The sequence below is a fragment of the Acinetobacter sp. YH16044 genome (assembly GCF_013417145.1).
In the GTDB taxonomy this organism is placed as follows: Bacteria; Pseudomonadota; Gammaproteobacteria; order Pseudomonadales; family Moraxellaceae; genus Acinetobacter; species Acinetobacter amyesii.
In genome coordinates this window covers 1-57,671 of sequence record NZ_VPEK01000009.1, presented here as the reverse complement: position 1 = coordinate 57,671, position 57,671 = coordinate 1, and the positions used below count along the sequence as shown (strand labels likewise).

The following is a 57,671-nucleotide window of genomic DNA, read 5'->3' as shown; positions in this document are numbered from 1 at the left end:
CTTACTCACAGTTAGAACAACTTCGTGCAGGCGATACGTCTCCTGAACTTAAAGCAGCATTTGCTGAGTCTCAAAAAGACTTGGGTTATGGTCTGCTTCTGAAAAAATACACAGACAAAGTGGTCGATGCTTCTGATGATCAAATCAAAGCTGCTGCAAAAGACACTATTCCACATGTTCCAAGCTTGTTCTGGGCATTCCGTGCAATGGTTGCTTCTGGTTTCTTAATGCTCCTTCTGTTCGTACTTGCTACCTTTGCTGTCGGTAAACGTAATGCAGAAAACAAACCTTGGTTATTAAAGTTTGCTTTATTTGCCCTGCCATTACCTTGGATTGCAGCACAAACAGGTTGGTATGTTGCCGAAGTTGGTCGTCAACCTTGGACTATCGGTGAAGTTCTACCTACACATCTTTCAGCTTCTAGCTTAAGTACAGGTGATGTATGGGGTTCTATCCTTGCATTGGCAGCGTTCTACACTGTACTGCTGATCATTGAAATGTACTTAATGATTAAATTCTCACGCCTTGGCCCAAGTTCTCTACATACTGGTAAATACCATTTTGAGAAACTTGAAGCTGCAAAAAAGGCAAATGAGGAGGCTCAAGCATGATCGAATATGAATTACTCAAAATCATTTGGTGGGTTTTAGTCGGTGTCCTACTGATCGGCTTCGCCCTCACCGATGGCTTCGATATGGGCTCAATGGCGATCATGCCATTCGTAGGTAAAAAAGACGAAGAACGTCGTGCGGCAATCAATACGATTGCCCCACACTGGGACGGTAACCAAGTATGGTTTATTACTGCCGGTGGTGCACTGTTTGCAGCATGGCCAATGGTATATGCAACTGCATTCTCAGGCATGTATTGGGCGCTGTTACTGGTACTCTTCGCTCTCTTCTTACGTCCAGTCGGTTTTGACTACCGTTCTAAACTTGAAAATACCAAGTGGCGTAATTCTTGGGACTGGGGTTTAGCAATTGGTGGTGCCGTTCCTGCCCTCGTATTTGGTGTTGCGTTTGGTAATATGTTCCTTGGTGTTCCATTCACTATGGACGAAACTGTTCGCTCGACTTATACAGGGAGCTTCTTTGCACTGCTTAACCCATTCGCTTTAGTTTGCGGTATCGTGAGTTTATCTATGCTTTGCGCTCACGGTGGTGCATGGCTCATGCTTCGTACAGACGGCGATCTGCGCGCACGCTCTGCAAAAGCAACTCAGCTTATGGGTATCGTATTCTTAGTTTGCTTCTTACTGGCAGGCGCATGGTTATACTTCGGTAATATCCAAGGCTACACATTAGCTCAACCGTTTGACACTAATGGCGTTGCAAACCCATTAGCTAAAGAAGTGATCACCAATGCCAACCCAGGTTGGATGAACAATTACAGTACTTATCCAATTACTATGATTGCGCCAATCATGGCTATTTTAGGTGCGCTGATCATCATCCTTGCCGCAGGTAAAGGTAAAGCAGGTTTCAGCTTCCTTGGTTCAAGCTTGGCAGTCATTGGTGCAATCTTAACTGCTGGTTTTGCATTGTTCCCTTTCCTTATGCCATCGAGCATCAACCCAACTGTAAGTTTGACTATGTGGGATGCGGTATCAAGTAAAAATACCCTAACTGTGATGACAGTTGCAGCATGTATTTTTGTCCCACTTATCCTGTGCTACACAACTTGGTGTTACTACAAAATGTGGGGCGTGGTTACTAACAAACATATTGAAGAGAATTCACACAGCCTATACTAAGGCTGTGTCTAAGGAGAAAAGACGATGTGGTATTTTGCTTGGATTCTCGGTATTTTGATGGCATGTTTTGCAGGTGTACTTAGTGCGCTTTACATCGAACATCATCAAGATCTAGATGAGGAATAACAAATGACTGATGCTGCTGTAGAAAAATCACTTGTAGAAAAGAAGCCAAATAAATTTGCAATGGTCATTTCCTGCCTGTTAGCTTTTCCTTTGGCAGCCGTGTTACTTGTACATCCTGCTGTTATGCTGGATGACAATGGTGGATATAGCCATCGAGCGCTGATGTTCATCATGATAGGTATTTCAGGTGGTTTTGTGCATGGTGTGGGTTTTACGCCACACCATTGGTTCTGGAAATGGCTTTTTAGCCCCTTTCTCGCTTGGCCACTTATGCTGTGGGGCTACTACACATGGTTCCTACATTAATTAATATCTAAATAAAGCCCTCAATTGAGGGCTTTTTTTATGTTTGCCTTAAAGCGCTGATTTTTCAATGCAGATTAATAAAACAAAATATTATAAATTTTTATTAAAAATTAAACATTTTCTAACATTTGATTATACATATTAGCGCCCGCAAAGTTGCATCGCCGCTGCATGGCCTTTAGCATGCTCTGCACCTGAATTGGAGTTATATAATGAAAACTAAAACCTTTTTAGCTGCAGCATGCATTATTGCCAGTACTTACGCATCTGCAGAAGAAGCAAAAAAAGGATGGCTGTCAAAAGCTATTGATAAATGGAATACCTTGGGGCAGCTGACAGATAAGGATTTTGAACAGTATCCGACGGTGCAGGAATTTTTCCAAGCCAAGTATAAAAATCCGCGCACCATCACCATGAATAACGTATCTTACGGTGCTGGCACCATTATGTGGGAACGCGCAAACACCTATTGTGCGCGTGACGGCGGTGAATTTGTACAAATTAAAAGCCATCCATCACCGCTGATTCCTTATAAAGGCTCTGAGGTGCTGTCTACACCGAATCTGCAAAAATACTACGGCTTATTCCAGTGCAAAAATATCAAAAACAGCTGGAAAGTTTACTTTGACCATCAGAACGAGCGTATTTTCCAGCATCCGTCTCCAAACACGGCTTCTGACGTCAGCTTCAATTTCGAATAATCGTTATCTATAGAAAAAATCAAAATATGCAAAAAACATTATTGTTTCTTGCCGCAGCAGCCGGGCTATCCGGCTGCCAAGTCACAGGGGAACGCGGCAGCCTCTATCAAAATGTGCTAGGCGGCTTCGGGCCTAAAACCCAGCATATCCAGCTCAATCCAGAACTGAACAGTTTTTCCCTGACAGTACCGCTCTCGGCTTATAATGAATTGGATTTAAACAAAGGGCTGATCAGCAATGCCCCGTTCTTTAACCAGTTAAAACAAGACCGTTACTGGAGTGTGCATCATATTTATGACGCGCAATTCCGGCGCCTGGCGCAAGACCGGGTTAAAATAAAAGTCTGCAATACGGTCAGCGCTGATCACCGCCGCAGCGCCAACGACTCCAGTTCCTGCGCAGATATACAGATGCGCGTCGCATACGACAGGCTGAGTGATGGCGTACGCATGACCTTCAAGCCTATTACGGCCGATATCAGCACAGAAGACTTCGGCTTCTTTATCAAAAACGCAGCGCCGGAATTATTTAAAAATGCCGAGCAGCTGAACACTGCAACCCTGATTAAAACCTTCGGCTATGAAGATGCGCTGACAGTCAGCAGCAAACGCACGATTTCCAGCCTCAGCAATGTGCTAGTAAAAAATGGCTATACCGTTACTACTCAGGATATTGCCAATGAAAAAATTTACTTAAGCTCATTTGAGCTTAAATCGGCTGACGCGAAGGTCTTTTCCATCTTGAACTGCCGCACCGCTGCCGCCAAAAATGGTTCCAGCACCAGCTGCAAATATGCCCTGTTCAGCCCCTATGCCATCAGCGACTATCGAATTTACAACAAAGAAATAGCCAGAAAAATCAATCAGCTATTCAACTAAACCCAAAGCCGGCATGAAGCCGGCTGTTTTTATCCGCTTAGCCGGCGCCTGCCCAGATACTGACAGATTATACTTGCGGGCGCTTATGAGCGCTGGCCGGCCAGTCCGCCATAGCTTAAACAACTACAACCAAGGCATTCGACCTGCCAATCATCTGCACAGAAACATTGATTTACGTTCTGACGGACTGCTCAATACATTCTGCTACAGCATTTTCCCGTACGTCCAGCGCATAAAAAAAGCCGGACATTGGTCCGGCTTGATTATTCCGTTTACATTAATGCTTAGCGATGCGTATGAATCGACATCACAATTCCCATTCCTGCGAGCATCGCAATTACGGCTGTACCACCATAACTCATCAACGGTAGTGGATCACCTGTTACCGGTAAAATCCCACTGACCATACCCGAGTTTAAAAATACAAAAAAGAAGAAAGTTAATCCTATCGCCCCTGCATAGAGTCGTCCAAAATTATGGAAGCAATTTAGTCCAATAATCAAACAGCGAACAATAATTGCTGTAAATAAACTAAATAAAAGAAATACACCAATAAAGCCAAACTCTTCAGCATAGGTCGACATAATAAAGTCAGTATGATGCTCTGGCAGATAACCCAAATGCGACTGTGTCCCTTCGGTATACCCCTTACCCATTAAACCGCCTGAACCAATGGCAATTTTAGACTGAATAATATTCCAACCTGCACCAAGTGCGTCAGACTCAGGATCGAATAACGTCAGTACACGTTTTTTCTGATATTCCTGCAAAAAGAACATCCAGAGTACAGGTGCTGCAATCGCAAAGGCTGTTAAAGCAGCTGCAATTAAACGCCAAGACATTCCACTTAAAAATAAAACAAAAATACCCGGAATAATCAAACCGATATTCAAGTCAGGCTGTAAAGCGACCAATGCAAATGGAATCAATAATAAAATTAATGCCCCGACAATTTGTAAAAATTTCGGTGGAAAAGGTTTTCGCGCAAAATACCACGCCATCATCAGTGGCATGGCAAATTTCATAAACTCACTCGGCTGCATACTGCCGATACCCGGTAAGCTAATCCAGCGTTTCGCCCCCATCCTTTTTTCACCAATAACCAAAACCAACAACAGTAAAAATATACCGATGGCATATAAGTACGGACTCATAGATTGGTAAACTTTGGGTGGAATTTGCGCGCAGATCAACATCACAATAAAGCCTACACCAAAACTTGTGGCTTGACGTAGTACCATTCCCGAATCTTCCGCGGTCGCACTATAGACAACCATCAGCCCCAATATTGCATTGAGTACCAAGAAGCAAAGTAACCACGGGTCTAAATGAAGTTTAGCCCATCGAGAAGAATCGTGTTTTATACTGCGGCCATCACGTAATGACTGACGTAAAAAACGATACTGTTGAGAAGGGATCATTGCGAAACAGATCTAAAAAGGATGCGGGAATTATAGATTAAAGCGACAGTAAAAATCACTGTCCCTTAAATATTCCTTGAAATAATCATCTATTCACTTGAGACGCTAAAATTAAACGTGCCAATTCCAAGTCATCAGGATAGGTAATTTTAATATTGTCCGAACGACCTTGCACGACATTAACTTGCTCATCGACAAATTCTAAGGCACTAGCTTCATCTGTGATGGTCGCACCAGCGGCAAGCGCTTGTTCAATGGCATTTTTAAGCATACCCAATTTGGCAATTTGTGGTGTTTGCGCTTGCCATAAAGTTGAACGATCTACCGTTGTTGATATTTGTGGTGGCGTTTCAACTTGTTTTAAGGTGTCGCGTACAGGGATGGCGAGAATCGCACTTTGCTCAGAATCGACTGCCGATTGAACTAAATTTTCTAAACTCGACTGCGAGACACATGGTCTTGCTGCATCATGAACAAACACCCAATCATCATCATTGGCAATCGAAGATAGATATTGCAATGCATTGAGTACAGAATGCACACGCTCTGCACCGCCTAAACAAAAATGAGCCTTCTCTTGATTAGTGAGTGCCAAGGTCTGAGCAACATTATCTTGCTCACCTATAGCCAATACATAACCCGTCAACGGCAATTGGTTGAGACGTGCAACTGTATGTTCAAGCACAGTTAGACCCGCAATGTTTTGATATTGTTTTAGTTCAGTTTTAGAAAATCGACTTCCTGAACCAGCAGCAGGAATAATAGCCCACAATTTAAGGTTCGGGTGGAAGTTCGGCTGGTTCTGACTCATTGGTACGTAGGTCTACTTTTGCGTTTGGATCAATATAAATTGGTTTGTACTGAGTACTGATCGTACTCATCTGTACGAAAGTTTCATGCGGTTTAATTAAACCTAAATCTAGACGAGCATGCTCTTCAATAGCTTCAACGCCATTTTTTAAATCGTATACTTCAGCGGCAAGCACGCGATTTCGTTCTTTTAATTCGTCATTGAGTTCGACTTGTTGTTGTATTTTCTGACTCAGTTGTTGATGTTGATGATAACCACCTTCACCGAACCAGTATAAATATTGAAACCCTGCGATCAAAAAGATCGCAAGGCCCAACAATGCTTTACTCGCTTTGGAGTCAAATACATTTAACATAGATAGCATGATCTGCTTAGTTCAAACCTTTGAACTCAGCTTTACCGCGATATGCAGCATTAGTCAATTCTTCAATACGAAGTAATTGGTTATATTTCGCTACACGGTCAGAACGGCAAAGTGAACCAGTTTTGATTTGACCCGCTGCTGTACCCACTGCAAGATCTGCAATAGTTGAATCTTCAGTTTCACCAGAACGGTGTGAAATTACTGTAGTGTAACCATTTGCTTTCGCAAGATAGATTGCATCTAGAGTTTCAGTCAACGTACCGATTTGGTTGTACTTGATCAGAATAGAGTTACCCACTTTTTCGTTGATACCACGTTGAAGAATCTTAGGATTCGTAACGAATAGGTCATCACCAACCAATTGGATTTTGTCGCCAAGGATTGAAGTGAGGTAAGACCAACCTTCCCAATCAGACTCGTCTAAACCATCTTCAATTGAGATGATTGGGTATTGTTTTGCAAAACCAGCAAGGTAGTCAGCAAATTGGTTGCTTGTGAATGCTTTATTGCCTTCACCTGCAAGGATGTATTGACCATCTTTGTAGAATTCTGAAGATGCACAGTCAAGCGCAAGCATAATGTCAGAACCAGCTTTGTAGCCAGTTTTTTCAATTGCTTCAAGAATTACTGTAATTGCTTCTTCGTTAGAACGAAGGTTCGGTGCAAAACCGCCTTCATCACCAACTGCAGTATTTAAACCTTGTTTCTTTAAAACTGATTTCAAAGAATGGAAAATTTCAGCACCAGCGCGTAAAGCTTCAGAGAATGAAGTGAAGCCAACTGGCTCAATCATAAATTCTTGAATGTCTACGTTGTTGTCTGCATGTGAACCACCATTTAGGATGTTCATCATTGGAACAGGCATAGTCAAAATGCTGTTATTACGAAGGTCTGCGATGTATTGAAAAAGTGGAATTTTCTTTTCGTCAGCAGCAGCGCGTGCAGCAGCTAGCGATACCGCTAAAGTTGCGTTCGCACCTAATTTTTCTTTGTTTTCAGTACCGTCAAGCGCGATCATTGTGTTGTCAATGTCTTTTTGTTCGAATACTGATTTACCCAACAATGCATCACGAATTACTGTGTTAACGTTGTTAACCGCAGTTTTAACGCCTTTACCTAAGTAACGAGCTTTATCGCCGTCACGAAGTTCTAAAGCTTCACGAGAACCAGTTGAAGCACCAGATGGTGCACATGCACGGCCTACAACGCCAGAGGCTAAGATTACGTCTGCTTCGATGGTAGGGTTACCACGAGAGTCCAAAATTTCACGTGCACGAATGTCAACGATTTGGCTCATGAACAATTCCTCAGTTGATTAATAAAAATGATGCGTCAAAAGTGACGCATCAATGTGTATCGAATTAGTGTGTGTCTAACTTTGCGAAACCTTTAACTAAGGTATCGAGCTCTTTTAACTGTGCCAAGAAAGGCTCCAACTGTGACATGCGTAGCGCACATGGACCGTCACATTTGGCATTTTCTGGATCTGGATGAGCTTCTAAGAACAAACCAGCTAAACCAGTCGCCATACCTGCACGTGCCAGTGTCGTGATTTGCGCACGACGACCACCTGCAGAATCCGCACGACCACCCGGCGTTTGAAGCGCATGCGTAACATCAAAGAACACAGGGACATTCATTTCTTTCATGATGTCAAAGCCCAACATGTCTACAACTAAATTATTGTAACCAAATGCTGAACCACGTTCACAAAGAATCAGTTTGTCATTTCCTGCTTCCAAACACTTATGCAGAATATGACGCATTTCGTGTGGTGCGAGGAACTGTGCTTTTTTGATGTTAATGATGGCATCAGTTTTCGCCATCGCTTCAACAAGGTCAGTCTGACGGCTTAAAAATGCAGGAAGCTGGATAATATCCGCAACTTCAGCAACAGGCGCAGCTTGGTATGGTTCATGTACGTCAGTAATAATCGGCACATTAAAGTGTTTTTTAATGTCAGCTAACCACTCGATTCCTTTTTCCAGGCCTGGGCCACGGAAAGAGTTCAAGCTTGAACGATTGGCTTTATCAAAACTTGCTTTAAACACATATGGAATATCCAAGCGTTTGCAGATATCCACATAGGTTTCAGCAATTTCAAAAGCAAGGTCTTTTGACTCAAGTACGTTCATGCCGCCGAATAGTACAAATGGCAAATGATTTGCCATTTGTATATCGCCTAAACGTACAATTTCTTGTGGTTTTAATTGTGACATTTAAACTTCCTAGTTTAGTCCTACAATGCCATTACTTGGTTTTTTGATACTGTTTTTTAGCAGCATCAATAAAGCCAGCAAATAATGGGTGACCATCACGTGGTGAGCTGGTAAATTCTGGGTGGAATTGTACCGCAACAAACCAAGGATGTGCAGGAATTTCAACAGTTTCAACGAGACGTTGTACCGGAGAATAACCTGAAATCTTCATGCCTTTTTCTTCAAGCACTGGGATATAACGGTTGTTCATTTCATAACGGTGACGATGACGTTCAACGATCTCTTCAGAACCGTACACTTGTGCAGTTTTTGTTCCCGCAACCAATTCAGATTTTTGAGCACCCAGACGCATTGTGCCGCCTAAGTCAGAATCTGCATTACGTTGTTGAACTTCGCCGCGCTCATCTAACCATTCAGTGATTAGACCAATCAATGGTGATTTTGTAGAACGGTTAAATTCAGTTGAAGTTGCATCGCTAATACCCGCAACGTTGCGCGCATATTCGATCACAGCCAACTGCATACCTAAACAGATGCCGAGGAACGGTACACCGTTTTCACGTGCAAAACGAATCGCTTTCATTTTGCCTTCTGTACCACGTTCACCAAAACCACCTGGAACTAAGATTGCATCCGCGTCTTTTAATACGTCGTTTACATCTTGGCTTTCAAGTTCTTCTGCATTGACGTAATCGATTTGAACTTTCACACGGTTTTGAATACCCGCATGTAAAAGTGCTTCGTTTACAGATTTGTATGCATCTGGAAGTTCAACGTATTTACCAACCATCGCTACACGAACTGTGTATTCAGGGTTCAATAATGCATCTACAACGTTATCCCAGTCTGTAAGATCAGCTTCTGGAAGATCGTTATAACCAAAACGTTCGCAGATTAAATCATCAACGTTTTGTTCATAGAAAGTACGTGGAATTTGGTAAATCGAACGCGCATCTTTACATACCACAACTGCACGTGCTTCAACGTTCGTAAATAACGCGATTTTACGTGTAGTGTCAGCATCAACATCATGCTCTGTACGGCAGATCAGGATGTCTGGTTGAATACCAATCGACAAAAGCTCTTTTACAGAGTGTTGAGTTGGTTTAGTTTTTAATTCAGCAGCTGACTTAATATATGGGAGTAAAGTTAAGTGCATTAACATTGTGCGCTTATGACCTAGTTCGACCATAAGTTGACGTACAGATTCCATGAATGGGAGAGATTCAATGTCACCTACTGTACCGCCAATCTCTACGATCGCAACGTCATAGCCTTCACCTGCGCGAAGAACACGTTCTTTAATATTGTCAGTAATATGTGGAATAACTTGAACTGTACCACCGAGGTAGTCACCACGACGTTCTTTATTCAAGACATCTTGGTACACTCGTCCTGAAGTAAAGTTGTTCAGTTTGGTCATTTTCGCACGACGCAAGAAACGTTCGTAATAACCCAAGTCTAAGTCAGTTTCAGCACCATCCTCTGTGACAAAAACTTCACCGTGTTGGAATGGACTCATAGTCCCTGGATCGACATTAATGTATGGATCCATTTTTACCATGGTTACTTTTAAACCACGGGCTTCTAAAAGCGCAGCCACTGATGCAGCTGAAATACCTTTACCTAGTGATGATACAACACCACCAGTAACGAAAATAAAATGGGTCATTAAGTTTCTCGTACAATGGAGCCTAAATTGGCCTACAATGTTGTGCGATTTTACTTTACTCTGTACCAAGAAAGCAAAGTCATTCCGCATCAATTCATAGAACAATTAACAATTGGCTATTGTAACAGCAATTATCATAAAAATTTAGAGTAAGTTCTTATCATTTCTATATTCTTATTTGCTGTTATAATGCAGTTATCCAATCCACACTTTTTTGTTTTGTGTAATTATGAATAAGAAACTTTTAATCTGCGGTGCAATCGCAACAGGTCTACTTCTTACAGCATGTGTAAAAAAAGAAGCACCAAAAGAAGAAGAACAGGAACAGGTTGAAGTTGCAGCATCTGAACCAACAGCATCTGTACCTACACAATTAGAACCAGTTGAAGAACAAGCAGTTGTTGAAGAACCGACTCAGCAGCAAGTTGAAGTGATTCGTGAAGAAACACCGAATACAACAACTGAAATTCGTCGTGAACCTACTCCTCCTGCAGAAACTCCTGCTCCAAAAGCAGAAGCTCCTAAAGCGGCAGAAAAACCTGCACAAGCTGCTCAACCTAAACAAAACTCAGGTTCTGCACAGTCTGAAGATGACGCCGTGGCTGCTGCCATTGCTGCTGCAACACCAGCTTTAGAGAACTAAGATCGAAGTTTTATCAAACAAATGATCAAAAAAACCCGGCAAAAGTCGGGTTTTTTATTGTTTCTATGTAAATAAAAATCTGTACCCGACGATGCACTGTTTTTTCTCACAACTATTCTTGTAATTTTTCAGCTAAATATTCAATAAATAAACGAACACGTTTCGGTAAATGCTCTTGTTGATAATAGACAGCATGAATAAGCTGTTCATGTGGCTCAATTTGATCGTCTAAAAGTTGTACCAATCGTCCTTCTGCAATATCTTTTTCTAACATAAAAATCGAAAGACAAGCGATGCCCATCCCATGAATCGCAAGCTCGCGTATCGTTTCACCATTTGATGTCTTAATATTTGGTCGGATCGTCAGGGGCTTCCCTGCGACTTGGAACGGCCAAGTATTCATATGGGTAATTTGACTAAATCCAAGTAAAGCATGTGCTGTTAGCTCATCAGCATTTTGCGGTCGTCCATGCTGCTGAAGATATTCAGGACTCGCCACCAAACACAATCGACTCTTATAGATGAGTTTTGCATGCAAACTTGAATCGTTTAATTTTCCAAAGCGAATTGCGACATCCGCTTTATGCTCTAATAAGTCAATCACTTGATCATGATTCACCAATTCAATCTGTATATGTGGATAACGTGCATTAAATTCTGGAATCAAGGGAACGATCATATGCAGAATAAACGAAATCGCAGAATCGACCCGCACCAACCCCGAAGTATCTGCATCTAATTTCAGCAGAGAATCTTCCGCTTCGCTCAAATCATTCAATATCCGCCGTGTTTTAGCTAAAAATAATTGCCCCTCCTGCGTCAGCTTAATTTTGCGGGTTGTTCGTTCCAACAGGGTTACATTTAATTTAGATTCCAGACGCTGTAATGCGCGGCTTACACCAGATGCTGTTTGATCTAGTCTTTCTGCTGCTTTGATAATAGAGCCACTATCTACAATAACAGTAAAAGCCTGCAGCTCCTCAATGGTCGATTTCATTGCATATTCGAACTCGTGATTTTTAATCAATAATATATTCCAAACTCATGCATTTTTCTTCATTAAAATTAGCAGCACAATAGCATCAATTCAAAAAAGAGAATTCCTGATGATTGTTCCCCAATTTGGTGTCGGTAGCTTCCGCTTGACAGGTGACACTGTCATTCACTCAATTAAAACAGCCTTAGAAGTTGGATATCGTGCTGTAGACACCGCACAAATCTACGGTAATGAAGCAGAAGTAGGCCAAGCAATCCATGAAAGTCAGGTCAATAGAGCTGATATTTTTTTTAACCACGAAAATTTGGACTGAAAATTATACTGCCGACAAACTGATACCCAGTCTAAAAGACAGTTTAATTAAATTGAGGACTGATGCAGTTAACCTTACACTTATTCATTGGCCAGCACCTGCACTTGGAGTCGATATTCCTGAATTAATGGGACATTTACTTGAGGCAAAAAAACAAGGTTTGACTGAGCATATTGGTATATCCAATTTTAATATTGAGCTCACTCAACAAGCCATTGATCACATCGGGCTAGAAAATATTGCAACCAATCAAATTGAACTTAGTCCATATTTGCAAAATCAAAACTTGGCCAATTATCTACAAGCGAACAAGATAGATGTCACATCCTATATGACTTTGGCCTATGGCAAAGTTTTGCAAGATCCAATCCTTTTAAACATTGCAGCAGAACACCAAGCTACTTCAGCTCAAATTGCTCTCGCATGGGCACTGCAAAAAGGTTATGCAGTTATTCCATCTTCAACCCAACCTGAACATTTAATCAGTAATTTAAAAGCTCAAGAGATTCATTTAACACCAGAACAGATGCAGGTCATTGCCACACTGGACAGAAATACGCGTGAAGTGAACCCACCTGAACTTGCTCCAGTTTGGGATATTTAATATGAAATTCAATTTTCCATTAATTGCATTAGCCGTAGGTGCTTTTGCAATTGGCACAACAGAATTTTCACCCATGGGTTTTTTGCCTGAAATCGCAGCAGATTTATCGGTATCTATTCCTCAAGCGGGCTTACTGATTAGTGCCTATGCCGTTGGCGTCATGATTGGCGCCCCATTAATGACCTTATGGTTAGCACGTTTTCCTAAACGTACTGCCCTTATTTTACTTATGGCAATCTTTACCATCGGTAATATTTTGGCAACGATTGCACCCAATTATCTCGGTTTAATGGCTGCACGTTTGGTGACTAGCTTAAATCATGGTGCATTTTTTGGCTTAGGTTCTGTCGTTGCTGCGAGTGTCGTACCTAAAGATAAACAAGCCAGTGCTGTTGCCATGATGTTTATGGGCTTGACCATCGCCAATATTGGCGGTGTACCACTCGCAACGTGGGTAGGACAAAATATCGGTTGGCGTATGTCTTTTGCCGCTATTACCTTATTGGGCATCATCACCATGTTGGCATTATGGAAAGCACTACCCCATCACCAACAGACCGAAAAACCTGATGTACGAGCAGAGTTAAAAGTATTAACACGCATGCCTGTTGTTTTAGCACTGCTCACCACGGTCATGAGTGCTGGAGCTATGTTCGCGCTCTATACCTATATCGCACCAAGTTTAAAAGTCTTTACTCATGCAAGCCCTGAACTTATCACTTTCATGTTGGTCCTAATCGGGATCGGATTTTCAATTGGTAACCATTTCGGTGGTAAGTTTGCCGATCAATCCCTAGATAAGACCTTGATTGGCTTTTTAGTCTTACTGATGCTGATGATGCTGTTATTTCCAATTTTAGCAACCACCACCATTGGCGCAGCGATTGCATTAATCATCTGGGGAGCAGCAGCCTTTGCCGTCGTACCACCTTTACAAATGCGTGTTATGACAGTCGCTCACGATGCACCAGGCCTCGCTTCTTCAGTGAATATTGGTGCATTTAATCTTGGAAATGCTTTGGGTGCTGTTGCAGGTGCCGCAGTGCTAAATCTTAACCTAAGCTATGCTGCGGTGTCTTATGCAGGCGCTACACTGAGCGCTATAGCGTTGATTTTAGTATTGATACAGATGAAGCTTAAACCTCAAATTACTGCATGTTGCGCACAAGCTGAGTAACACATACTTAAAATAGCCTACCCAAAGTAGGCTATTTTTTAGTTCGCATATAACTTTAAAAAATCTGCCATTAATTTGGTTGCCCATGAATGGGTTTCGACTAAACCCTCATAATAACCACAGTGACTGCCTTTTTTGGTGGTTACCACCACAACATTCGGCAAAGAGCGGATTAATTCTTTATAGGGTTCAAAGTTTTGAATGTGGCAGACAGGGTCGTCTTCTGCGTTCAAAATCATCAATGGAATTTTAAGATTTTCAAATACATAAATTGGGTTGGTAGATTTGGCATAACTTTCATAATCAGCAAAACCCGCCATTTGAAAATATGCACGTTCAAACTGTGCCAGATTTTTACTTTTCAATACATCAATTAAAGAGGGTGTTGCTGACCATGTTGCAGAATAGGGTTCTACAAATTTCTGAAAGAGCTTCTTAGTCATCATTTTACTGTAAAAAGGGTGGACATTTTTAAAGCCAAGCTCAGTGTCATAGCCCGGACATAAAGCAAAAGCCGCTTTAAGTGGTGTTTCATCACCTTGTTCGCCTAAATAGCGGACCAATAGCCCCGTTCCTGCAGATGAACCGACGCCATACAAACTCGATGCGGGAAATTTCTGCTGAATAAAGGCAATCTGTTCACGTAAGTCATCGGTTGAACCAAATAAGTTTATTTTGGCAACAGGCATAGGTAAATTGGCATGACCGCGTCTTAGACAAAGTGCAATACGCCAACCTGTATATAGATGAAGATCCCGAACCACTTCCCGCATACTTTCAGGCGTTCCCGTAATTGTATGCATGAGCACCACAGTTGGCACATCTGCAGGTAAATCCAAACCCAACCATGCAATGGCTGTGATCCCTCCATCAGCCATGGTTAGCTGCTCTATAGCATCATATTTAAGCTTCACTTGACGCTTTTTAATGACATCAAAATATAGTAAATGTGCGTGGGTATTCGACAGCCAAGGCGTAGGGCGATATTTTTCATGTAGTTGCTTTAACTTCGGCAGCACATGTTTCATTTGCCCTTCAGGATGATAATAAAGCTGTGGTAATTCTGCACCGATTGCATGATCTACAAAATTTAAAAGAGCCTGACGCCCTTTATGCATCACATTATTCATTGACCCTACCTTCACCTCGCTTCGCACCACAGCAAATCATTTCCATCTTTTCACTTTGGCAGACAATGTCCATAAAAAACCGCATCTAAAAAACCGTATCTAGCTAGCAATATTTGTTTGCTTAAGCCTCATAAGCAAAAAGCATGACAATATCCATCATGCTTTTTATCATTCTGAGATGAGCATTTTAAAAACAGCAGAGTTAAGGCTGATATTGCATAATGCGCTCACCCATTTTCGCCGCCAATGCTTCCAACCCACTTTTCGGACGGAGCATGACTTCAAAATCAATCATCTGTCCTTGTTCATTAAACTGAATCATGTCGATCCCTTTTAACTTTTTCTCGCCAACATTGGCAGAAAACTCAAGCACCACATTTAAACCATCTTCTGAGTAAAACTCACGGTGATAGGTAAAATTTTCAAAAATTTGAATCACATTGGTCAAAATAAAAGTTACTACAGGCTTACCTGGATATGGGTTAAACGCGACAGGTGAACGAAACACCACATCCTCTGCCAAGAGTTCATTTAAAATATTCATATCCCGTGTGTCGAGCATTTCGTGCCAACGTGCAACAGATTTTTTTGTTGTTTCAATAGTCATGTTTATGTCCTTTTTTTTTGATGAATCATTTCCCTTTCCTCAAACTACTCTCCCAAATGGAGAGGAAGCACGACAACTGCCTATTAAATTGAATGAAGTTGTCGTGGTTTAGTATGAGGCTGATTAAATCACCGCAGCCAAATCTGCACCTTGACGAATGGCACGTTTAGCATCTAACTCACCTGCTTCTTTCGCACCACCAATCAAATGCACATTTTTCCCATCTGCTTGTAGCTGTTCATACATCGCGGTATAGGATTCCTGACCTGCACAAATCACCACATGATCAACATCTAAAATACGTGATTGACCATCAACGGTAATATGCAAACCTTGATCATCAATTTTGTCGTAGCTTGCACCCGCAATCATTTTCACATCGCGGTGTTTCAAACCTGTACGGTGAATCCAACCCGTGGTTTTACCTAAGCCAGCACCAACCGATTTAGCCTTACGTTGCAATAAATACACTTCACGCGGCGATTCTTCGACGTCTGGATGTTTCAAGCCACCAACTTGCGCATAAGTGGTATCAATTCCCCATTCATCATAAAATTTCTCAGGATTGAGGCTACCGCTTTCACCTTCATGCGTTAAATATTCAGCCGTATCGAAACCAATACCGCCTGCACCAATGATTGCTACACGTTTGCCAACAGGTTGACGTTCACGTAATACCTGTAAATAGCTCAATACTTTTGGATGATCAATACCATCTATATCTAACTGACGCGGTGTTACACCCGTCGCCACCACGATGTCATCAAAATCAGACTGAGCTAATTCTTCATAGGTTGCTGTATGGTTCAATACCAATTTAATCTGAGGCAATAGTTCTATTTTACGTTTGAAATAACGCAGCGTTTCATAAAACTCTTCTTTACCAGGAATCGTTTTCGCAATATTAAACTGTCCACCAATTTGGCTCGATGCTTCAAAAATAGTTATGTTATGACCACGCTCTGCAGCATAAGTTGCAAAGCTTAAACCTGCAGGTCCCGCACCAATCACAGCGATATTTTTCACCTGTGCAGATTCTTTAAATATCAGTTCAGTTTCATAGCAGGCTTGAGGGTTAACCAAACATGTTGCAATTTTCATTGAGAAAATATGATCTAGGCAGGCTTGGTTACAACCAATACAGGTATTAATTTCATCACTACGACCTTGTTCTGCTTTTTCCACAAAACGTGGGTCAGCCAGCATTGGACGTGCCATGGACACCATATCTGCATCACCCGAAGCAAGTACGTGCTCAGCCATTTCAGGAGTGTTAATACGGTTTGAGGTGATTAAAGGAACATTCACAATACCTTTTAATTTCTTAGTCACCCATGTAAATGCAGCACGTGGCACTTTGGTTGCAATGGTCGGAATACGCGCTTCATGCCAACCAATACCGGTATTGATAATGGTTGCACCAGCTTTTTCAATGGCTTTTGCAAGTTGCACAACTTCTTCGAAAGTCGAACCGCCTTCAACCAAATCCAACATAGAAAGACGATAAATAATAATAAAATTTTCACCGACTAATTCACGCGTACGACGCACGATCTCGATTGGAAAACGAATACGGTTTTCATAACTGCCGCCCCATTCATCATCACGGTGGTTGGTACGTGCAGCAATAAACTCATTAATTAAATAACCTTCTGACCCCATGACCTCTACACCGTCATAACCCGCTGTCTGTGCTAACTGAGCACATCGAGCAAAGTCATTGATCGTGCGTTCGACGTCTGCTGTGCTTAAAGCTTGCGGTTTTACAGGGTTAATTGGTGCTTGAATAGATGAAGGTGCAACATTATTGGCCTGATACGAGTAGCGACCTGTATGCAAAATCTGCATCGCAATTTTACCGCCAGCATCATGTACCGCCTGCGTAATCACTTTATGCTTTTCCGCTTCTTCTAAAGAGTCTAATTTTGAACCACCAGCAAATGTCACACCATCATCATTGGGAGAAATACCACCGGTTACAATCAGACCTACACCGCCTTTCGCACGCTCTGCATAAAAAGCTGCCATGCGTTCATAACCACCCGGTGCTTCTTCCAAACCGATATGCATAGAACCCATCAATACACGGTTCTTTAGCGTTGTAAAACCTAAATCTAGTGGTGCCAATAAATTTGGATAATTTGACATTTTTTCTCCTTAGCGTGCTGAAAAGCTGGCTATTTTTATCTTCGCTTGTATACGAGCTTTCTATTTCCATCTACGTATACAAGATTTTTGCAACTTGTTGCACTAATTTATATGCGAGATTTGATTTTTATGCAACATGTTGCATAATAAAAAGTACAAAACTATTTTGACTGAGCCATATATGTCTTTAGCCCATGTTTTACTCACGAGCTTACTTGAAAAACCGAGTACAGGAATCGACCTTGCACGCCGTTTTGACCGCTCTATGGGCTTTTTTTGGAATGCGACACATCAGCAAATCTACCGTGAACTCAGTGGCATGCAGCAAAAAGGCTGGATCAGCACTATTGAAGATGAGCACAGCACAACCCGTAAAAAAACCTACCAAGTTGAACAACTTGGACGTGTTGAATTAGCCAATTGGATGGTTGAGCAAAGCCCTCCGGCTCAATTACGTGAAGAGTTGATGGTTCGTTTACGTGCAGAAGCTCAGCTGGGTACAAATGGCGTATTACCCGAATTAGAGCGCCATCTTGAAATTCACAAAGAAAAACTAAAAGTGTACCAGTCTATTTTTGCAAAAGACTTTGCACATGCGCATGATGAAGACCGTACTTTGTACATTCATAAAATGATTTTACAGCTTGGGATTGATTTGGAAATCGGTTGGATCAAATGGCTTGAAACCATCATTCCACAGTTGCATAAGTTTAATCGCTAAAACAAAAAATAAATAGGAAGCCGCATGCCACACTATACAATGCCCGATCAGCAACAACTGTATGTTCGTGAATATGGTCAAGGAGAACCCATTCTGGTTTTATCTGGACTGGGCATGCAAAGTTGGCAATGGCACCCTTTTCTATATCAACACCGAAAGCATTTTAAATTTATCATTCCAGACTGGCGTGGATTTGGCGGCTCTAAACTTTGTCAAATTCCAAATATGGACACCATTTCAAGCCATTGGCGAGATATTGACAGCTTAGTTTCCCAACTTGGTTACGATAAAATCACGGTGATTGCTTACTCCATGGGGGCAACGACCACCATGCACGGTTTAAAATACGGTCAGTTTGCTGAAAAAATTAAACGTTATTTACACATCGATCAAACCCCTAAAATACGAGTAGATGCAGATTGGCAATTTGGTTTATATGGCAAACGTCACACTGAGTTTTTAAGTATTTTAGAAGACATCTCGAAGGTACTTGCAACCAACCTCTCTGTGCCATTTGCACAGCAGATGAATAAACATGACCGTCAAGGTCTGGTCGACGCTTGGTTAAGATTCATAGACTTACAAAATAGCAATCCTTATGCATTATCCGCTTTCCGTTTCGCATACCAACAACCAACTTTACAGAAGCTGATGTTACCATCACAAAGTGTGGCCTATTTATATTGGTATATTCAAAATTATTTGAACCATACTGAAGATTATCGTGAAGCCATTGCAGCACTCACCGCTCCGACGACTTTTTTCACAGGGGCAAAATCGATCCTCTATCCTGCCCAAGGTCAAAAAATTATTGCTGACAGCCTAGTCAATGCTGAGCAGATTATTTTTAAAAAATCGGGACACACTCCATTAATCAGTGAACCGGTCAAATTTAGCCGTGAAATCACCAAGTTTTTAAAACAAGCGATCTAATAAGACTGAATAAAAAAATAGGCTCATTACTTTTCAAGATTGAGCCTATGTTTTATGCAGAAAGGTGTTACTTAAACGTTTGCTTCAAAATTGAATTTCAAATTTAACGTTATTATTACTTTTTAAAATAAGCACTAGAAAACCCGACGATCGTATTCAATTGCTTCCAAATCATACACTTGGTAAACGCAGTCAAATAAAGGACGCGCCAATTCCCCTTCATCATCATTCCGCACAATCAAATAAATTTGGCTAATGGCAGCACTATCCGATAATTTCACATAATTCACATGCCTAAACTGCATAATTTGTACAGATTCAGGAACAATACAAATGCCTTCGCCTGCGGCAACCATGCCTAGTGATTGTTGCAAATCTGCTTGAGTATTAAAGCGTTTCGGCTCCATACCATATTCTAAAAACAACGACTTGATCAGCGTTGCATAACTTTGACCATCCGTTGCTGGATAGATAAAAATCTGCTCATCTTTGAGATTATTCAATGCAATCTGTTGTTGTGAAGATAAAGGATGGCTTGAATGCACCGCAACAATCAGAGGCTCTTCACGCAATAGCACACGTTTAACCGCCTGATCCGACACACGAACTCGGCTAAAACATGCATCAACCCGACCTTCTTTTAATGCCTGAATCTGATCGACTGCACTCAGTTCAATTAAATTTACATTTAAGTGTGGATATTGCTGACGGAACAAATAAACAATTCGAGGTAATAAACCACAGAGTAACGAACCGCCATAACCGATATTAATCGTGCGTTCAGTGGCACTGGCCCGCTGCGTAATGAGCTTAATTTCTTCTGCATTGGAAAGTAATTTCACAGCTTGCTGATAAAAGAAACGGCCAATGGTGGTGGTTCTTAAAGGACGGCTGCCACGCTCAAAAAGCTGCGCACCCAACTCTTCTTCTAAATTTTGAATTTGACGACTTAAAGGAGGTTGAGCAATAAATAGCTTTTCAGCAGCCTTCGTAAAACTCTGTTCTTCTACAACGGCGACAAAGTAACGTAAATGTCTTAATTCCATGACATTGTCCTTTAATGTCGAATTTCTTTCATAATGGTCTTTTATTTGAATATATCAGGACGACACTCAAATCACATCCTTCAAATTCGGTTATTTAAAAGATGTATACACCACATTTATTGTTTGGTCATGCTAATGTGAAACGATTACAAGGTTAACCCGACTTTAGTCTTGGCAATTTTGCTCAAACTTCTCACATGAAAAACTACAAAACGTGATTGACTTCATGAAACAATTCAAGTTAATTAGCAAAATCGTTGCAAATATGGAATAAGAACAGTGCTGAGTGATCTAGATGATTTTTATTGTTTTGCCCAAGTGGTCGAACATGGTGGTTTTAGTGCAGCAGAACGTGCAACAGATATTCCAAAATCAAAACTGAGTCGTCGGGTCTATAACTTAGAAGAACGTTTAGGTGTCCGCCTGATTCAACGTAGCTCACGACATTTTGCTGTGACAGATATTGGTATGAACATCTATCGTCATGCACAAGTCATGATGAATGCCGCTCAAGCCGCACACGATTTGGTTGATCATCTCAGTACGCAGCCGCGCGGCTTAATTAAAGTCAGCTTACCTGTTTCCATCGCGCAAAATGAAATGACCAAAATATTGCCTGAATTTTTAAAGCAATATCCAGAAATCAAAGTGCAAATGATGGTGACCAATCGGCGCGTAGATATCATTAATGAAGGCTTCGATCTTGCGCTACGTGTACGTTCAAATCTAGACGACGACCCCAATTTAGTCATTCGTAAATTTGAAACGATTGAGCAGCACTTATTTGCCAGTCAGGCCTATCTGAATAAATTTGGCGAACTCAAACACCCTGAAGATTTATCGCAACATCAAATATTAAGTATGGCGGATGAGCATCTTGATCAACATATTATTGTGACCGATGCACAGCATCATCAGAAAAAAATTAAAGTGAATCCAACGGTGATGGGCTCTGACCTGTCTATGTTAGCTGCACTGGCCTGCCAAGATTGTGGCGTGGCGTTATTACCCGACAGTATTGTGTCCGATCACGTGAAATCAGGTGCTTTGGTTCGTGTACTACCTGAATGGAAAGCTGCACATGGTATTTTCCATGCAGTTTATCCATCTCGTCGTGGCTTACTACCTGCTGTACGTGTATTCATTGATTACTTAGTTGAAAAACTCAGCCAACATGAACACGCTAAATTTTAAGCAAAAAAAAAGCTTACCCATGTGATGGGTAAGCGAAAACTTAAAAACTAAGAAACTACAGCAGAATCTGTAATCATATTATATAAATAAAATACATCTTTATTAAATCGTTAATAGCTCTAACTGATTTTCAGAGTTATAAGCAAAACCTTATAAATTAAGCTATAGAGAAAACCTCTTAGTCTTAAAACCTATAACGCTCATACACACTACAACTTATTAGACTAAAGTCAAAAAATATACACTTGTACAATTTAATTTAACTTCAATCCTTTAGATACAGCAGATTCAGGATTAAATTCGCGATTTAGCTTAGATTGCAGGATATGTACCTGTACCTTCTGGCCATGGAGATAGCAACTCAAAACCACTATCGGTTACAACCACCATATGCTCCCACTGTGCAGATAAAGAGCGGTCTGCAGTAATCACTGTCCAGCCATCTTTTAACTCTTTAGTTCGCGCTTTACCGCTGTTAATCATCGGCTCAATGGTAAAGACCATGCCTTTTTTTAGAATTACACCTTGACCCGGTTGACCATAGTGTAAAACGCTCGGTTGCTCATGATAAACCTTACCAATCCCATGACCACAGTATTCACGTACAATGCTGTAGCCTTCACGATGAGCAACTTGTTGAATGGCATAACCTACATCTCCCAATGTTGCTCCCGGTTTAACTGCATGAATCCCAGCAACCATGGCCTCGTAGGTAGTTTCGACTAACTTTTTAGCCGCAGGTGAAACTTCACCCACATAGTACATACGACTGGTATCACCAAAATAACCATCTTTAATGATGGCGACATCAATATTGATAATGTCGCCATCTTTCAATACGGTTTCTTTCGAAGGAATACCATGACAAACCACTTCATTCGGTGAAATACAGGTGGTTTTGGTATAGCCATAGTAGCCAACATTGGCAGGAGTCACTTTAAGTGTGTTGATGATAAAATCATTACAGATATCGTCCAAATATTCAGTCGTCACGCCCGGCTTGACATACTCCCCGATCATCTCTAAAACCTGAGCAGCTAAACGACCTGAAATGCGTAATTTTTCAATATCTTGCTCGGTTTTAATCGTGATTTTGGAAGCTTTCATCTGAATATCCTCAAATTTGAATACACCGAATTATAGACCTTTTAGATTTTTTTTGTTTTATTCAGCCAATATTTCTGCATTTATTCGGCTTATAGCATCCTATTTAGTGCTGAAAATTAGAACAATTGATTTATATCTGATAAATCTTAATCGCTAAACATATTTCTATAAAAAATTTATATACAATAAATTTCTTTTATTTATCATAAATATAAATAAAACATTATTTTATCTGTCAATATATTCATGATTCGTATTATAAAAACTATCTATACGATTTATAAATTTTGCTCCAAAAACGAGCTTAATTGCACTAAAATTGCCTTTTTTCACAGTTCATCTCCCCTTTATGACAAGTCTTCGTACACGGGATATTGTTGCCTTAGGTTTTATGACCTTCGCACTGTTTATTGGTGCAGGCAACATTATTTTCCCACCAATTGTCGCACAGCAAGCGGGTGAACATGTTTGGTTAGCTGCATTTGGTTTCTTAATCACCGCAGTTGGTCTACCTGTCATCACGATTATTGCTTTGTCGCGTGTTGAAGGTTCTATTCAAGTTTTAAGTTCACCTTTGGGTAAAGCAGCCAGCATTATCCTTACTGTCGCGTGTTACTTAGCTGTTGGACCTTTATTTGCAACACCTCGTACAGCTACCGTTTCTTATGAAATTGGTTTCTCTTCTTATTTTGGTAACGGCGCAAACAGTCTGCTAATTTATAGCGTGATTTATTTTGCATTAGTGACCATTGTTTCACTTTATCCAAACAAAATTTTGGATACTGTGGGTTATTTCCTTTCACCACTCAAGATCTTAGGTCTCATTGTACTGGGTATCTCTGCGTTCTTTATCCCTGCCGGTGTGATTCCACCTGCTATTGCTAATTACGTGGCTGCACCAGTTTCAGAAGGTGTGGTCAATGGTTATTTAACCATGGATACTTTAGGCGCTTTAGTTTTTGGTATCGTGATCGTAAAAGCCATTACTTCACGCGGTGTAACGGATAGTAAGCTCGTCACTAAGTATGCTGTCATTGCCAGTATTATTTCTGGTATTGGACTTACACTGGTTTATATCAGCTTGTTCAAACTCGGTATGGGCAGCCATGATATTGCTCCAAATGCAACAAATGGTGCAGTGATCCTGCATGCATATGTACAACATGCTTTTGGTGATATGGGCGCTTATTTCCTATCTGCAATGATCTTTGTTGCATGTATGGTGACCGCGATTGGCTTGACCTGCGCATGTGCTGAATATTTCTCAGAATTGACTAAAATTCCATACAAAGTTTTTGTGTTCATTTTAGTTGGTTTCTCACTGCTGATTTCAAACTTAGGTTTAACCAAACTCATTGCAGTTTCAGTGCCTGTTTTAAGTGCGATTTATCCACCTGCGATTGCAGTTATCCTACTGAGCTTCTGCTCTAAATGGTTTATTTCACCATCACGAGTTATTGCTTCTGTTACCGCATGTGCGTTTATTTTCGGTATTTTTGATGGTTTAAAAGTGGCTGGTTTCGAAGATGCGCTTCCAAGCTTTATTGCCAATCTACCGCTTGCTCAACAAAATTTAGCATGGCTGATCCCTTCTGTGATTGTGCTGATTATTGCTGCTGTAATTGACAAAGTTAAAAAATAACCTTTTTTGACCTGTCTAAAATCGGAGTTTTACCCGAATGACGATTTTACCTGTGACCAATAATTGTCGAGTTTTACCCAAACTGACTTTTATTTGTCCTACTACAGCGCAAAAATCCTAAGTCATTGAACTTTTTTAATAAAGTTTTATTTTCATGATGAGAAAAAAATCCAGCCCTTTGGCTACAAAATATAATAATAGTTAAAATACAAATACTTTCTGCAAAATACACCGTACACAAACTCCATGATTAAGCCCGATTCAGACTGTAAGCTAGGCGGTTTCGTGTCATAAAGCCGATATACCCGTGTTGGTATATATATTGCTTATTCATACATAGATATTATGCATCGACCATTTTACTCACCAGTCAACACCTTTAGATTCATAATATTTAGTATATGAATAAAATGATTATTCTTATACGATGATCTAACATAGTTTTATGACAAAATAATGACATTTGCTATTGAAATACTTCTAGTTTCGAAGTACAACAGTAGTTCAAACCTGACCAAAATCATGGGTTTTGGCTAAACAACAACAAGGAGGGGTGGAGATGTTATCAGTACATTTCAAAAAGCAATTCTTCATTAACGCTCTGAAGGCAAATAAGAACATGGTGACCTATACAAGCACCACTATTGCTCTCATGCTGACACTACTTATTCAAGGCTTAATACAAGGAAATTTAAGACCTGAATATTTTGCTTATGCGCTTATTGTCTCTGTAGCCTTTTATTTATGGGCAGTCATTGACCACAAATATCGAAAGCAAAAATCAACAGAATTTTAAGTTAGAAGATGGATGAGGCATCATCCATCTTGAAAAAAGAAAGATGCCACCCCCACCTTCTCGATCATTTAATCCTTTTTAAATAACAATACAAATAATCCCTAAAATAACCAGAAAATCATCAGCCTTTTCTCATAAATTTTCAATTCTGCAGAACTTAAAATTTTGTTTATATAAATTCTTCGACCTAACAATCGTCTGCACTTTAAAAGCTTTTATCTCCTGATTAGCCTCCAATCTAATTGATACGATTTTTATTTGATACTACTTTGCTTAAAACCAAAATTTAACGATGACTCCGAAGAGCAATCCGAGTGTTGCAATTAACTCGCCAATCACCAATCCAAGCATTGCCATACTCATCATCCATTTAGGTAAATGCCATTTGCCTAAGACGTGCGGTACTTTAAATTGATTGGTGGTATCAGCTAAAAAGCCATGCAGCACATAGCTTAAAATCGAAAAGCTAAAAAAGAACAAATTGATGATTACAAAGAGTAAATTGAGTGTATGTGGAAGTGCTGAAAAATAGGCCAATACCGCTAAAATAAGCGTCGCTGGGGCGTATAACAAACTGCTCCGATGTGCGATATCTACATAATAATGCGCACGTGCCAGTTCAGACTGCCTTATTTGTGCATATTTCCACACACCTGTGAGCATACCTACCCATAAATAAATCCCACTAAAAACTATCGCAATTTTTACTGCACTCGAAAGTTGAAGCATGTCCATTTTAATTTACATCCATTGTTCAATTATACGCATTATTTTTATCTGTATTTCTTCTGCAATAGTACTTGCTTCAAACCTGTTATGACATGACTTTAGAGTCATACTCTTTTCAGGTTTCTTTTTGGAACTTGTGTAAATTAGTGACATCGGAACACACCCATGAAGTTTGAATCATGTCATCATCTGAAAAACTCACGATTCATTGCCAAGACGGCTATTCACTGAGTGCGCGCTTTTATCCGCACCAGACAGAGCTCAAACAGGCTTTACCTGTGTTGATTTGTCCAGCCACAGGCATTACCAAGCAATTTTATAATAGCTATGCAACATGGTTGAGCCAACAAGGCTATGACGTTTTAGTTTTCGATTTTCGTGGTATTGGTGAGTCGCTACACAGCCTTTTAAAACAATCGACAGCAAGTATTGTGCAATGGGGGCAGCTAGATATCCCTGCGGCAATCGACGCTTTGATCAGTAAAACGCAGGCACCTAAAGTCATATTACTCGGTCATAGCGCAGGCGGACAATTATTAGGTATCGTGCCAAATTATGACAAAGTTGCCAAAGTGGTTGCTGTTTCTGGCTCTACAGGTCATGTCAAAGATCTTAAAGGTCGCACCAAGCTTTTAGCTCCAGTGATGTTTAATGTGATCTTCCCGATTGCACGCTATACCATTGGCTATGGCCCGACTAATGCGATTGGCATGGGTGAAAATTTGCCAAAAGATGTTGCTCGTGAATGGGCTGAATTTTGTAGCAAACCCGGTTATGTCATCAACGCCTTAGGCAAAACTGTTCAGCATGATTTTCATCAACAGGTGAGCTGTCCGATCACTGCCGTATGGAGCTCTGATGACGAAATCGCCACGGAAGCCAATGTCAAAGACTTGCTGCGCTTATACCCGAATGCTTCGACTCAAATGATTGAGTTAAAACCGAAAGAAACAGGTCATAAAGCCATCGGACATATGTTGATGTTTAAATCGTCACATCAAAACCTATGGCCGATCATTGAACAACAGTTACACGCTTAAGTTTTTGCCACTCAGTCAGTAATCCGGCTGAGTGGTCTTTTTATAATCTGCACAAGATTTTCTATTTTTAGCTTCAATCACCCTGCCTAACACCTTACATAATTTATTTTTCTATCTTTAAAATCTGCATTGCAAGTCCGAGTGTGCTAATTTTCTTCAGCCGACCATTGCAAAAAATGATATAACTATTTTTTCTCAATTATATTCTATTTTGGCATGAGTGAAGCACGACACAACCTCGACAGAATTGATCGCTTAATATTATCCGCATTAAGAGAAGATGGACGACTCACCATAGCCCAGCTGTCTGAACGTGTTGGTCTCTCCTCTTCGCCGTGTTGGACACGCTTAAAGCGTTTAGAAAATTTAAAAATTATCGACGGCTATACAGCCAACATCAACCCAAAATCGATTGGGATCAATGAATTATTCTTTATTGAAATTACATTAGAACGTCACGATGATGAAATTTTAGATCAATTTAGTGAAACTTTAGCCAATATGCCAGAAGTGGTAGAAGCACATTTAGTCACTGGCGATTATGATTATTTGGTGAAAGTTGCAGTTAAAAATGCTGAACACTATGAGCGTTTTTTGCGTAAAAACTTATATTCTATGAAAGGTATACGCCATACCCGCTCTATTTTTGCGCTACGACAATTAAAATCTGCCAGCAGTGCTGACCTCATGATGATTGAGTAATGAGCCAATATAGATCTAATCTATAAGATGACTTTAAAATTTAAGGGCAATTGAATGCAGCACTCAATTGCCCTATTTATGCGGTCTAATCTATAAAGCCATCTTTTTTCAATTTTTTATCTGTCAAATACTCACGTATGACCAATGTTGCAATAATAATGATGGCTTCTAGGATCGCCACAGTGACGGTTATTTTGGTAAAAACTTCGACACTGAGCCACTCAAACCACAATTGAGCGATGGCTAATAAACCCCATAAAACTGAAATAATAAGTGCACTAAAGACACCGTATTTCATTTTTCTCTCTCCAAAACAACCACATAAGCTTCACGCTTCCAAAAAAGCAGCATACGGCGGATATCTTTTTCCATCGTAATCACCGCCCAGCCTTGCTGCGCATTTTGATTTAAAAAATTGGTGAATTTAACTGGATCAACTTTTGAAGAGCCAAGCAGTAAAGATCCCAGCATACCTTCTTGATAGATAACAACTTTATATTCTTTCATCAATATAGTTCTTTATGGTTATAGTGAAATGAACAAATGTTCAGAGCAAAGTATAACGATCGGTTTTTCCTAAAACAACCTAGTTTTAACTGTCAATTTGCTCAGCAATTTTTTCGATTTTATGTTTTAATACATGCAGTATGAGATGAGCCTTATATGAGTATCACGCGAGTGATACGACTAGCCCCTAACCATGGGGCTTTTTAATGTCCGCATTTATGATTTTCAAGTTTTAGCATCTTTGAGAGACTCTTTCGCTAATAGTTTGCTGTGTCTTTCGACATGCTGCCAGCATAGCCCTATACTCGTAAAGCTAAGAAAGTATTCAAAGCAACGATATACTTACTTAAATCTATCACCGATCAGTTAAAAATAATCACTGCAGTCTCTTCTGCCTGCAAATATCTAGGTGTCAGCACTTCACGCTTCTATGCATGAAAAATGTTAGATTTATTTATGTATGATGATTTGAAAGCTATCCATTGGCAGCATCATACTCATTTAGGCGCACAATCATGTCCATGACATACATGATCTTGATTATCGTATGAATGAATGTTCTGTCTGTAGAATCTAAGAATATTTAAAAAGCTAAGTTTACTGAATAAAGTTGCACGCAAATATAAGCATACAACGGATATTACTTATATCAGTACCAAGCAAGATGGGTTGTATTTATGTGGATGCTAAGTTTATTTAGTCGTTGTACTGTCTGTTGGCAAACTAGCCATTGTAATGGTCAAGTAAAATCAGACCATCAATTGATATGCGTGTAATGCATTTAATTAAGCAGTAGCTCATCAAGGTTATCCTAACAGGTGCATGGTACATTTCCTTGCAAAGCAATACTTCACAGACTCGAAGTACTGTAATCATGATTGTAGGGGCTATTTATTGATGAATAACGGTATTCTAGTATACAACCGTCGCGACCTTACACAGTATGCTGCTCATGGGATAATGCAGTAAGCGAAGCTTGTCTCCCACATTAAAAGACCATGTGATTCACGGTAGTGTTTACTACTAGAAAAGAAACCGATGCTGTATTATTCTCAAAGTTTACTACCATCGAATTAGACGACATTCTACAAATGACTGGTTAAGTCTAAAAGCCTTTAAGCAGAAATATTTTAAGTATTTAGAAGGGATGACCGTTCACGATATTGTTTAGGATCAATGCTTCACTTGCTTGATGGGTCACTATGAAACAGTCACTTGCCGCAGTAAATCTGAAGTTCTGCTGTGCATATAAAAAATCCTCCTAAGCGGAGGATTTTTCGACTAAAACTGTGTGCAGTTTAGAATTTTGCTTCTAATACATTCGCTGACACTTGGTTTTTCCAAAGCTCACGTAAAGTCGGTAGATAGAATTTTTCACCTAGCTCGACCAACTCTGCATCAATCAAACCATGAACTTCGTGCATGAATAAATAATCAAGTTCAACGGTTTGTAATTTTGACTGTGCTTTTTTATATTCTTTACGTTTTTGCTGTGCTTTTTTTACCAAGTTATCTGCATAAGCACGGTCTTTATATTGGGCAATAGCATTCAAACGTAGCTCAATTACGCCCCACCCACTGAGTAGCAATTTAAATTTTTCAAAATCTGTCGTTGTCGATTCCCAGCTCATTTCTTCTAGATTTTCATTTTCAGGCAAAACGGGTAGCAAAAGCTCCATAACACTTGGGAAAATCTTTTTAAAATTCAATATAAATTTAACAGGATGCTCGCCCGGATAGTCTTTAAATTGAACGTTCTTTTGGACATCTGTCAAATAGATGGTGAGCATTGGGGGAAATCCTTAAATAAAATACTGTCTTGCAAATATTTATTCAAACAAATGTCAAATAGCAACGAAAACAGAAAAAGAAAGGCATTTTAACAAGTGTGCCAATGAATTCAAAGCCCAATCCAATGAATTACTCTCTTCCAACATTGGCCTTGCTTCATTTTTTCGTTACCCAGTTTTTTATAAATCATCCAGTTTATATCTATACTTTTACAGCTGAAAATGAATCAAAAGAATCTGTATTAGGCAGTATCTAGCTGAAAAATTGATGAATCATAGATCCAATAAAAAGAGAGGCTGAATATAAATCAGCCTCTCTACTTGTTTACAAATACTTTAGATGAATGATCTCAAAAAATTTATTTGGTATTTGGTGAAACCATTTGCTCAGGACGAACCACTTCATCAAATTGCTCAGCAGTGACTAAACCGAGTTCTACCGCAACTTGTTTTAAGGTTTTTCCTTCCTTATATGCAGTTTTAGCAACTTTTGCAGCATTTTCATAACCAATTACAGGATTGAGTGCCGTAACTAACATTAATGAATCATGTAAGAAATGGTCGATTTTTTCACGGTTTGGCTCAATGCCTACTGCACAGTGGTCATTAAAGCTATTACATGCATCACCGAGGAGTTGAATAGATTGCAATAAGTTAAAGGCAATAACAGGCATAAACACGTTTAATTCAAAGTTACCCGATGCCCCAGCAACATTAATGGTTGTGTCATTTCCAAGTACTTGAGCAACCACCATCGTCATGGCTTCACTTTGAGTTGGATTGACCTTCCCTGGCATGATGCTTGAGCCTGGTTCATTTTCTGGAATGCGTAGCTCACCAAAACCACAGCGTGGGCCACTGGCTAACCAGCGCACATCATTAGCGATTTTATTTAAACTTGCAGCAAGTGTTTTTAACGCACCCGACGCAAATACAGCTGCATCACGCCCTGCAAGTGCTTCAAATTTATTTGGCGCAGTGACAAATGGCAGACCCGTTTGTTTCGCAAGTTCTGCTGCTGCTTTTACAGCATATTCAGGATGTGCATTCAGACCTGTACCGACCGCTGTACCACCTAGTGGTAATTCATACAGTCCTTCTAAAGCTTGATTTAAACGCTTCAAACCATGATCTAGCTGTGAAACATAGCCGCTAAACTCTTGGCCTAATGTTAAAGGCGTTGCGTCCTGTAAATGTGTACGGCCAATTTTAACAATATCTTTAAATTCGTTAGATTTTGCTTCTAAGGTATTACGCAGTTTTGTTACTGCAGGAATTAAAAGCTCATTGATTTGTAAACTTGCAGCCACATGGATTGCAGTTGGGAATGAATCGTTGGTCGATTGAGCACGATTGACATGATCATTGGGATGGACAGGTTTTTGTGAGCCCAACGGATTACCCAGTTTTTGATTGGCAATATTGGCAATGACCTCATTACAGTTCATGTTACTTTGCGTGCCTGAACCAGTTTGCCAAACTACCAGTGGAAATTGTGCATCCCACTGCCCTGAGATCACTTCTTCGGCTGCATTGACGATATAACCAGAAAGTTCCTGAGGGATTTGACCCAATGCTGCGTTAGTAATCGCTGCTGATTTTTTAACGAGACCCATTGCACGAATCATTGGACGTGGTAAACGTTCACCACCAATTTTAAAGTTTTGCAAACTACGCTGTGTTTGTGCACCCCACATCGCATCGCTAGGTACTTCAACATCGCCCATTGTGTCATGTTCAATACGTGTTTGCATAAATGACCTCATATCCTTATCTATAAAATTGAACGTCTGTGCAGAATCAAATTCTGCTGATAAATACAGTTTAGGTAACTTTTTTAGCCTTGTAAATAATAACCATTATCAATTATACGTGTTTTATTTGATAATCTTTATCGTGATTTTATAAAGAAAATCATGCACGACGATTAAATTTACCCAATACAAGACGAGTTAATTCCCTCTTAATGTTTGTTGATAGAAACGCCATTCATCTTCTAGCATTTTCTTTAAATCTTGTTCAGGCTGCCAATCAAAAGTACTTTTCGCTTTCTGTGTACTTGCCCCAAGCTGGTCATATTCATGGCTTGGATAAAAAGTAGATTCGACAGTCTTAATCTCGGCCTTAGTTACTTCTGAAAGCGTATCTAATAGTTGCTGTATCGAAACCAACTCACCTGAAATATTAAAAGCCTCACAGGCGAATTGCTGCTGCGACAACCATTGCAAACATTGCCACACCGCCTTACAACAGTCGAGTACATGCAAGAAACTCCGTTCCACAGTACCATCTCCAGTTTTAGCTTGTTTGCGAAGTTCGATAAAATCTCGTTGTAAAGCCCCAACTTGCATCGCAAGCGGCACGATATTTTTTGGCAATGGCGCAACAAACTCACCTAAAACTGCATGTTCGAAAGCACCTGCGACGTTCCCTAGACGCAAAATCGCAATTTTCCACTCATTATCAGTACGTGCGGTATCCCGTATAATTTCTTCCACCATTTGTTGAGATTTCACATAGGGATTTGGATAGGTAAAATTGATTTCTATGTCTTCTGTTAATTCTGCCGACGACTGACCATATACCGCTAAACTTGATAAATGGATCAGTGTTCGTACACCTGTTCGCTGCATGGCACGCAGCAAACTCATGATACAACTGACATTATCATTATAATATTCAAGTGGTTTAAGGACGGATTCTTCCAATGACTTAAAGCCTGCCGTATGAATGACAGCATCGACGGTATATTGTTCAAATACTTTATTGAGTGCGGGAGTATTGCGAATATCGAGTTTGACAAAAGGCACATACATGCCTGAAATAAATTCAAGTCGTTCAAGTGTTTGTAAATTTGCATTGGATAAATTATCCACAATAATGACTTCTTGACCTTGAGCCATTAAACTCAAGGCTATATGTGAGCCTATAAAGCCTAAACCACCAGTCACTAAAATCATTGTTTAGATACTCCTTATAGTTATCAAGCTTTTACAAATCTTTGGCATCATCTTGGTGTCGTCACCAACTTATCTACAGATCTAAATTTTGAAACTTCGCCTCAGCATTTTTCATGAGCCGAATAATCTGCAAGAGCATTCTAGTTTTATCTTACTGCTTTAGAATTTTGACTGTGTTGCAGTTATGGATATTAACTGTATTTGATTTACGACAAATGACCTCGCTAGCGATCAATTTTGAAGACATCACAAGTTTTCGTGGCATTTGAGTTGAAGGGTTTTTGAAGAAGATATTTAATAATAGTTACATTGCGAAGCATGTTAGACAGCAACAAAATATTAGAAATGATCTTATCGAATGAGCAAATTGAATTGAGCAGTCTGACTATTTTTGAGGTGGAGAAGCAGGATGTGAACGCCAGATGAATCATCAGAAATATTCATCTGGCAAGATGTTGCCAATGTAACTATAGCAGCAGCAAAAGTTTGAAATCGCAAATATCTAGCAAACTTAATTTAGCGGATATAGCCTTTTTTAATCATGGCTGAGAATAGGAACTCGTAAACTTTTAAGATCATGCTCACCAAATAAGACCCATATTTTCGCCATAAAGACAGTCCAACAAAATTCAGCAAAACCGCAATGATCAGCGCTCCCGCCATATCCATTGGATAATGCAAACCTAAATAGACTCTCGACCACGCCACAAGAAAAGCGAAAGCTAGAAATACATAGCCGACAGCTTTTTGCTTTGAAAAAATATAAGAAAATGCAATCGTACTAAAAAACAGCATATGATCACTCGGGAATGATCCATTCGGTGAATGTTCTATAATCGTGCGTCCAACATCCAAGACAAAGGGTCTAGGATAGTAAAAGAAACTTGAAATCACTTGGCTGATAAGAAAAGCGACGATAGTAAACACAGTGGCTTTAACGATTTGTTTTTTGATATCAAAATTGCCTTTAAACCAAGCCAAAAACATCAAAAGAATCACGATATAAAATAGATCATTGGCTATAAATATGGCAAAAGAAATGGTGAAATCTAAAGCATTGTCCGAAGCATTGATTGAATTAAATAAACTTAAATTAAATTTCTCTATATTCATGAGTTGGTTTAAAAAATGAAAAGATCATAGCACTCTGTAAAATCAAAAATTGCGTTTTATTCATACAAAGATTTTTCAGTATGTAACCGCACAGTTTATTTATGAAAAACTGACGGCTTGAAGCTGAATCCAAAATAAACCAAAAGTTATATTTGAAGAAAAATTGGCAATGACTTCGCCGCCTAAATAAGCAAAACTTTGCAAATATTCAGATCATTGAGTAAATCATTGTATACTAGCTTTTTCTTCTGAACTCAGAACAAACTGTCGATCTAGACCGTTTATTCATTTAGTGAATTTCGATGAGTACTCTATTACTAATTACCTCCTCACCCACTTCGATATTGGCTTGGCATGCTTTGGGCCTTGCCCAAGCGCTGAAGCAGAAAGGCGAAAACTTTCGGGTTTTTTTCTATCAAGATGGTGTAAATGTGGCAAATGCCCTGCAATGGGTGCCAGATGATCAGCGCAAACTCAGTAGTGAATGGCAAAAACTCGGCATTCGTTTACCTGTTTGCGTAAGTGCAGCTCTCGCACGTGGGATCACAGATCAGGAAAATGCACAGCGTCACAATATTCAGCAACATAATTTAGCTGAACAATTTGAACTTGTGGGCCTAGGCGAACTTGCCGATGCCGTACAAGCTGCTGACCGTTTATTGCAATTCTAAATATTTTGATTGCCGCGCATTTGTAGCATTGAAAAGGAAAATTACGTGAAATCTGTACTGGTTGTTTTAACTCATGCAAATCTTGCAAGCTTACAAGTACATGAAAGTCTTTCTGCAACCATGGTGCTTGCAACCTTCGGCTGTGACGTTAAAGTGTTGCTCAAAGATGCTGCGCTGAGCTTACTTCAGGCAGAACAAGAGTTTAATCAGCTCAAGCATGCATTTAAACTCGCATCCAACATGGTTGATAGCTTTGAGTTTTATGATCTCACCCCGATTTATATTGAACAAAAAAATTCACAGCATCCTTTTGTGATCAACAGTGAACAAGAACTCGAATTTGTTCAATTCAATACCGAATTGATTCAACAATTCGATCATGTGTTGTATTGGTAAAAAGAGGAATGATGATGTCAAATTCTACGCTGTATTTAGTCCAAGCCAGCTATGCCAATACCCTACAGCACATCCAGCAGTTAGCCAGTTTAATCAACCCTGAAGATGCAATCATCTTGATGGGTGAAGCAGTCTTACATATTGCAGATGAACAAATTCAGCAATTTGGCACATGTTATGTACTCGAAAATGATGCTGAGATTTTAGGTAAAAGTATGAATTATAGTCATATGAAAGTAATCGACTATGCCGCTTTTGCTGATCTATGCCTTGGATTTAAAAGATGTATTTCACTCAAATAATTTGAGTAAAAGCGATCCATTTCTACAATCTTCTCTTTTGGAATGAATATGAATCTTGAATTAGACCAAGATGGCCATTTGGTGGATTACACTATTTGGAATGAAGCTGTTGCCCAAGAACTGGCTAAAAGTTTAGAACTTGAGTTAAGCCCTTGGCATTTTGAAGTTTTACAAGCTGTACGACAGTTTTATCAACAGTTTGGTCACTCGCCGGCAACTCGCCCACTCATTAAATTTTTAATGAAAACGGTAAGCGCTGATATTAATAATGCGGTGTTACAAGACAAATTTAACACCGGTTTGGTCGCTCGACATTTAAGTCGTTTAGCGGGCATCCCTAAACCTGCAAATTGTTTGTGATTTTAAAGCAACCCAAATACCGCTTAGGCTAATTTGGCTAAATAGATGCAAATCAGCATCTTGAAGAAAGCCATAAAACAGCTTAGGCAGGTTTTAATTGATTTAGAGCGATGTAATAGGCTTGGGTAAATATCGGTTTGACCTGTTTGGCTTGGATCGGTTCAGCACAACATGAGCACACTAAAACCGGTTTAAATTTTTGCCCACATGCCTGATGGACATATTCAACAGGTGATCCTAAGCCCTGATCCATATATTGATCAGCCCAATGGGTCATAGCTAGAAGGATTGGATACAAGTCTAAGCCTTTTTGCGTCAGTCGATATTCAAAACGTTCCTGACGCTCGACATAAGCAACTTTGGTTAAAATACCTTCTTCAACCAAACGCTTTAATCGGTCGGATAACACATGACGCGTCACACCGAGATTTTGTTGAAAGTCATCAAAACGTCGAATGCCCATAAATGCATTACGGATAATCAACATGGTCCAACGATCCCCTAGCACTGAAAGCGCACGAGCGATTGAACACGGTTGTTGACCAATATCATCCCATTTCATTTTATGAACCATCAAAAATAACGACCAACACCCAATTTAATTCATGCCTGTTGATTTTGCAAAATCCTTTTCAATAATCTTTGATGTACAAATCATAAATCCACCATCGTTTCAACGCATTCATTTTATCTGCTTGATCTGTAAATGAACTAAAAATGTATTTTGTCTTTATTGTCCTCAATTATTTCTAGCCATGCACGCGTTGCGGGACTCATGGCAACAGTGGTATTCCAGGCCATACTGAGTTTCCAGTCTAGGTTTGGATTTTCTAATTCAGCCATATGGTATTTTGCCGCATCAAGTTGTTCACAATAAATTTTAGGCAGGAGTGCAATCCCGACATTTGAATCTACCATTTTGGCGATGAAGTCCCACTGGCTACTTTTACACACTACATTGGGCTCAAATCCGACGTAATTTGCCGCCTGTATAATGATGTCATTGAGTGTGAAGGTATCATCATATAATAAAAAGGATTCTTCTTTTAATTCAATCAACGAAACGGTTTTTCGCTTACGCCACTGTGAGTTTTTTTTGGACAATAGACACAAAGGTGACTCCATCACTGGAATACCACTCAGCACCGGTTTCAAGTGACCCAAAATAATCCCGACGTCGACCTGTTTTTTTAAAATGGCACTTTCTATACCTGTCGCCCCAACCTCAAAAAAGCTCAGTTCAATATTGGGGTATTTTTTATGAAACAGCGCGATTAACTGACTGAACAACACTGATGCCAATGGCGGTAAACCTAGGGTCAATTTACCTTGTTTTAAGGCACGAACTTGGGTAACGGTATCAAGCATCCGTTGTTGTTCATTCAATATCACTAAGGCATGCTGATAAATCTGCTCTCCCATATAGGTGAGCTGTGCTTCCCTTTTTCGACCTGCTTCTCCTTTATGAAATAAAGGCACGCCGATCTCGTCTTCTAACTGACGAATTAATTTACTAATGGTCGGCTGAGTGACAAAAAGCGCTTCTGCTGCATGACTAAAACTCTGTTTTTGTACGATGGTCACAAAGACTTTTAGGCTTTTAATGTCCATTATTATTCCATTTAAGCATAATTAATAATTAATTATTCATAATTATACAGGGTATGCACTTTTAAAATAGCGTCATCTCCTATTCTACTGTCGTCTCATGGATACGTTTCCACAATCTACTTCCAAATTTACCCAGTTTCTTAAAACTTTAGCGCAGCTAAGTTTATTGATATTGATCTGGTGGATTGGCTCTTGCATTCAATCTTGGTTTAACTTGCCGATCTCTGCTGGCGTGATTGGTTTATTGCTCCTTTTAGCCGCATTGTTGAGTGGTTTATTTAAAATGCAGTGGATCAAACAAGGCTCAGATTTTATTTTGGCTGAACTGGTTCTATTCTTTATCCCCTGTGTAGTTGGATTAATTAAATATCAAGATTTATTACTCAGCTCTGGCTGGCAGTTAATTTTAGCCGTGGTACTGGGTACCGTCTGTGTCATGGTGTTTACAGCATTTACGGTTTATTGGGGCTTTAAACTCGAGGCAAAACTTAAAGCGAAACACCAAACTGCGACAGATCATGATGTCAACACAGCAGGAAAAACCTTATGAACGATTTTGGGTTGAACAGCATCTCTGTATTGTTTTTCGTCCTGACCCTTGTCGGTTATATTTTGGCGAAAAAGCTACATCGTAAGTTACCGTATATGGTTCTTTCCCCTGCACTATTCGTCCCGTTTGTGCTGATTATACTCATGCTTTGCTTTCATATTTCATATGACACCTATATGCAAGAAAGCCAATGGATTGTATGGATGCTCGGCCCTGCCACTGTGGCCTTTGCTATTCCCATCTATGAATATCGACAAATTATCCGTCAGCATGCGCTGAGTATTAGTTTGGGCATCGTGATTGGCATGTTAGCAGGAATTATCAGTGCTTTTTATTTGGCACAGTTGTTTCAGTTTGACCAAGAAACGTCTTATAGCTTAATGGCACGTTCCATTTCTACCCCCTTTGCCATGGAACTTACCTCGAATATTGGGGGTTCAGTCGAATTGGTGATTCTATTTACCATGATTACTGGGATTGCCGGCGTGGCTTTGGCTGACCTAGTTTTGGCTGGGCTTAAATTGCATTCACGCTTTGCGCAAGGTGCGGCTCTTGGCAATGCTGCACATGGATTTGGTACAAGTAAGGCGTTATCACGTCATAAAGAAGAAGGTGTTGCAGCCTGCTTGAGCATGGTACTAGCTGGGGTCTTTATGGTATTGCTTGGGCCATCACTTATTCATTTGGTCATTTATCTATTAGGATAAAATAAAAAGCCCAGTGCATTAGCTGGGCTTTTTTTAAATCAGGAGTTAAGTCATTTCACTGTAAAAACTAAGCAATTACATAATGTAGTGCTATGACAAACGCTAAGAGACTCGACACTTCTGTAATTTCAATCGCTGCACCAATTGTATCTCCCGTTACGCCACCTATACGCTGAATAAATTTCCATCGCAAATACAGTAAAGTACAAATAAACGCGAATATACTCACCACTCCAGTCCAGCTAAAATACAAACATGCACTTAGGCAGAGTATAAAGACCAGGTATGCCGACTTTCGTGGAATAGTTGCTGCTATCGATGAGCCCAAGCCTTTTTCACGAACATACTGAGTTGTTAAAAACAAAAATAAAGGGGCTAAACGACCTAATACTGGAAATACAATTAATGCCAAATACATTTGCTGTTGTAGCAAAACATAAAGCGCCGACCATTTGAGTAAGCAAATCACGACGAGGCTCAACACACCAATCGGCCCACATGCAGGGTCTTTCATGATTTTAAGTGTACGTTCGGCATCACCAAAGCCACCGACCCATGCATCTGCCGTATCGGCTAAACCATCTAGATGTAACCCACCTGTGAGCCAAATCCAAACCACAAGCAAAATGCTACTGAGTAAGATGATTGGCAGGCTGTGAAATGTAAAAGCAAGCAAGGCAAGAATGCCACCGATCAGCAATCCCACCACTGGATAAAACAGTAAAGACTGTCCATTTTGCTGTTTCGATGGCATCGCTTTAAGTTGAATCGGAAAAGTCGTGAGAAACTGTAGAGCAATCCAAAAAGGTGTCATTCACTTTGCTCCAAAAGACGAATATTTGCACGATTTTGAACAATGAATGAATTTAATTGTCCCAATTCGGCAGTCATTTCTAATAAATCATCTAAATGACATTGCTGTGCCATACATTTTAACAATTTAATCACGCCACCATGGGAAACCAATAAAACGCGGTGCCAATGATGCTGTTGAGCCTGCAAGACTAACTCATCTAGACCGCTTAATATCCGATGTTGAAATTGCTGAAGACTTTCTGCATTCGGTGGCGTAAATGTGCTGGGACTTTGCCAAAACTGTGCGAGTAACTCTGGAGTGTTTTCATAGATATGCTTGGTTGATACCGCTTCCCAGTCGCCAAAATGAATTTCTTGAAACTTCGCATTTTCAAACATTGGACATTTGAGTTGTTGAGATAAATCTAAAGCAAATAAACGGCAGCGCTGTAAGTCAGAAGTAATGATGACATCCCAACTCGCTAAACCGTGTGTATGTATGACGTTCAATACATCATCTATGGTCTGCTGCATCTGCTGCCAACCTTTTTGCGTCAAAGCATCATCTGTAGAGCCACGTAAGGTATGGCTCAGTTCAGTCTCACCATGACGCAATATATCTAAACGGAAATGTTCCATTTAAACTTTTTCACCAATCACAGCAGCTTGTGCAAAAGTCGCCATGTTGTTATGTAAACGACATGCCAAACGAATTAAACCCAATGCCGCACCGGCACCGCTGCCTTCACCTAAACGTAAATTCAACTTCAAAAGTGGATCAGCTTCAAGGGCTTGGAGTAAACGTTGGTGCCCATATTCAGCCGATTGATGACCAAAAAGCATCCACTCACGTACAGCAGGATTTAAACGAACAGCGACCAAGGCAGAAACCGTACTAATAAATCCATCCACGACCATTGCCAGACCCAATTGCGCACAGCGAATGTACGCTCCAACCATCGCGGCAATTTCCAAACCACCTACAGCACATAGAGCTTTAAAGACATCTTGGCCGACATAGTCCTGATGTAAAGCTAAAGCTTGATCAATCACTTGTTTCTTATGTGCCAATTGTTCAGCACGAATACCTGTACCAACACCTGTCAGTTTTTCGGCCGGCTCATTAAATAAAAAACATGCAACAGCAGAAGCAGAACAGGTATTGCCAATGCCCATTTCCCCTGCGACATAAATTGACGCACCTGCAGCGATAGCATCTTCAACACTTTTACGGCCGAGATTCATCGCTTCAATACATTGTGATTCGCTCATCGCAACAGTTTTAGCAAAATTTGCTGTACCCGCTGCAATACAGTAGCGCTCTACCCCTGCATATTCATAAGCGTCACCTACCGAACCACAGTCAATCACTTGTAGTTTGGCTTGATACTCACGTGCAATGACACTAATACATGCACCACCGGTCGTGAAGTTTTGTAGCATTTGGCGTGTGACAGCTTGAGGATAGGCCGAAATATTTTCTTCCATCACGCCATGATCACCTGCAAAGATGGTGATCCATGGGAAATCGATATTGGGCTGATCTGTGTTTTGTAATGATGCAAGTTGCACCGCTACATTTTCAAGTTCTGAAAGTGAGCCCGTAGGTTTAGTTAGCTGTAACTGGTGTTTTACCGCCTGTTGCTTAGCTTCGATACTCGGATTTTGACAGGGTTCTTGCCACCAGTTCATGCTTTATCTCCTTTTAAGATTATTGGAAAACCTGCAACACAAAACACCACATGGTCAGCAATTTGACCAATTTGTTGATGTAAGCGCCCAGATTCATCGACGAATTTTCGACTGATTTGTCCCATGGGAACAACGCCTAGTCCAGTTTCGTTACTGACTAAAATAATGTCTGACTTTAATGTCGGTAGCACCGTAAGTAATTTTTGGCATTGTTGCTGTTGAAAGTCTGCTTGTTCATGCAGCAATACATTACTCATCCACAGCGTTAAACAATCGATAAGAATGGTTTGATGAGCTTGGTCTATTTCAACTAAGCGATCGGCTAAATACAAAGGCTCTTCAATCAGCCCCCAATGTTCAGGTCGGTCCGCTTGATGATGCTGAATTCGCTCCTGCATTTCCTCATCATAGGCTTGTGCTGTAGCCACATAGATGACGGCTTGAGCACTTTCTTTGGCTTTTTGTTCTGCAAGTCGGCTCTTACCTGAACGCGCCCCACCCAAAATGAAATGAATCATGACTGTGCCATCTCTATATTTTGTCTGAACTGATGTTGATAATAAGGACTCAAAGCCCCTTGTAATACTTGAGCCTGATAATGACCAAAAGTCAGTTGCTCGCTTTCAAAATCAAAGCTGTGCTGCTCAATTTGTTGGATTCTTTCAAAAATATCATCGCTATTCCACGCCCGTTTATACAAGCCCAATGTGATATGCGGACAATATTCGATTGGTGCAATTTCATTCGAACTTAAATTCAAAGCTTGACGTAGATGGTCTAACTTACGATCTACATCCACAATTTCAATAAACAGCGCGCTTTGAAAGCTATTGATCTGACCTGTACGTAACCGAATATTAGATAGCGATAACTGTCGAAGTTGTTGTCGGTGCAGTGCCAATTCATCTGCTGAGAAATTATCATTCCATCGTTGTTCAGAATGATCTATTAATTGGGTTTTATTTAACTCTTCAATAAAGCCACAAATAAACACGGTAATATGAAATTGGCGCGTATTTGGCGTGTATAAAAGATCTGAAAACTGCGCTCGAAGTGCTGCGAGATACGCCAATAATTCAGGATCCTGTATTTCTATATACCACAAAGCATAGTGCTGACGACCTTGATGCCAATCGGGATAATCCTGATTGAGCGTCGGTACGACTTGCATTGAGGGTTTTAAAAACACAGATAAATCACTTTAAATTTAATCTGCTTTATTAAAGCATGAATCAAAACAGACTTTGCCCAATTTTGATTTAGTAATATTCATTTAAAGCTGAAATTCATTCATCTAAAGCTTCTTTGTAAGAAAAAAATGCCGAGTCATACTCAGCATTTTGATTCAATATACATTGCGCACAGATAAGCATTATATTTTAGGCAAATTTCGCAGTATCTTTCTGATCTTGCGTTACAGCATGGTTTTTCCAAGATGTAAACTGCTCTGTGGACTGATCAGAAAAATGCTGCAACTGTATCATTACATTGGCCTCAATCTGTTCAATACGTTCCAGTTGTTCAAGCTCGTTGGTCTTTTTCAGTTCTGAAAATTGCAACTGGATAAAGTTGATAGCCTGATCCATCGTACATTGATTTACACTCACGGCATACATCAAACCATAGACAATCCCTTGTTGTAGATGTGTTGTCTCCAGTCCATATTTCACATTGGTCGCCAACGAGCCCAACACTCGTTCATTAATTGCAAGTTTACGTAAAGGATCTCGTGCCACACGCGCACATGGATCTTTATACGCATGTTCACAAGAGTTTATAAAGCTTTCTGCCAGTCGTGTTAGATCAAAAGCACGATTTGGTAAGCATCGTGCTAAACCAGCCTGCACCTCGTCAATGAGTTCATGCATAAATTGATCAACACGATGATCTGCAAGTGCCACACCTATGGTTTGATGATTGAACAGTGCAGATTGCCAAGCCAACATGGCATGTACGCCATTCCATAAGCGATTTTTGATTAGCTGAATATCTTCAATATGATCGACCAAAATCATTTGACGCATTTTTTCTAACAAAGGACTGTTATTTTCTACATAGATCGGCATGTCAGATTCTGCGTTAAATAAAATTAAATCCATGCTTTGCAATATATGACTTGGGTGGAAATTTCGGCGCATATCCTCAACATATAAAGTGGCTTGACGTTCCTGATCAGGATTTAATTTCGTCGCATCTTCTAAGTCTAATTGAGCATCCACTTCAACTTCATCTAATTGAAATTGTTTGAAGATATTATATTTTATACGGAGCTGACGATATAAGTTTTGGTCACTTAACTTAGATACCATGCGGTTGACCACGGTGTCGCAAAAATAGTGTTGTTGCATGATTTTCTCTGCAACAACCGCTCCAGCAAGCTCAGTTAAAGCCTGTTTTAAATGTGACATTAATAATTGTTTTGCTCCGACTTTGTTCAAAATGATCAGCATCGTTAGAGGTTCGATGGCTTTCTCATCATGTGCAATATGTCGTGCATACAGGCCTTGTGCAATGGTTTTGGCTTCTTCCGCAATCGCTTTTTCAGGCAAACAGATGGCAACCAAACTTGACTCTGTGTACATCTCTTGCATCTGCTGAATATTTTCAGCATCAATGACTGCCATGTTTTCAATGCGTTCGTCATAAGACAATTGACCATAGCGAATACAGTAGGTACCAAATGCATTGACCGCAGAGCGATATAGAGGGTTACGAGTCGATGCATAAATTTTTTTCGGGCGTGTATAACCATCCCAATGCGACAAAATTTGTGCTAAATAACCACCACCAATCGCCCCAAAACCATGAATACCGACTGTGAGTTGATTGAGTGTTTGTGGAAAAGCCTCTTGCACAAGTGGCATCTCTAAATGCGCGGTGAACGGGTCAAGTTCCGTCAAGCAGTCATACATACATTCATAATAATATTTGGCTTTGGACAGCATGTTTTCATTGGGTGATTTAATATCTTTAAACAGTACGGTAATACCGCCAGCGTCAAAGGCTGAAGTCACACCATTTTCAGAATCTTCAAACATCAAACAATCAGCAGGACTTAAATTCAGCTTTGCGGCAGAACGTATAAATATTTCCGGATGCGGTTTACCATTTTCAACTTCATCACCACAGACTAAGACATCAAAGAACTTATACACATTGGCATTGATGAGATACTCTTCTGCGATTGCGCGGCGACTCGATGTTGCTACGGCCATTCGTAGTCCTGACTTGCGTAAGCGTTCTAAAACTTGAACCAAGCCTTTTTTGATCGGTACACCAAACTGACGAACATGCTCCAGCTCTAATTCATCTGCACGTTTGCGAATATCTGCGTATGGAATGTTTTCATCATATTCGGCTTGGGCCAATCGATGCGCGCTTTGTGCACTTAGCCCCAAACAATTCATCAGATACGATTCGGAAAACTCAACACCGGTCAATTCAAGAGATGCCTGTTTCAATGTTTGAAACCGTAAACGTTCAGTATCAAACATTGTTCCATCCATATCAAAAATGGCGCCCAGAACCAAATCATTATTAAATTTAAGCATTTAACCTCCGTTATTTTTTTATGTAAAAAGAATAACGGAGAAAACTATTGATTCAGTACTTTGAGAATTAATGAAACAATTGTGGTTATTTTTTAATCAAAAATCTTGCTTTTAAAATCTATTTTGTAAGATCAATCACCGATCAAGTAACATCATGTAATCAAAACCATCTATTGGCAGGATAGTCCTATCTTCACACCGACCTATTGAAGTATTTATACAACTCGATGCATATTTCACTCAGTCACTCGCTTCACGGTTTGAGTTTTGGTTTGAAATAAAAAGAATACGATCAGACCGAGCATCACTAAAAATAAAAAATAATACGGAAATTCTTTGTGCCACTGGTATAAACCCGTGCTAATCAGTGGCCCGACAACAAAGCTCAAAGCCTGAGTGGCTGTACACCAACTTGCCACCTTGGTCTGTAACGCACTGGGCGCCGTTTGCGCTGCACCCGTTGTAAATGCAGGGATTAAACACGCAACCGATATACCATATAACAGGTACGTGGCTTGGAATATCCGTAATTCATTGGTGAAAACCGAAATTAGCAAGGCTGCAGCCATGCTAAACAGCCCAACCCACAGTAAGCGATATACAGACCAATTTAAATATTTAGAAATCAGTGTTTGCATCACCACCAAAGCAATACCCACGATGAGAGAACACTCTGCAAAATGCACTGCGCCTTCTGCAGCAGTCATATTAAAGCGGTCTTGAATATAAAACCCGGCCGTTAAATTTACGGTCACGATGGCAAGATAGAGACTAAATCCCAACATTAACCATGGATAGCATTGCTGAATGCTCAAATCCGTAGATGCTGCCTCATGCTTTTCTGTCACTGGCTTTTCAACGCTATGCTGTTCGGTATGTCGGTCAAAGCTGAACACCAAGACCACAGAAATCAACGCTAAAATAATGATTGCTGCCCAAAGCGGCGTCATGATTCCACCAAAGCCCAGCAGCAAGGTGGTTAGAAATGGACCAATGATCACGCCTGCACTATTTAATGCACCGAATTTTGACATTGCTTGTGAACGCTGCTGCTCATTGCTAAAACGGGTCATCACATAAGTTTGCAAGGCAATCTGTGGCATCGCCATAAATACCCCAGTCGCTGCGCGTGACAACATTAATAAACTAAATAGCAGCAACATCCCTATATGAACAGTAAGGCCATACATCAACACGGCTGTAAATAGCCCCCATGTCACAGCCATGCCCACAAAACCGATACTCAAGAGTTGATAAATCGAAAACTTAGATTGATTTTTTGAAATGTAAATGGCACCGACAGCCATCAGCAGCGCACCGACGGAAACCATCGCGCCACCTTGTAGCTCAGTAAGTTTTAACTCACGAACCAATGGCGCCAACAGCGGCAATATCATCGAGAAACTTGCACCATTGGCAAGACTGGCGGCAATAAACAGTTTGTTATTTCGATCCATTATTTTTGTTATCCATTTTTAATGGCTACGTTATAAACAATAGAGGTGACTTAAGCCACCTCTATTTTGTAAGTCACGATACCGTGCTTTAAACCCGATTCAGGAGTTAAATTAGTATTTCACCGTATAACTTAAACCGTAGGTACGACCTTGAGCAGCTAGGCTAGAAATTGGGCCATAGACAGTTTCAACCGACTGGCTGTATACCGATTTATAATCCGTATTCCACACGTTGTAGACACCAAAGCCCACATTACCCGGTCCTACTTTTGCATTGGCAATCACGTCCATCGTTGCAAAGCCTTTAATTGCCGCTGCTGGAGCAGATCCATATTTCACAGCGTCTTTTTGGGCTTTGTCTGTACCGCCAATCGCTAAAGCTTGAACACGTAGGCTCATGTCATTATCAAATTGCCATTCTGAAAATGCTGTTCCTTTTAAAGGTGCTACACGAATAGCATCCAACTCTTGCCAGTCACCTTGGGTATTTTTAAATTGGCCCGTGGTATATGCAACTGTGCCCCCAACCGTCCAATTTGGTTGAACTTGATAACTGGCATTGGCTTCGACACCATAGATACGCTCATCGGTATCAATAACATCAATGGTGTAATTCGGCGCACCAAATTTCAGGCTTTTATCTGAGTCATTATAAAAAGCTGTCACTCCTGCATTTAAACCACCGGCATTTTGTACACGCCAACCGAGTTCATAGTTATTGACTTTAATCGGGTCAATGGTTTGGCTATTAATCACAGAATTTGCTGGCACATCACGCAGCATACGTTGCACATCGGGCAAGTTTGAACCTTGTGAGAAATTGGCAAACACTTGCTGTGCATCAGTTAAGTGATACACCGCGCCAACATTAAACAGCGTTGCATCATGTTTTACATTGCCGCCATTCAGTGTTTTCGCCACATAGCCTGGGGTTAAATCTGCAGTAATGGCTTCCATATAAGGCACAGATGAATCGACATCGCTTTCTACACGTTCATGGCGAATGCCAGCTTGTAAGCCAAGTTGGTCGGTTAATTCATATTGCGCTTGGGCAAATACGCCAAGTTTTTCTGTTTCAACATCTGGGCCAAAGGCATAGTAGTTAAACGGCTGATAACTCAAACCATTACTTTGAATAAACGTTGCGCTGTCATACATTTGGATATTTTGTTGATCTTTTTCATTTTCATAGTCCACACCATAGGTTAGCCCCAGTTCACGACCATTTAAATTAAGATCTTTTTGTAGAGCAACACGTGCGCCTAACACATCAATATCGGTTTCTGACTGATACACCAAGAAAAGTTCAGGTGCCATTTGACGTGCAGATGGGAACCAACGCGCCTTTTCATTTCGATAATACGTTTCTGCGTTTAGACGATGCCCTAAAATATCCTGATTTTCATATTGCGCATTGATGCTATAACGTTCAGTTTGTGGTTGTTCAGCGAGTTGTAAGCCTTTTACCGCATTTAAAGACAACGGCAGCTTGCCACCCACGGGCTGTGAGCGCAGCGCATTTAAATTTGGACCATAGTCAGGTCCATAGTCACTATCTTGCTCATCATTATAATATTGCGCACCGAAACTCAGCGTTTGACCATCGGCAATTTTCCAACTGACACGACCATTTAGATCTAAAGTGTCGGTATCTTGGCGGTCTGTTTGCGCAATTTCAGGCCCAATACGATTGCCATGACTATCTTGTATTTCACCACGTTTGGTATAGCTTGCACCTAATGTCCCGCGTAAATTGCCTTGATTAAAGTTCATGGTTTGTGCAACTTCATAAGCTAGCGCATCAGACTTAAAATTATTACCAGAAGTGACACCGACTTTCGTTTCAAAACTCAGCGGCTCAGATCCACCTCGTTTGGTGATGATATTGATAATACCGCCTGTTGCACCTGAACCATAAATACTACTTGCACCTGAGACCACTTCAATTCGTTCAATCATCGACGGGCTAATACTTGCCAGTTGTCGAGATCCATCACGATATCCCGTTTGCGGCACACCATCGATCATGTATTGCACCACACGTCCACGCATGGTCATCCCATAGTTAGACGTTGTACCACTCGATGGAGTCAGTGATGGCACCAATAAACCGACAATATCGGCTGTGCTTTTACCTGCATTGGCTTGTTTTTCAATTTCTTCTTTAGGAATGCTGTACACCGTACCCGCAATATCGGCAATGCTTTTCGCAGAACGAGTTGCCGTCACAACAATCGGTGCCATTTTAGTAGCTTCTGCAGTTTGTGTTTCAACTGCAGTATTTTGTGCAGTGTCTGTCGTGACGTCTTGCGCATAAAGCTGAGTGCAAATTGCTAAGCTGAGACAAGTCAGTTGCATCGGTAGAGCTAAACGTTTCATATTCTTTTCCATTTCTTAGAGTTCCGATTGAGTCGGAAGAGTTTGAGTTTTTAAATTTTGTGTTTTTAAAACAATGCGTTGACTAATTAAGACACTGATCGCGGAGCCGATTGCCAATACCAAGTAAAAATGTCCATAGCCTAATGATTTTGCGAGAAAGCCTGAAAATGCACCGCCAATGAAGTAAACGAGCAATTCAAAGCACACTAATATGGTGAAATCGGTACCGGCTTGTTCTTTAGAACTGGTCTGCATGAAATAGGCATAGAGTGATGTCATGGCGATATAACGAGTGGCTAGCATCAGCACGACAAATAGACCTAAAAGCAGATGCCATTGATTCAACCACCCCAATACAACGGCTGCCCCAATGACGGCATATAGCAATGTACGTAACCATCCTGCCCAGACCAACAATTGCGTTGCTTTGATTTTTTTCAGCAATACAGCTGCACTAACGGCAGCAATCAGACCGACACCAGCACCGACCACAGACATCAACACCCCGATCTGAGACAGTGACCATTTTTGATCTATCAACATGGGATTCAGCATTGCCATAGCGGGTGCTTCAACCACGCGATAACAAACAATGAGTAGCAAGGCCCAACGAATCTCTGGTCGTTTAAACGCTTGTCGTAGGCTTGGTTTGGCTTTGGCAATTTGAGTTTGAGGCTCTTCTTGAATAAAAAACACCGCAAACATGGTTAAAAATGTCAGCAGCGCTAAAGTTGTGAGCGCTGACTGCCAACCCCAATATTGGTAAATCCATAAAGTCGCAGCGCCACCAAGCATGCTCCCGACGGCCACCCCAATACTCTGTGCCATACTGCCCAGACGGTAATTGCCTTCGGTAAATTTCTCTACGGTATAACCATCAATCGCAATATCTTGCGTTGCCGCAAACGTTGAAATCCATAAACCAACGATGACAAATAAAGTCAGCCCATAAGAAAACTGCGTAAAGGCTAAAACCAATACCCCCAGTACCAATGCGATTTGCGTAAATAATAGCCATGTTTTACGTTTACCGAGTTTTTTGACATAGAGCTGATCGATCCAAGGCGCCCAAAAAAACTTGAATGCCCATGGAATGTAAAGCAGCGATAACATGCCAATCCAACGTAAATCTACCCCTTGATGTCGTAAAATAGCAGGCAAAGCCACATTGTAAAAATACAAAGGCAATGCATGTGCTAAGTACAAAATGATCACGACGCTCAAACTCAGAACTGAAATTTGAGATGGTGAAATTGCATGATTTAATTTTCTTGAGTGTTGTTGCATATCCACCTCTGCACTGCCCATTGCAGCGCATCAGACTGTTCTAATGAAACGTAATAAGGCACACGCCACGCTGCATGCAGCGCGGGTGTATTTAAACGTTTGAAGTCATCTGGATCTTGCGCAATACGCACCAGACCCAAACAATATTGAAAAAAGAGATGTTTAAACTTCTTGTACCAAACGGCCTGTATTTGCCGATATTCTTCAGGAAAAGTCGTTCCCTCAGCCGTTTGCATAACCAAAACAAAGGGCTGACTTTTCAGAAAAAAGCGCTCAACTTGAGTCAACCATTGTTCAAACTCTTCCACTGAAACATGCGCTGAAAAGCGCATGTCCAGTATGTGCATGTGGGTGCAGCGATAACTCATGACACCGCCTTAGCTAGTTGCTGATGCTGAAATGCCTTGGAGTCGTTTAAGTAATGACCAAATTTTGAATAAAATGTTTCTCTAAAGCAGTAATACAACATGGCGGTCTTTTCAGGCATTGGGATTAGGCGCTGCGCTTCATAGCACATGTCTTCAACCACGACGGCATAAGGCTTCACACTATGATCAGGCTCTCCCACAATCTTGGCTGATGCGGCATTTTCAAAGATATAAAAACTCAATAAACGCATGACGGGACGTAAATAGCCTTTACCAAAAACGGACTTTTCACCAAATAACAAATGCCAACCTAGATCAAGCTCATCACCGTCGTAGTACAAACCTAATCGATCCCGTTTTCCTTCGTAGATCTCTGTGTAGCCCACATCTTCACCATTTACCCCCACAATCAAAATTCGGTGATGATCATCTGCCAGCATTTTTTCGTAATACACTTTTAGTTCAGTTTCTGACTTATTGAGCTGCCACTGTGGAATAACATGAGGTTCATGCATCCATTTATGAACCAAAGCCATATCTTCTGGATATTGCATTTGTCGTAAGTAGTATTGCGTCTCATTCTCATGGTATTCATAAAAATCAGGTAGTTGTCGTGATAACGTTGTCATGATGTCGTCCTTTAAATTTGTTTAATCTTTTCTGTTCTTAGCTCAAAAATCTGTTTATGACGCAATACGATTAGTTGTCATTTTCTGTTCGGCGGTATGCTGTTGTTTCGCCCACTGATTTAACGTGCTTGGACTCACAGGGTTTGCAATTGGATCTAAAAATACAGGTACTGGGCGTTCTGCTTCGTCGTTATAACTGGTGGTAAACAGTCGAACTCGGTTCAGACAAATTTTCTCGAACCTTGGACGGAACATACTGAATTTTTCAATACGATCTGCCAATTCAGGATGTGCCTGATGAAATTCATCGATCACGCTGGAGATGGTTTGCCAAAACTCAAGTTCTGTATGCTCTGGATAATCTTCAAGGAAGACATTACAGATATAGCGGTAATGCACCATGAACAAACCTGTAAAGATAAAGTGGCTAAGTTCTTCAGCAGGATGACGCAGTAAAATTTGCCCTTCAGGTGGTAAATTTTCGAGTTCTGGAAAATCTTCATCAACTAAATTGACATCATCAATAAAGTCCTTCAGCACCATTTTTTTCGGTAAACCATTTTCATGGATCAACATGGTGTTTTCACCGTGTGGAGAAAAAGCCAAACCATATTTGTATAAGCAAATCAGTAACGGTGTTACACAAACTTCGACAAAACGCTTCAACCATTGCAAAGGCGTCAAACCTGAAGCCTGAATCAACACGGATAAAATAGACTGACCATTTAGATCTCGATGCAACAATGCTGCTTGGGAAAGCGCTAACTGATGTTCACCGATACAAGGCTCTACACTTTCACGCCATAGGCAACCAAACAATTCTTTAAATTGGTAAGGCGCACCGTCTATCTGATCAAAACACGGCTGTTGTAAAGTGAGACTCGCAACTTCGCCCAAAAATACTACCTGTGTTTTTTGCAGGTCTACATCATGATGTTGAATGTCCTTCAGCCAAGCGGTCACCGCAGGTGCAGCTAAATTTCGTTTTGAAGGCAAACCTCGATATACCGCCGTATTAAAGATACTGACAGGTAACTTCACATAATGCCGTTCAGGATGACTGGTATTGCATAAGGTACGAATTGATTGCATTGGCACATAATCATCTTGTCCAATCTCCAATTCGACAATGCGCTTATCGACGATTTCATTGGCATAGGTCGGGATTAACCACTGATGCCATTGCCATGCATGTACAGGAATAAAGTAATATTCAGCAGCATCTAAGGCTTTGTCCGCTAATTGCTGTTGAAAATCGTGTAATTGCGCTGAGTTCAATTCATGGCGATATAAACTTTGCGCATCCCAAGCCTCGGTCGAACGAAACTCAGCTAAATTACGATGAACAGCTAACCACAAGGCTTTGACTGTTGGAGAAATCTCTGGTGCGGAGCTTAAATAATCATCATAGCCAAAACCCATACGGCCTTTACTCATAATGAGCCATGGGTGTCCACGCAACATGCCTTCAATTTGATAGTGCGGTGCTGACAGCACAGCCTGACTTAGCAATCTCTGTTCATCAAAAACATGTGCTTCAGCCAACCATGTATTGTTCATCTCTTTAATCAAATAGGCCTTGGTAAATGGTTTCACCTCAGCTTGATTTGAAAAAGCACGAATAAATTCATGCAGATTCCATGCAGGCTCTGTTGTCGATTCACTTAAATCTCGAACGCTCCCTTCAACAATACGCCAGTGCCCAAGCAGAAACTGAGTCGCTTCAAATTGATACGTTTTGTCATCCAGATTGAGTTGCCAAGTGTTATTTTCCACTTGCTGAATCTGAATAATTTCTTCATATAAAAACTCAGCAATTGCCATTTCAATCAGTCTTTGCCCTGCACGGCGCCACTGCGTTTGATTTATCTGTAATTTTGCAAATGTCATTATAATTTCTCGAGTTTAACCGCATTCTGTTCTTGCTTATTCGGCATAGTCGTATTGCGGTTCATTGCATAGTTGGCAATGGTTTTTTTTACGGATAAAGATCTTTGGATATTGGTTGGCGCTGATTTCTTCACAATGCCCATACTGTGCATTTCAGTATTTTCACTGGGTGAAAAATGTTGGAAACTTTGTGCTTGATCGCCTAAATCGTATAAGTCAAAACCCAATAATTGATTAGCAATGACCGCTGCACGGTGAGCACCCAACCCTAAATCAGGAGTCCCGACACCGTGACTGTGCATTTCCTGATTTTGAACAAAGATCTCCCCGACAGCGTCATGCTGTACGCGGTAGTCCTGACTAATTTTCCAGCGACCGAATTCATCACATTGAATCAGTGGTTTTAGATATTTGAGATATTGCCACTCTGGACTGTGATATCCCATTGAAGCCACGACAAAGTCGGTATCCAGATAGAATTGTTCTGCTGTGACTTTGTGCTGAAACTGCAAACGGATGCCCGCGCCATGCGGCTCGGCAGCGACCAAACCCACCTGAGCATGTAAATGCGTCTGTTGAATATTTTGACCAATGCTCCGGTGATACAGTTTTTGGTAAATATCACGGATGGTTTTTGCACTGATGCCCTTATATAACAAGCCTTGTTGCATCAATTGTTTGGCTTTATTTTCAGGGCTCAGTTGATAAAAATGCGCGGTATAATCTGGACTAAAATGCTCCAAACCCAGCGGCGCATATTCCATCGGGAAAAACCCATTAGAACGGGTCAGCCAATGCAATTTAAACTGCGCTGTTGTCGTCTGATCCTGCAAATATTGACGATCAAACAGATCCATAAAGACTTCTGCCGAAGACTGGCCTGATCCCAGTACAACCACATTACCTTTCAAGTGATTTAACGCTGCATTGCAATAATTTGCAGAATGTAAGCAGCGCTCAGGATTTTGCTGTTGTATGTCTTTTAGACACTGTGGTAAATACGGAACATTACCCGAACCAATGACCAAATTTCGGCATTGATAACGTCGAAAACGTCCATCTTGCTCAACCATGACTTCAAAGCCTTGCTCTTGGGCATAAATGGCTTTTACGGTTGATTGATATTGAATATGCTCTAGTTGGTCTGCAACCCACTGACAATAATGGTTATATTCACGCCTAGGAATCTGAGCTTGTTCTAAAAAATAAAATTTGTATAAACGCTGCTGTGCCTTTAAATAGTTTAAAAAACTGAAAGGACTGGTTGGATCAACCATGGAAACAAGATCAGCCATGAACGGCACTTGCAGCACTGTATTGGGCAATTGCATACCCGCATGCCAGTCGAACTGTGGTTTCTTTTCAAAAAATTGATACTGTAAATGATTTTGCTTATGTAGCAAACTCGCCAAACTGAGGTTAAATGGTCCTAAGCCTATCCCAATAAAATCAAGCATATTGCACATCCTTCTGTTCCACACATAAAGGATTTGGCAACGGTACATAAACCGATTGCTGATCGACTGGGGTAATCAATTCATCCAGCTCATACAAGCGTGTCAACAGATTGCCCTTATACGGCAAGGTCGGCTGATACAGTAATGAATAAATCAATGAACTCTCTGGATAAGCCTGATGTAAGTCCAACAGTTCATTTTGCAATATCGATATCAGCACTTGCTCTGTGACATATCCAGTTGCACCAATTGCATTGATGATGCCGAATAAAGTATTACCAAAGAAATAATAGCTAAAGCGCTCATCGACAAAGGCCTTGGAACCCACGGCATGCGCTTTTTCTTGCAACTCTGGAAATGCGCTTAAGACCTCACCTGCAAGTTCTTCGATATAGTAAAAGCCTTGATTGTCACGCAGCCATATATATTTAGGCATTGCATTTTCAAGCTCAAGTAAGACATTTTGCTGATGTGATTCAAAGGCCATTCCGTATTGATGGTACAAATACATTAATGGTTTTAGACTGATAGCTAAGAATTGTTTAAACCAATTGATCGCAATGGCGCTTTGATCAAGTTCAGGTTGTTGTTTTGCGATTTGTTCAAATAAGGCATTAAAACGGCTTTTCGGCTGTGCAGGATGATCTTGGCACAATGACGCAATACAACACACCTGCTGCTTTTCACTAAAAGGCTGATCACGGAAGATGCAAATAGTTTCATCGACGATTTCATCATCTATGCTCAATGCCATCCAAGCAGGATCATTCACCGCTTTGAGCGTTGGGCATTGTTGTAAAATATGTTCACCGAGGCTTGAATGCCAAAGTCGATGGGTCATTTCGCCACGGTGACATTCTTTGGCAAGATTGACTCGGATTGAATTGGTGATCATCACGGAAAGTGATGGTTTCAACATCCACGGCGCAGCAAAACTTGCCATCGTGCGTACCGAAGTTGTTGGTGAAAATGCCCAACCTTTCTCGCCAAAATCGATAATTTTTAATTTGGTTTTTAAACTTTTAAACCATGCTTTTGACTGTAAATAACGTGCTTGCCAAGGATGCAAAGGCAATAACTTATAATGCGAATAAGCATTCAGTAGTGCTTGATCTGTTTCTGATAAATGCCATTGCAATTCGCTTTTTAATTGCACTGATACAGCTTGATCTAAAGCTGAACCTTCTTGAATATATTCTGGAGCAACCAACCAATAATGCAGCTGGCTTAGACCTTTGGCTTCTGGCGAATACCTTTCCCAATCTTCATGCACAAAACCGACCCGACTTTTCGGTGCAGGATGCATACTGTGCCCTAAAATTAAAGCCTGTTCCGATTCAATGAAAATTTGTTCCGCTTGTACCAAGGCCTCAAAATCATGTTCACGCAGAGTCAAAAATTGTGTAAGCGCTTCACGACTTTCGATCCAACGCTCTAATAATGATGAAGCATCCAATGTATGACCTGACTCTTGTACGAGCTGTTCAAGCAATAAACTCGCGATCGCGGTGATACTAAATGACTGTTTCTGTCCCTTGTTAAAGACGTGTGGGAGATCTGCAAGACGATGTCTACCAACAAGGCTGACATAAGATAGTGGTACAAATAACTGTGATTGAATGCAATCTAAAGGGATGCATAACAACGTCAAGCCTTGGCTAAACGTCAATTGTGATGAATTCTGTTGATACTTTTCCAGCAAAATACCTTTACCGGTTTCTTGTGAGTATGCATTGACAAGATGCTGCATCGCCAAGCGATTAGCAAGCTCTTTCATCTGACCATATCCTCTATTTTTAAGCTTTTCCAAGCTTTGTCATGTAATTATGTTTCTTTAACTGTGCAAGTCATGCTTAGTACGCTGGCCAGCGTGAAACTATGTTAATGATAATCATTATTGTTAATAATTGCATTTTTGTGAAGATTTGCTACAGGATTGCAAATTTGGTCTTATCTCTATGTATTTAAAAATTAATTTTTTTGATATGAACTTTTCTGTTTTTATTTATACAATTTTCTGAAATGGAACTAAATGATAATTTTCTCATTTAGCATAGAACAAATGAATCGAATTGCTTATTTTTTAGCCAAATTATCACATTGTGCAACTTAAACTAAAAACCCATGTCTTTTACATGGGTTTTTATATTCTGCTTTGAACCAAGCTTTTATTTAAATCAAAGAACGAAATGTGCAGTTAAATTTTAATCATTGAAGACTTTACTGGCATCATACTGATCATGCATCTTTATTGACTATAAGCATGCATTTCATAACAAACACCTACTGATTTCTGATCCATATCTTCTATTCAGACTGGCTATACAGCATGAATGATGAATATGTACTCAAACGATTTGGTTGAAATCAATCAATTGATTTAACAACCCAATCCAAAAACTTGTGCTTATCAAAAAAGTCTGGCGCAGCATTCGCAAATACACTTTTTTCTCTGTTGTTAAATATTCCTTTGTAATAAAAAGACCTATCTGCGGTAAATTTTGACTCATCCCCTTCATGTAATTCTTTAAAGAAAATCGATAACTGCATAAATCGACTTTTAGACGCTAAACCATGTTTTTCTAATACAAAATTATAGATTTGCTCAATAATCGCTTTAGTATTTGAATAAGGCATTTTGTTGTCTCTTTATTAGATCGCTCTTTCAAATTACAGCTTTTAAATTAAAATACAACTGTTTTAGTCGGATTTTAAATACCTATTTTTTATAGGTATTTTTACATTTAAATATAATTAAGCACTATTAATGAATGAGCCTCTAAACATGAAGTTTTACTAAATTTTGCTTCTGCAACTTCATGGATTTTCGTTATTCAAAGCTAAAAATAAACCACATTTGGCGAGCATTTTGTACTAACTGAATTAAGACAATTTCGTCCACTATTACAGAAACATCTTAGATACCCTGATCTAGGTCTAATTCTCAATTTGCACTTCTAACTTTGCTTTAATACTATTAACCTAAGCACTTAAAAAAGCATATAAGCGGATCCAAGAAACATTACATATGAAATTTAACTTCAGTTTTGATATAGCCCTCTTTACAACAATATTTACTATTTACTTATTTGTTTGCGGTTACTTTTACTACGATGGTTTAATCAGCTACTACGGATTTAATCAAGTTTCACTTGGCATATCTATTCAAGACTATCTAATGTATGGATGGGTAAACGGTATGTCAGGGCTAGTAGTAGGCTTCTTAATACTTTTACTCGCTGCTTTGGTACATACTGTCTACCAAAATAATTTATATGAAGTGATGATAAAATGAACCGTACCGGGTTTGTCGGAGACTCAGTATTCTGAGAGAATGTTCCGATGACCAAATTAAAATATACCCCTGAAATCAGAGAAAGAGCGGTTCAATTATTGATTGAATCTGAAAAAGACTATCC

The 57,671-nt window shown here is 40.3% G+C and carries 57 protein-coding genes and 2 pseudogenes (1 of these 59 running past the window's edge); 23 read left to right on the top strand and 36 right to left on the bottom strand.

Annotated elements, in window-relative coordinates:
* The 6 genes from FTV38_RS07740 to FTV38_RS07715 form a co-directional block, all read left to right on the top strand.
* Window positions 1-611, top strand: the 3' portion of a protein-coding gene (locus tag FTV38_RS07740) for a cytochrome ubiquinol oxidase subunit I (RefSeq protein WP_180022131.1). Its footprint begins 976 nt before the window's first position; the window shows 611 of its 1,587 coding nt (coding positions 977-1,587); its start codon lies off the left edge, out of view; it ends in the stop codon at window positions 609-611.
* Window positions 608-1,753 carry a cytochrome d ubiquinol oxidase subunit II gene (gene cydB / locus FTV38_RS07735; protein WP_168378622.1) on the top strand — a complete coding sequence of 382 codons (1,146 nt, stop codon included), beginning with the start codon at window positions 608-610 and terminating at the stop codon, window positions 1,751-1,753. Before FTV38_RS07740 ends, cydB begins: the two co-directional genes overlap by 4 nt.
* 24 nt (window positions 1,754-1,777) lie before the next feature.
* A complete protein-coding gene (gene cydX, locus FTV38_RS07730; RefSeq protein WP_002120988.1) occupies window positions 1,778-1,879 on the top strand; it encodes a cytochrome bd-I oxidase subunit CydX in 102 nt (33 codons plus the stop codon).
* A 3-nt stretch (window positions 1,880-1,882) separates the two neighbouring features.
* A complete protein-coding gene (locus tag FTV38_RS07725) occupies window positions 1,883-2,185 on the top strand; it encodes a cyd operon YbgE family protein (protein ID WP_180007838.1) in 303 nt (100 codons plus the stop codon).
* Window positions 2,186-2,397: 212 nt separating this feature from the next.
* A complete protein-coding gene (locus FTV38_RS07720) occupies window positions 2,398-2,886 on the top strand; it encodes a hypothetical protein (RefSeq protein ID WP_180022130.1) in 489 nt (162 codons plus the stop codon).
* 26 nt (window positions 2,887-2,912) lie between these two features.
* Window positions 2,913-3,764 carry a hypothetical protein gene (locus FTV38_RS07715; RefSeq protein WP_180022129.1) on the top strand — a complete coding sequence of 284 codons (852 nt, stop codon included), beginning with the start codon at window positions 2,913-2,915 and terminating at the stop codon, window positions 3,762-3,764.
* A 284-nt stretch (window positions 3,765-4,048) separates the two neighbouring features.
* Here the strand turns inward: FTV38_RS07715 and rodA are convergent, their stop codons facing one another.
* The 6 genes from rodA to FTV38_RS07685 form a co-directional block, all read right to left on the bottom strand.
* Window positions 4,049-5,185, bottom strand: a complete 1,137-nt coding sequence (gene rodA, locus FTV38_RS07710; RefSeq protein ID WP_111884954.1) for a rod shape-determining protein RodA — start codon at window positions 5,183-5,185, stop codon at window positions 4,049-4,051.
* A gap of 85 nt (window positions 5,186-5,270) precedes the next feature.
* Window positions 5,271-5,996, bottom strand: a complete 726-nt coding sequence (gene ispD / locus FTV38_RS07705; RefSeq protein ID WP_180022128.1) for a 2-C-methyl-D-erythritol 4-phosphate cytidylyltransferase — start codon at window positions 5,994-5,996, stop codon at window positions 5,271-5,273.
* The gene (locus tag FTV38_RS07700; RefSeq protein ID WP_078188520.1) at window positions 5,959-6,351 is read right to left on the bottom strand and encodes a septum formation initiator family protein; all 393 of its coding nucleotides are present in this window, start codon (window positions 6,349-6,351) and stop codon (window positions 5,959-5,961) included. Before FTV38_RS07700 ends, ispD begins: the two co-directional genes overlap by 38 nt.
* Window positions 6,352-6,367: 16 nt before the next feature.
* On the bottom strand, window positions 6,368-7,657 hold the full coding sequence (gene eno, locus FTV38_RS07695; RefSeq protein WP_078188521.1) for a phosphopyruvate hydratase: 1,290 nt from the start codon (window positions 7,655-7,657) through the stop codon (window positions 6,368-6,370).
* 64 nt (window positions 7,658-7,721) lie between these two features.
* Window positions 7,722-8,579, bottom strand: a complete 858-nt coding sequence (gene kdsA, locus FTV38_RS07690; protein ID WP_078188522.1) for a 3-deoxy-8-phosphooctulonate synthase — start codon at window positions 8,577-8,579, stop codon at window positions 7,722-7,724.
* 31 nt (window positions 8,580-8,610) lie between these two features.
* Window positions 8,611-10,251 carry a CTP synthase gene (locus FTV38_RS07685; protein ID WP_180022127.1) on the bottom strand — a complete coding sequence of 547 codons (1,641 nt, stop codon included), beginning with the start codon at window positions 10,249-10,251 and terminating at the stop codon, window positions 8,611-8,613.
* A 229-nt stretch (window positions 10,252-10,480) separates the two neighbouring features.
* On the opposite strand from FTV38_RS07685, the gene FTV38_RS07680 reads away from it, so the two are divergent.
* Window positions 10,481-10,894: an internalin gene (locus FTV38_RS07680; RefSeq protein ID WP_180022126.1), complete on the top strand. Its 414-nt coding sequence runs from the start codon at window positions 10,481-10,483 to the stop codon at window positions 10,892-10,894.
* Window positions 10,895-11,006: 112 nt separating this feature from the next.
* On the opposite strand, the gene FTV38_RS07675 is transcribed toward FTV38_RS07680, so the two are convergent.
* Entirely contained in the window at window positions 11,007-11,891 is an 885-nt protein-coding gene (locus tag FTV38_RS07675; RefSeq protein ID WP_180022151.1) for a LysR family transcriptional regulator, read from the bottom strand.
* A 109-nt stretch (window positions 11,892-12,000) separates the two neighbouring features.
* Here FTV38_RS07675 and dkgB point away from each other — a divergent pair.
* Together dkgB and FTV38_RS07665 are read left to right on the top strand one after the other, a co-directional pair.
* Window positions 12,001-12,808 (top strand): annotated as a pseudogene (gene dkgB, locus FTV38_RS07670) (2,5-didehydrogluconate reductase DkgB).
* 1 nt (window position 12,809) lies between these two features.
* Window positions 12,810-13,985 carry an MFS transporter gene (locus tag FTV38_RS07665; protein WP_180022125.1) on the top strand — a complete coding sequence of 392 codons (1,176 nt, stop codon included), beginning with the start codon at window positions 12,810-12,812 and terminating at the stop codon, window positions 13,983-13,985.
* Between the two features lie 38 nt (window positions 13,986-14,023).
* Here FTV38_RS07665 and FTV38_RS07660 read toward each other — a convergent pair whose 3' ends face one another.
* The 3 genes from FTV38_RS07660 to FTV38_RS07650 form a co-directional block, all read right to left on the bottom strand.
* Window positions 14,024-15,115 (bottom strand): YheT family hydrolase, encoded by a 1,092-nt coding sequence (locus tag FTV38_RS07660; RefSeq protein WP_180022124.1) that lies wholly within the window; start codon window positions 15,113-15,115, stop codon window positions 14,024-14,026.
* Between the two features lie 202 nt (window positions 15,116-15,317).
* Entirely contained in the window at window positions 15,318-15,722 is a 405-nt protein-coding gene (locus FTV38_RS07655) for a nuclear transport factor 2 family protein (protein WP_121532411.1), read from the bottom strand.
* A 123-nt stretch (window positions 15,723-15,845) separates the two neighbouring features.
* Complete coding sequence (locus FTV38_RS07650; RefSeq protein WP_180022123.1) at window positions 15,846-17,870, bottom strand: NADPH-dependent 2,4-dienoyl-CoA reductase; 2,025 nt, start codon at window positions 17,868-17,870, stop codon at window positions 15,846-15,848.
* A 181-nt stretch (window positions 17,871-18,051) separates the two neighbouring features.
* On the opposite strand from FTV38_RS07650, the gene FTV38_RS07645 reads away from it, so the two are divergent.
* Window positions 18,052-18,591 carry a PadR family transcriptional regulator gene (locus tag FTV38_RS07645; protein ID WP_180022122.1) on the top strand — a complete coding sequence of 180 codons (540 nt, stop codon included), beginning with the start codon at window positions 18,052-18,054 and terminating at the stop codon, window positions 18,589-18,591.
* 24 nt (window positions 18,592-18,615) lie between these two features.
* Window positions 18,616-19,524 (top strand): alpha/beta fold hydrolase, encoded by a 909-nt coding sequence (locus FTV38_RS07640; RefSeq protein WP_180022121.1) that lies wholly within the window; start codon window positions 18,616-18,618, stop codon window positions 19,522-19,524.
* A gap of 134 nt (window positions 19,525-19,658) precedes the next feature.
* Here FTV38_RS07640 and FTV38_RS07635 read toward each other — a convergent pair whose 3' ends face one another.
* Window positions 19,659-20,570 carry a LysR family transcriptional regulator gene (locus tag FTV38_RS07635; protein ID WP_078188530.1) on the bottom strand — a complete coding sequence of 304 codons (912 nt, stop codon included), beginning with the start codon at window positions 20,568-20,570 and terminating at the stop codon, window positions 19,659-19,661.
* A 279-nt stretch (window positions 20,571-20,849) separates the two neighbouring features.
* On the opposite strand from FTV38_RS07635, the gene FTV38_RS07630 reads away from it, so the two are divergent.
* A complete protein-coding gene (locus FTV38_RS07630) occupies window positions 20,850-21,764 on the top strand; it encodes a LysR substrate-binding domain-containing protein (RefSeq protein WP_180022120.1) in 915 nt (304 codons plus the stop codon).
* A 312-nt stretch (window positions 21,765-22,076) separates the two neighbouring features.
* Here FTV38_RS07630 and map read toward each other — a convergent pair whose 3' ends face one another.
* The gene (gene map, locus FTV38_RS07625; protein ID WP_180022119.1) at window positions 22,077-22,871 is read right to left on the bottom strand and encodes a type I methionyl aminopeptidase; all 795 of its coding nucleotides are present in this window, start codon (window positions 22,869-22,871) and stop codon (window positions 22,077-22,079) included.
* A 349-nt stretch (window positions 22,872-23,220) separates the two neighbouring features.
* Here map and brnQ point away from each other — a divergent pair, with 349 nt between their 5' ends.
* Both brnQ and FTV38_RS07615 read left to right on the top strand, forming a co-directional pair.
* The gene (gene brnQ / locus FTV38_RS07620) at window positions 23,221-24,513 is read left to right on the top strand and encodes a branched-chain amino acid transport system II carrier protein (protein ID WP_180022118.1); all 1,293 of its coding nucleotides are present in this window, start codon (window positions 23,221-23,223) and stop codon (window positions 24,511-24,513) included.
* Window positions 24,514-25,072: 559 nt separating this feature from the next.
* Complete coding sequence (locus tag FTV38_RS07615; protein WP_078188534.1) at window positions 25,073-25,309, top strand: hypothetical protein; 237 nt, start codon at window positions 25,073-25,075, stop codon at window positions 25,307-25,309.
* 273 nt (window positions 25,310-25,582) lie between these two features.
* Here FTV38_RS07615 and FTV38_RS07610 read toward each other — a convergent pair whose 3' ends face one another.
* Window positions 25,583-26,044, bottom strand: a complete 462-nt coding sequence (locus FTV38_RS07610; protein ID WP_180007847.1) for a hypothetical protein — start codon at window positions 26,042-26,044, stop codon at window positions 25,583-25,585.
* 173 nt (window positions 26,045-26,217) lie between these two features.
* Between FTV38_RS07610 and FTV38_RS07605 the strand changes: the two genes are divergently transcribed.
* Entirely contained in the window at window positions 26,218-27,078 is an 861-nt protein-coding gene (locus FTV38_RS07605) for an alpha/beta fold hydrolase (protein ID WP_180022117.1), read from the top strand.
* Window positions 27,079-27,294: 216 nt separating this feature from the next.
* The gene (locus tag FTV38_RS07600) at window positions 27,295-27,780 is read left to right on the top strand and encodes an Lrp/AsnC family transcriptional regulator (protein ID WP_078188537.1); all 486 of its coding nucleotides are present in this window, start codon (window positions 27,295-27,297) and stop codon (window positions 27,778-27,780) included.
* Between the two features lie 85 nt (window positions 27,781-27,865).
* Here the strand turns inward: FTV38_RS07600 and FTV38_RS07595 are convergent, their stop codons facing one another.
* Window positions 27,866-28,078 carry a hypothetical protein gene (locus FTV38_RS07595; RefSeq protein ID WP_180022116.1) on the bottom strand — a complete coding sequence of 71 codons (213 nt, stop codon included), beginning with the start codon at window positions 28,076-28,078 and terminating at the stop codon, window positions 27,866-27,868.
* Window positions 28,075-28,287 carry a DUF4177 domain-containing protein gene (locus FTV38_RS07590; RefSeq protein WP_078193931.1) on the bottom strand — a complete coding sequence of 71 codons (213 nt, stop codon included), beginning with the start codon at window positions 28,285-28,287 and terminating at the stop codon, window positions 28,075-28,077. Before FTV38_RS07590 ends, FTV38_RS07595 begins: the two co-directional genes overlap by 4 nt.
* 384 nt (window positions 28,288-28,671) lie before the next feature.
* On the opposite strand from FTV38_RS07590, the pseudogene FTV38_RS18375 reads away from it, so the two are divergent.
* Window positions 28,672-29,458 (top strand): annotated as a pseudogene (locus FTV38_RS18375) (IS3 family transposase); the annotation flags it as partial.
* Between the two features lie 127 nt (window positions 29,459-29,585).
* Here FTV38_RS18375 and FTV38_RS07585 read toward each other — a convergent pair.
* The 4 genes from FTV38_RS07585 to FTV38_RS07570 all read right to left on the bottom strand — a co-directional run bounded on the left by FTV38_RS07585 (window position 29,586) and on the right by FTV38_RS07570 (window position 34,150).
* Window positions 29,586-30,077, bottom strand: a complete 492-nt coding sequence (locus FTV38_RS07585) for a hypothetical protein (RefSeq protein ID WP_180022115.1) — start codon at window positions 30,075-30,077, stop codon at window positions 29,586-29,588.
* A 359-nt stretch (window positions 30,078-30,436) separates the two neighbouring features.
* Complete coding sequence (gene fumC, locus FTV38_RS07580) at window positions 30,437-31,831, bottom strand: class II fumarate hydratase (protein WP_180022114.1); 1,395 nt, start codon at window positions 31,829-31,831, stop codon at window positions 30,437-30,439.
* A 198-nt stretch (window positions 31,832-32,029) separates the two neighbouring features.
* Complete coding sequence (locus FTV38_RS07575; RefSeq protein ID WP_180022113.1) at window positions 32,030-33,037, bottom strand: SDR family NAD(P)-dependent oxidoreductase; 1,008 nt, start codon at window positions 33,035-33,037, stop codon at window positions 32,030-32,032.
* A gap of 516 nt (window positions 33,038-33,553) precedes the next feature.
* Window positions 33,554-34,150 (bottom strand): phosphatase PAP2 family protein, encoded by a 597-nt coding sequence (locus tag FTV38_RS07570; RefSeq protein ID WP_180022112.1) that lies wholly within the window; start codon window positions 34,148-34,150, stop codon window positions 33,554-33,556.
* Window positions 34,151-34,452: 302 nt separating this feature from the next.
* On the opposite strand from FTV38_RS07570, the gene tusD reads away from it, so the two are divergent.
* The 4 genes from tusD to FTV38_RS07550 are packed head-to-tail and all read left to right on the top strand — an operon-like array spanning window position 34,453 to window position 35,879.
* Window positions 34,453-34,821: a sulfurtransferase complex subunit TusD gene (tusD, locus tag FTV38_RS07565; protein WP_078190984.1), complete on the top strand. Its 369-nt coding sequence runs from the start codon at window positions 34,453-34,455 to the stop codon at window positions 34,819-34,821.
* Window positions 34,822-34,866: 45 nt separating this feature from the next.
* Entirely contained in the window at window positions 34,867-35,217 is a 351-nt protein-coding gene (locus FTV38_RS07560) for a hypothetical protein (RefSeq protein WP_180022111.1), read from the top strand.
* Window positions 35,218-35,231: 14 nt separating this feature from the next.
* Entirely contained in the window at window positions 35,232-35,519 is a 288-nt protein-coding gene (locus tag FTV38_RS07555) for a DsrH/TusB family sulfur metabolism protein (RefSeq protein WP_180022110.1), read from the top strand.
* A gap of 48 nt (window positions 35,520-35,567) precedes the next feature.
* Window positions 35,568-35,879, top strand: a complete 312-nt coding sequence (locus tag FTV38_RS07550; RefSeq protein ID WP_111884335.1) for a TusE/DsrC/DsvC family sulfur relay protein — start codon at window positions 35,568-35,570, stop codon at window positions 35,877-35,879.
* Window positions 35,880-35,961: 82 nt separating this feature from the next.
* Here FTV38_RS07550 and FTV38_RS07545 read toward each other — a convergent pair whose 3' ends face one another.
* Both FTV38_RS07545 and FTV38_RS07540 read right to left on the bottom strand, forming a co-directional pair.
* Complete coding sequence (locus tag FTV38_RS07545) at window positions 35,962-36,441, bottom strand: helix-turn-helix domain-containing protein (protein ID WP_078191046.1); 480 nt, start codon at window positions 36,439-36,441, stop codon at window positions 35,962-35,964.
* A 149-nt stretch (window positions 36,442-36,590) separates the two neighbouring features.
* The gene (locus tag FTV38_RS07540) at window positions 36,591-37,490 is read right to left on the bottom strand and encodes a LysR family transcriptional regulator (RefSeq protein ID WP_180007851.1); all 900 of its coding nucleotides are present in this window, start codon (window positions 37,488-37,490) and stop codon (window positions 36,591-36,593) included.
* A gap of 97 nt (window positions 37,491-37,587) precedes the next feature.
* Between FTV38_RS07540 and FTV38_RS07535 the strand changes: the two genes are divergently transcribed.
* Window positions 37,588-38,040, top strand: a complete 453-nt coding sequence (locus FTV38_RS07535) for a CidA/LrgA family protein (RefSeq protein WP_180022109.1) — start codon at window positions 37,588-37,590, stop codon at window positions 38,038-38,040.
* Window positions 38,037-38,747, top strand: a complete 711-nt coding sequence (locus FTV38_RS07530; protein WP_171262654.1) for an LrgB family protein — start codon at window positions 38,037-38,039, stop codon at window positions 38,745-38,747. Before FTV38_RS07535 ends, FTV38_RS07530 begins: the two co-directional genes overlap by 4 nt.
* A 67-nt stretch (window positions 38,748-38,814) precedes the next feature.
* Here the strand turns inward: FTV38_RS07530 and FTV38_RS07525 are convergent, their stop codons facing one another.
* The 15 genes from FTV38_RS07525 to FTV38_RS07455 form a co-directional block, all read right to left on the bottom strand.
* On the bottom strand, window positions 38,815-39,561 hold the full coding sequence (locus FTV38_RS07525) for an adenosylcobinamide-GDP ribazoletransferase (RefSeq protein WP_180022108.1): 747 nt from the start codon (window positions 39,559-39,561) through the stop codon (window positions 38,815-38,817).
* Window positions 39,558-40,181 carry a histidine phosphatase family protein gene (locus FTV38_RS07520; RefSeq protein ID WP_180022107.1) on the bottom strand — a complete coding sequence of 208 codons (624 nt, stop codon included), beginning with the start codon at window positions 40,179-40,181 and terminating at the stop codon, window positions 39,558-39,560. Before FTV38_RS07520 ends, FTV38_RS07525 begins: the two co-directional genes overlap by 4 nt.
* Entirely contained in the window at window positions 40,182-41,234 is a 1,053-nt protein-coding gene (gene cobT / locus FTV38_RS07515; RefSeq protein WP_180022106.1) for a nicotinate-nucleotide--dimethylbenzimidazole phosphoribosyltransferase, read from the bottom strand. It lies immediately after the preceding gene.
* Window positions 41,231-41,752 (bottom strand): bifunctional adenosylcobinamide kinase/adenosylcobinamide-phosphate guanylyltransferase, encoded by a 522-nt coding sequence (cobU, locus tag FTV38_RS07510; protein ID WP_180022105.1) that lies wholly within the window; start codon window positions 41,750-41,752, stop codon window positions 41,231-41,233. The genes cobT and cobU overlap by 4 nt, the downstream gene beginning before the upstream one ends.
* On the bottom strand, window positions 41,749-42,423 hold the full coding sequence (locus FTV38_RS07505; RefSeq protein ID WP_373686289.1) for a 2'-5' RNA ligase family protein: 675 nt from the start codon (window positions 42,421-42,423) through the stop codon (window positions 41,749-41,751). Before FTV38_RS07505 ends, cobU begins: the two co-directional genes overlap by 4 nt.
* A gap of 190 nt (window positions 42,424-42,613) precedes the next feature.
* Window positions 42,614-44,785 carry a bifunctional mannitol-1-phosphate dehydrogenase/phosphatase gene (gene mtlD / locus FTV38_RS07500; protein WP_180022104.1) on the bottom strand — a complete coding sequence of 724 codons (2,172 nt, stop codon included), beginning with the start codon at window positions 44,783-44,785 and terminating at the stop codon, window positions 42,614-42,616.
* A 236-nt stretch (window positions 44,786-45,021) separates the two neighbouring features.
* Complete coding sequence (locus FTV38_RS07495; protein ID WP_180022103.1) at window positions 45,022-46,242, bottom strand: MFS transporter; 1,221 nt, start codon at window positions 46,240-46,242, stop codon at window positions 45,022-45,024.
* Window positions 46,243-46,353: 111 nt separating this feature from the next.
* Window positions 46,354-48,621, bottom strand: a complete 2,268-nt coding sequence (locus FTV38_RS07490; RefSeq protein WP_180022102.1) for a TonB-dependent receptor — start codon at window positions 48,619-48,621, stop codon at window positions 46,354-46,356.
* A gap of 15 nt (window positions 48,622-48,636) precedes the next feature.
* On the bottom strand, window positions 48,637-49,908 hold the full coding sequence (locus FTV38_RS07485) for an MFS transporter (RefSeq protein WP_257228743.1): 1,272 nt from the start codon (window positions 49,906-49,908) through the stop codon (window positions 48,637-48,639).
* Complete coding sequence (locus tag FTV38_RS07480) at window positions 49,884-50,276, bottom strand: hypothetical protein (protein WP_078190999.1); 393 nt, start codon at window positions 50,274-50,276, stop codon at window positions 49,884-49,886. Before FTV38_RS07480 ends, FTV38_RS07485 begins: the two co-directional genes overlap by 25 nt.
* Window positions 50,273-50,905, bottom strand: a complete 633-nt coding sequence (locus FTV38_RS07475) for a GNAT family N-acetyltransferase (protein WP_168378659.1) — start codon at window positions 50,903-50,905, stop codon at window positions 50,273-50,275. Before FTV38_RS07475 ends, FTV38_RS07480 begins: the two co-directional genes overlap by 4 nt.
* A gap of 54 nt (window positions 50,906-50,959) precedes the next feature.
* Complete coding sequence (locus FTV38_RS07470; protein ID WP_180022100.1) at window positions 50,960-52,795, bottom strand: IucA/IucC family siderophore biosynthesis protein; 1,836 nt, start codon at window positions 52,793-52,795, stop codon at window positions 50,960-50,962.
* The gene (locus tag FTV38_RS07465) at window positions 52,795-54,252 is read right to left on the bottom strand and encodes a lysine N(6)-hydroxylase/L-ornithine N(5)-oxygenase family protein (RefSeq protein ID WP_180022099.1); all 1,458 of its coding nucleotides are present in this window, start codon (window positions 54,250-54,252) and stop codon (window positions 52,795-52,797) included. The genes FTV38_RS07470 and FTV38_RS07465 overlap by 1 nt, the downstream gene beginning before the upstream one ends.
* Window positions 54,245-56,029: an IucA/IucC family siderophore biosynthesis protein gene (locus tag FTV38_RS07460; RefSeq protein WP_180022098.1), complete on the bottom strand. Its 1,785-nt coding sequence runs from the start codon at window positions 56,027-56,029 to the stop codon at window positions 54,245-54,247. The genes FTV38_RS07465 and FTV38_RS07460 overlap by 8 nt, the downstream gene beginning before the upstream one ends.
* 590 nt (window positions 56,030-56,619) lie before the next feature.
* The gene (locus FTV38_RS07455; RefSeq protein ID WP_168378663.1) at window positions 56,620-56,889 is read right to left on the bottom strand and encodes a hypothetical protein; all 270 of its coding nucleotides are present in this window, start codon (window positions 56,887-56,889) and stop codon (window positions 56,620-56,622) included.
* Window positions 56,890-57,671: the final 782 nt, after the last annotated feature.

What these genes read in the sequence shown, in the direction of transcription:
- FTV38_RS07700 (WP_078188520.1), bottom strand. Translation starts at nt 6,351, where the DNA reads ATGTTAAATGTATTTGACTCCAAAGCGAGTAAAGCATTGTTGGGCCTT.
- FTV38_RS07645 (WP_180022122.1), top strand. Translation starts at nt 18,052, where the DNA reads ATGTCTTTAGCCCATGTTTTACTCACGAGCTTACTTGAAAAACCGAGT.
- FTV38_RS07595 (WP_180022116.1), bottom strand. Translation starts at nt 28,078, where the DNA reads ATGAAATACGGTGTCTTTAGTGCACTTATTATTTCAGTTTTATGGGGT.
- FTV38_RS07540 (WP_180007851.1), bottom strand. Translation starts at nt 37,490, where the DNA reads ATGGACATTAAAAGCCTAAAAGTCTTTGTGACCATCGTACAAAAACAG.
- fumC (WP_180022114.1), bottom strand. Translation starts at nt 31,831, where the DNA reads ATGCAAACACGTATTGAACATGACACAATGGGCGATGTTGAAGTACCT.
- FTV38_RS07470 (WP_180022100.1), bottom strand. Translation starts at nt 52,795, where the DNA reads ATGACATTTGCAAAATTACAGATAAATCAAACGCAGTGGCGCCGTGCA.
- FTV38_RS07680 (WP_180022126.1), top strand. Translation starts at nt 10,481, where the DNA reads ATGAATAAGAAACTTTTAATCTGCGGTGCAATCGCAACAGGTCTACTT.
- FTV38_RS07535 (WP_180022109.1), top strand. Translation starts at nt 37,588, where the DNA reads ATGGATACGTTTCCACAATCTACTTCCAAATTTACCCAGTTTCTTAAA.
- FTV38_RS07660 (WP_180022124.1), bottom strand. Translation starts at nt 15,115, where the DNA reads ATGAATAATGTGATGCATAAAGGGCGTCAGGCTCTTTTAAATTTTGTA.
- FTV38_RS07665 (WP_180022125.1), top strand. Translation starts at nt 12,810, where the DNA reads ATGAAATTCAATTTTCCATTAATTGCATTAGCCGTAGGTGCTTTTGCA.
- map (WP_180022119.1), bottom strand. Translation starts at nt 22,871, where the DNA reads ATGAAAGCTTCCAAAATCACGATTAAAACCGAGCAAGATATTGAAAAA.
- brnQ (WP_180022118.1), top strand. Translation starts at nt 23,221, where the DNA reads ATGACAAGTCTTCGTACACGGGATATTGTTGCCTTAGGTTTTATGACC.
- FTV38_RS07590 (WP_078193931.1), bottom strand. Translation starts at nt 28,287, where the DNA reads ATGAAAGAATATAAAGTTGTTATCTATCAAGAAGGTATGCTGGGATCT.
- FTV38_RS07575 (WP_180022113.1), bottom strand. Translation starts at nt 33,037, where the DNA reads ATGATTTTAGTGACTGGTGGTTTAGGCTTTATAGGCTCACATATAGCC.
- FTV38_RS07480 (WP_078190999.1), bottom strand. Translation starts at nt 50,276, where the DNA reads ATGAGTTATCGCTGCACCCACATGCACATACTGGACATGCGCTTTTCA.
- FTV38_RS07650 (WP_180022123.1), bottom strand. Translation starts at nt 17,870, where the DNA reads ATGTCAAATTATCCAAATTTATTGGCACCACTAGATTTAGGTTTTACA.
- FTV38_RS07635 (WP_078188530.1), bottom strand. Translation starts at nt 20,570, where the DNA reads ATGGAATTAAGACATTTACGTTACTTTGTCGCCGTTGTAGAAGAACAG.
- FTV38_RS07555 (WP_180022110.1), top strand. Translation starts at nt 35,232, where the DNA reads ATGTCAAATTCTACGCTGTATTTAGTCCAAGCCAGCTATGCCAATACC.
- eno (WP_078188521.1), bottom strand. Translation starts at nt 7,657, where the DNA reads ATGAGCCAAATCGTTGACATTCGTGCACGTGAAATTTTGGACTCTCGT.
- FTV38_RS07655 (WP_121532411.1), bottom strand. Translation starts at nt 15,722, where the DNA reads ATGACTATTGAAACAACAAAAAAATCTGTTGCACGTTGGCACGAAATG.
- FTV38_RS07530 (WP_171262654.1), top strand. Translation starts at nt 38,037, where the DNA reads ATGAACGATTTTGGGTTGAACAGCATCTCTGTATTGTTTTTCGTCCTG.
- FTV38_RS07460 (WP_180022098.1), bottom strand. Translation starts at nt 56,029, where the DNA reads ATGAAAGAGCTTGCTAATCGCTTGGCGATGCAGCATCTTGTCAATGCA.
- FTV38_RS07570 (WP_180022112.1), bottom strand. Translation starts at nt 34,150, where the DNA reads ATGAATATAGAGAAATTTAATTTAAGTTTATTTAATTCAATCAATGCT.
- FTV38_RS07600 (WP_078188537.1), top strand. Translation starts at nt 27,295, where the DNA reads ATGAGTGAAGCACGACACAACCTCGACAGAATTGATCGCTTAATATTA.
- FTV38_RS07520 (WP_180022107.1), bottom strand. Translation starts at nt 40,181, where the DNA reads ATGGAACATTTCCGTTTAGATATATTGCGTCATGGTGAGACTGAACTG.
- FTV38_RS07465 (WP_180022099.1), bottom strand. Translation starts at nt 54,252, where the DNA reads ATGCTTGATTTTATTGGGATAGGCTTAGGACCATTTAACCTCAGTTTG.
- FTV38_RS07685 (WP_180022127.1), bottom strand. Translation starts at nt 10,251, where the DNA reads ATGACCCATTTTATTTTCGTTACTGGTGGTGTTGTATCATCACTAGGT.
- FTV38_RS07725 (WP_180007838.1), top strand. Translation starts at nt 1,883, where the DNA reads ATGACTGATGCTGCTGTAGAAAAATCACTTGTAGAAAAGAAGCCAAAT.
- FTV38_RS07455 (WP_168378663.1), bottom strand. Translation starts at nt 56,889, where the DNA reads ATGCCTTATTCAAATACTAAAGCGATTATTGAGCAAATCTATAATTTT.
- FTV38_RS07715 (WP_180022129.1), top strand. Translation starts at nt 2,913, where the DNA reads ATGCAAAAAACATTATTGTTTCTTGCCGCAGCAGCCGGGCTATCCGGC.
- FTV38_RS07615 (WP_078188534.1), top strand. Translation starts at nt 25,073, where the DNA reads ATGTTATCAGTACATTTCAAAAAGCAATTCTTCATTAACGCTCTGAAG.
- kdsA (WP_078188522.1), bottom strand. Translation starts at nt 8,579, where the DNA reads ATGTCACAATTAAAACCACAAGAAATTGTACGTTTAGGCGATATACAA.
- FTV38_RS07485 (WP_257228743.1), bottom strand. Translation starts at nt 49,908, where the DNA reads ATGCAACAACACTCAAGAAAATTAAATCATGCAATTTCACCATCTCAA.
- cydB (WP_168378622.1), top strand. Translation starts at nt 608, where the DNA reads ATGATCGAATATGAATTACTCAAAATCATTTGGTGGGTTTTAGTCGGT.
- FTV38_RS07490 (WP_180022102.1), bottom strand. Translation starts at nt 48,621, where the DNA reads ATGAAACGTTTAGCTCTACCGATGCAACTGACTTGTCTCAGCTTAGCA.
- FTV38_RS07610 (WP_180007847.1), bottom strand. Translation starts at nt 26,044, where the DNA reads ATGGACATGCTTCAACTTTCGAGTGCAGTAAAAATTGCGATAGTTTTT.
- tusD (WP_078190984.1), top strand. Translation starts at nt 34,453, where the DNA reads ATGAGTACTCTATTACTAATTACCTCCTCACCCACTTCGATATTGGCT.
- FTV38_RS07605 (WP_180022117.1), top strand. Translation starts at nt 26,218, where the DNA reads ATGTCATCATCTGAAAAACTCACGATTCATTGCCAAGACGGCTATTCA.
- mtlD (WP_180022104.1), bottom strand. Translation starts at nt 44,785, where the DNA reads ATGCTTAAATTTAATAATGATTTGGTTCTGGGCGCCATTTTTGATATG.
- FTV38_RS07675 (WP_180022151.1), bottom strand. Translation starts at nt 11,891, where the DNA reads ATGAAATCGACCATTGAGGAGCTGCAGGCTTTTACTGTTATTGTAGAT.
- ispD (WP_180022128.1), bottom strand. Translation starts at nt 5,996, where the DNA reads ATGAGTCAGAACCAGCCGAACTTCCACCCGAACCTTAAATTGTGGGCT.
- FTV38_RS07545 (WP_078191046.1), bottom strand. Translation starts at nt 36,441, where the DNA reads ATGAAATGGGATGATATTGGTCAACAACCGTGTTCAATCGCTCGTGCG.
- FTV38_RS07475 (WP_168378659.1), bottom strand. Translation starts at nt 50,905, where the DNA reads ATGACAACGTTATCACGACAACTACCTGATTTTTATGAATACCATGAG.
- FTV38_RS07495 (WP_180022103.1), bottom strand. Translation starts at nt 46,242, where the DNA reads ATGGATCGAAATAACAAACTGTTTATTGCCGCCAGTCTTGCCAATGGT.
- FTV38_RS07720 (WP_180022130.1), top strand. Translation starts at nt 2,398, where the DNA reads ATGAAAACTAAAACCTTTTTAGCTGCAGCATGCATTATTGCCAGTACT.
- FTV38_RS07550 (WP_111884335.1), top strand. Translation starts at nt 35,568, where the DNA reads ATGAATCTTGAATTAGACCAAGATGGCCATTTGGTGGATTACACTATT.
- FTV38_RS07525 (WP_180022108.1), bottom strand. Translation starts at nt 39,561, where the DNA reads ATGACACCTTTTTGGATTGCTCTACAGTTTCTCACGACTTTTCCGATT.
- cydX (WP_002120988.1), top strand. Translation starts at nt 1,778, where the DNA reads ATGTGGTATTTTGCTTGGATTCTCGGTATTTTGATGGCATGTTTTGCA.
- cobT (WP_180022106.1), bottom strand. Translation starts at nt 41,234, where the DNA reads ATGAACTGGTGGCAAGAACCCTGTCAAAATCCGAGTATCGAAGCTAAG.
- cobU (WP_180022105.1), bottom strand. Translation starts at nt 41,752, where the DNA reads ATGATTCATTTCATTTTGGGTGGGGCGCGTTCAGGTAAGAGCCGACTT.
- FTV38_RS07585 (WP_180022115.1), bottom strand. Translation starts at nt 30,077, where the DNA reads ATGCTCACCATCTATTTGACAGATGTCCAAAAGAACGTTCAATTTAAA.
- rodA (WP_111884954.1), bottom strand. Translation starts at nt 5,185, where the DNA reads ATGATCCCTTCTCAACAGTATCGTTTTTTACGTCAGTCATTACGTGAT.
- FTV38_RS07640 (WP_180022121.1), top strand. Translation starts at nt 18,616, where the DNA reads ATGCCACACTATACAATGCCCGATCAGCAACAACTGTATGTTCGTGAA.